The sequence below is a fragment of the Neiella holothuriorum genome (genome assembly GCF_019457915.1).
Taxonomy (GTDB): domain Bacteria; phylum Pseudomonadota; class Gammaproteobacteria; order Enterobacterales; family Neiellaceae; genus Neiella; species Neiella holothuriorum.
This window is the reverse complement of the sequence record NZ_JAHZSS010000025.1, coordinates 1-57671: the sequence shown is the minus strand read 5'-3', so window position 1 is coordinate 57671 and position 57671 is coordinate 1. Positions and strand designations below refer to the sequence as shown.

The following is a 57671-nucleotide window of genomic DNA, read 5'->3' as shown; positions in this document are numbered from 1 at the left end:
AAGCGGTTTCTTGAAATTTATTGCTATTTTGAGTGGCGCTTTCTGAACTGAAACACGATTTATTTGTCTCTATTTTGACCGTTTTGTAATGGTTATTGAAAGCCGGTTTCAAAAGTTTGAGTTGTGTCATATGACTCTACCTAGTCATGAACTAAACTTGCGGCGGCTAGGTTAGGGGCCACCCCTAAAAAAAAATATCAAGAGCATAAGCTCATATAATCTCAAAAAAGGAAAAGGCGAATGAAAACTTCAATGTTGGCTACGGCCGTAGCAGTTGCAACCTTAGGTATGTCAGCTTCTGTTGCTGCAATTGAAGAAGGCAAGTTGCTCATATGGATTAATGGCGATAAAGGCTACAACGGCCTTGCGGAAGTCGGTAAGAAATTTGAGCAAGAACTAGGTATTCCTGTCGAAGTTCAACACCCTGATGATGCAACGGGAAAATTCCAGCAAGCAGCATCTACAGGTGATGGTCCAGATATCTTTTTCTGGGCACACGACCGCTATGGCGACTGGGTTGGCGCAGGCTTACTCTCTCCTGTTGAACCATCTCCAAAAACGAAAGCTTCTATCGAAGACTTTGCGTGGGATGCAGTGACCATCAACGGTAAAGTTTATGGCTACCCACTTTCTGTTGAAGCGATTGGCCTGATTTACAACAAAGACCTAGTACCAAATCCTCCAAAAACCTTTGAAGAGCTTCCAGCTCTTGACAAAAAACTGCAAGCACAAGGCAAGAACGCCATCTTGTGGGACTACAACAACACCTATTTTACATGGCCAGTACTGGCAGCAAATGGTGCCTATGCATTCAAATATGACAATGGCTCTTATGATGTTGCAGACACCGGCGTGAACAGCAAAGGCGCTAAACAAGGTGCAACGCTGATCAAGAAAATGATTGACGATGGCATGATGCCAACAGGCGCTAACTACTCGGTGATGGAGTCCAAATTTAATTCTGGCGAAGTTGCCATGATGATTAATGGTCCTTGGTCTTGGGGCAACGTCGAGAAAAGCGGTATCAACTACGGCGTAACCTTCATCCCAAGCGTTGGCGGTAATCCTGCTAAGCCATTTGTTGGTGTTGTTGCTGGCGCAATTAACGCTGCTTCACCGAACAAAGATCTGGCAAAAGAATTCTTGGAAAACTACCTCTTGAATAAAGAAGGTCTGTCAACCGTTAACGCCGACGTTCCGCTAGGTGCTGTTCCTCACAAAGAGTACATGAGCGAGTTGGCAAGTAATCCAAATATTGCTGCTACGTTTGCTAATGCCCAAGCGGGTGAGCCAATGCCGAATGTAAACGCCATGGGTAAATTCTGGGGCGCGATGGAATCGGCGTTGAAAAACATCACTTCAGGCACACAAAGTGTTGATGATGCGCTTGATACCGCGGCTAAACGAATCGTGAAGTAATTTGATTTAACCGGCAGTAATGGAGGAAGCCTAGCTTCCTCCATGTGTTTATTAACGCGAAGGTTTAATTAAGGTTGTCAAAATGGATGCACCATCCCCTGCATCAAGCTCAAAGGTGGGACTCTGGCTAAAAATCATAGCTCTTGCTGCCACCATTCTTATTGGTGGTTATGCAATCATTGCTATGTACGCCAGTGGCGAATATATATTCGCAATTGTAACGCTCCTGCTCATTTCAATTGGCGTTTACGTATTTACCAACCCACGCACGTATGCGCACCGATATATTTTTCCTGGTGTCGCAGGTATGGCGATTTTTATCGTCTTTCCAATGGTTTATACCATATTTATTTCGTTCACTAACTACTCGGGTACGAACCTGCTGACGTTAGAGAGAACGCAAAACTATCTATTATCGTTAACCTATCGAACAGATGGCGGATCGTACGATTTTTCATTGCACAAAGGTGACGATGACCGCTATGTGATTGCCTTGCAATCGGAAGATAACCCTGAGCAGATATTTGTTTCTCACAACTTAGAGTTGATGAACAAACAGGCAATGACGGCTAGTCGCACACAAGTGAAAAACTTGCCATTTGTTGATGGCGGCGTAGACATGCGTGTGGCCTCGGCAATGCCGGATACGCCCGCTGAACCAATTCGTACCGTGGTTCAATTACGTGATCACCTATCGGCGATTAAGCTAAATCTTCCCGATGGTCATGTTCGCCTGTCAATGAACGGGTTACGGAAGTTTTCCGCCTTAAAGCCGATTTATTCATTGTTGGAAGACGGCGCGGAAATCAACCACCGGATCATTTCAGACGGCGATACCTTACGGAACAACCGTACTGGTGAGTTCCTTCGCCCCAACTTTAATACCGGTTTCTACCAACCCGTTGATGACAACCTAGAGTTCATTGGTGAGCGAGTACCGCCAGGGTTTACTGTGGGCGTTGGTTGGAAAAACTACCTGCGGGTGATGACCGACAAAGGGATTCAAGGTCCGTTCCTACAGATTTTTGTCTGGACGGTTATCTTTGCTGGCTCTTCGGTTGCCTTAACCTTGGCGCTAGGGATGGTTCTTGCTTCTCTTGTTCAATGGGAACAGCTCAAAGGAAAAGCGGTATACCGAGTCTTGCTGATCCTACCCTATGCGGTACCGGCGTTTATCTCGATTCTCGTCTTTAAGGGCTTATTCAATCAAAACTTTGGTGAAATCAACCTTGCACTAGAAAGCTTGTTTGGGGTTAAACCAGATTGGTTTACCGACCCGACGCTGGCGAAAACCATGGTGTTGATTGTTAATACCTGGCTCGGCTACCCATACATGATGATTTTGTGCATGGGATTACTTAAGTCGATTCCAGAGGACTTGTATGAAGCTTCGGCAATGGACGGATCTGGTCCGGTAGGTAACTTTTTCAAGATTACCGTGCCGCTGCTGATGAAGCCTTTGACACCACTGCTCATTGCATCATTTGCCTTTAACTTCAATAACTTTGTGTTGATCTTGTTACTTACAAAAGGTGACCCAAATATTGTTGAAGCAACAACGCCTGCTGGCCACACCGACTTGTTGGTGAGCTATACCTATCGGATCGCATTTGAAGGATCTGGACAGGATTATGGTCTGGCAAGTGCCATTGCCGCGCTTATTTTCATCATGGTTGGTGCGCTCGCTATTTTGAACCTAAGACTAACCAAAGCTGAAAACTAAGGAGACGATACGATGGCAATTGTTCAACCTAAATCAATTAAGTATCGCATCTTAGGCACGCATGTCTTTATGTGGTTCTTTTTAACGCTGATTATCTTTCCACTACTGATGATCATCGCAATCTCGTTTCGTGAAGGTAATTTTGCGATCGGCAGCATTATTCCAGAAAACCCATCATTGGATCACTGGCGCTTAGCGCTGGGTATACCTGTGGTGATGGAAGACGGCTCAATTAAACCACCGCCATTTCCTGTACTGACTTGGTTGTGGAACTCCATCAAAGTGGCCGGTATTACGGCAGCCTTGATTGTGGTGTTGTCTACAACATGTGCTTATGCGTTTGCTCGGATGCGTTTTTCCGGCAAGCAGACAATTTTGAACGGCATGCTGATTTTCCAGATGTTCCCATCTGTATTGGCGTTGGTGGCGATTTACGCCATGTTCGACAAAATTGGTCAGCATATTCCCGCGTTAGGGCTTAACACCCATGCCGGTCTAATTTTCATTTACTTATCAGGTATTGCACTGCACGTGTGGACCATCAAAGGCTACTTCGAAACCATTGATTCGTCGCTTGAAGAGGCTGCTGCGATTGATGGTGCTACGCCATGGCAGGCTTTCCGATTGGTTCTGTTACCACTGTCGGTGCCAATTTTAGCGGTGGTGTTCATCTTGTCGTTTATTGCGGCCATTACTGAGGTGCCTGTTGCATCACTGTTGATGACGGATGTGAACAAGTACACCTTGGCCGTTGGTGCGCAACAATACCTATATGAACAAAATTACTTATGGGGCGACTTCGCCGCTGCTGCGGTTATGTCTGGTTTGCCAATTACGTTTGTATTTTTGCTGGCTCAACGCTGGCTGGTCGGCGGTTTGACTGCTGGCGGCGTGAAAGGCTAATCCCTGCACAAATTTGATGAATAATCGTAAAGAATTCGGAGTCTGAAATGGCTGAAGTAGTCCTAAATAGTGTTAGAAAAAATTATGACCCAGCGGTCCACCAAGACACGCTGCGCGACATTAATCTAAATATCAAAGACGGTGAATTTGTGGTCTTTGTTGGCCCATCCGGTTGTGGTAAATCCACGCTGTTGCGCATGATTGCAGGCCTTGAAGATATTACGTCGGGCGAGTTAGAAATTGGTGGCAAACACATGAATGACGTGCCACCCGTCGGCCGTAACGTGGGGATGGTGTTTCAGTCCTATGCACTTTATCCACACATGGATCTGTACGAAAACATGGCGTTTGGTCTTAAGCTGAAGAAAGTCGAAAAAGCGGAGATCAAAAAGCGCGTGGATGCAGCCTCAGATATATTGGGGTTAACGCCATTGCTTGATCGGAAGCCAAAAGCGCTTTCCGGTGGTCAGCGTCAGCGGGTTGCTATTGGGCGCTGTATTGTTCAGCAACCGGCGGTGTTTTTGTTTGATGAACCCTTGTCTAACTTGGATGCAGCACTTCGCGTGAAAATGCGGATTGAGATTGCCAAGCTACATAAAGAACTGGAGTCCACCATCATTTACGTCACCCACGATCAGGTGGAAGCCATGACGTTGGCTGACAAAATTGTGGTTTTGAGTCCTTTGGATCCAAATGCGGCCACTAATTTAGAGCAATTTGGTTCGCCATTAGAGCTTTATCATAATCCTGCCAACAAGTTTGTTGGTGGCTTTATTGGCTCACCCAAAATGAACTTTTTAAAAGGTGAGCTGCTGGAAATTAGTGACGCCGGCTGTAAGGTGAAATTAACGACGGGTGATATTATTTCCGCTTCGATTGATGCGTCTAGAGCGCAAGTCGGCGATGAAGTTGAGCTAGGTATTCGCCCTGAGCACTTGGTCACCACCGATCATCCCCATGCTGACAGTTGTATTGCTGGTGATGTCATGGTGGCTGAGCACTTAGGCGCAGAGTCATTTATTTATATGACAATTGATGAGCAAGACTTTACGGTTAAAGCGGAAGCCGAAGTTGACGTACATGCAGGTCAGAAATACCAAATTGGTATTCCGGCTGATGCATGTTATTTGTTCGACGCAAACGAACAAGCATTTCCTCGTAAAGCCAAGTACACCACGTCCAAACTGACATAAGCGATGATTTGGCTCGCCAAATAACGTTAAAACCTTAAAAGCCGGCATTGCCGGCTTTTTTATTCGCGTTACTTCTTGTTTTACTTGATGAACAAAACTCGAGCTTGAACTTCGTGATGCTTTCATCGGCTGCAAGAGCAATAGTTTTATTGAGTAACAACTCAAACTTGTATAATTTATGCGATAGTTCTCCAACCTTAAGAACTCGTCTTCCCGACTAAGAAATACATGCTTCGCAACTTATTCCGCCATCTGATTGCAACAGGTTTCGCTAGCTTCATGTTGGCCGTGCCATTATTGGGCTACGCTCAGCCAATGCCTGATGTGGAAGTTGCGCTCCAAGAGCTCGAAGCGCTTCAATGGCATAGTGCGTCGGTTCAGCAACAACAACTGAAACAGTTGGCGCAGCGTCATGACGAGATGAACTTAGCGCAACAAGCTCGGCTAAGCTTGTTTAAAGCTCAGTTAGCCTTGATCAATGGTGATTATAACGAAGCTGAGCAACTCGCATCGGCCATTGCCCAGCAACGTGAATTACCTGCACAACAGTTGTCTGCTTATGCGTTGTTACTGAATCTTGCTGCTATTCGCGGCGATTATGAAGCGGCATTTTTATACCTCTACCAAAGCGAGTTGTTGCTGTCAGACGAAACCCCTTTGCGCCAACGTTACGATGTGCTGTCTGCCGCAGGGAACCTGTTCAGCAATGCTCAAATTTACGATCAAGCAGCATTTCGGATTGAACAAGCAAAGCTCATTGCTGAGCAGCTTGGTAGTGCGAAATTTGCCTGCTCGTCAATGTATGTCAGCGCAAAGCTTGCTTATCTGACGAAGCAGCTGAGCCGAGCGGCAAACTTGTTTGAACAACAAATTGAACTCTGCCAAGCCAATCAAGAAACCTTGTTTGTAGGCGTGGGTTTAATTGGGTTGGGGCGAATGTTCGGCTACCAACAAAAAGAACAAGAAGCCCTAGACGCATTGTTGCGGGGCTTGGATATTTTGCAAAGCAATGGCTTTAAAGCTGGCATTGTTACGGCTCAAGTCAGTTTGGCGCAGCTCTATTTACGACAACAGCAATTAACCAAAGCCTTAGAACACAGCCAACAAGCCATCTTGCTAGCGAGTCAGTTGCAACAGTGGCAGAGTCTAGCGGACGCTTACCAAGTGGCGAGCTTGGTTGCCGAGCGACAAGGGAATTTGGATAAAGCACTCGAATTTGAACGTCGTTTATTCTATGCCTCAGAGCAGGCTCTCGGGCAAACGAAGGCGATACGTCTGGCATACTTAAAAGCCCGTTTCAGCTCTACCGCTGAACAGCAAAAAATAAACCTGTTCAACACCCAAAATGAGCTCGCAGATATGCGAAAAGAAGCCATCATCAACCACAGGTGGCTAATTATTCTTGGTTTGTTTGCCACATGCAGTGCTTGTGCGCTTTTATTTGTGCTGCTGATCCGTTCTCGAAAAGAACACAAGCATTATCGCTTGTTGTCGCAAACGGACTCGCTGACCAATATTTTCAATCGCCGCTACTCTCTAGAATTAGCAGAGGCTCGCTATCGCTCGTGCTTGTTAGAGCAGAGCCACTTCACTGTCGTGATGATTGATGTTGATTATTTCAAGTCGGTCAATGACACCTTTGGGCACGCAGTCGGCGACGAAGTGTTGCGGCACGTGGCCACCCAACTGAGTCAAGCATTGCGTAAACGTGACATTATTGGTCGCACCGGCGGCGAAGAGTTCGCAATTTTTCTACCCGGTAGTAGTCAGCAACAGAGCCTGTCTATTATTGAGCGTTGCCGTCAAAACTTGATGACCATTAGTAATCAAATGCCGCAGCAGATTGAAGTCACCGCCAGCTATGGCGTGGCATCAGTTTCAGGCGTTAACCTTCCATTAGAAACCATTATTCGGCGGGCTGACGAAGCCTTGTATGAAGCCAAGTCGGCAGGTCGAAATCGGGTTGTGATCTATCGGGATGAAGCAACAGATAAAGGCGATGTGTCACAATATGAAGTCATGCTGTGAGTGACGATTAAAATGCGCAAATGCTGACTGGCGCTGTATACTGAGCCTCAATTACGCAACCGCTCATTGAGTTTTAAGAAGTTATTAGTTGGTCAGCATGCAACTGTTTGTAAAAGATCTCACTGTTATTGATTCCTCCTATTTGTGCCCAAACCGTGGAATGGTTGGCCAAAGCTGGATTGTTGACGTTGTGCTTCATGGCCAATTGGACCAACAAAGCATGGTGCTGGACTTTGGTCAGGTTAAAAAGCGCTTAAAAGCCATTATTGACGAAGAAGTTGATCATAAATTATTGGTGCCAGCTGGGCATCAAGCAGTCACCTTGACCGAAGGTGACCATGACATGCGCTGGCTCGACTTTGATGGCGCGGGCGGCAGTATCCACTTGTATTGCCCATCACAAGGCCTTGCATTATTGCCGACCGAAGCCATTACGGCGCGTTCGGTGACTGATTATTTGGCGGCCATCATCCCTCGTTACTTGCCAGACAACGTTGTGAGAGTTGATCTCACCTTGCGCGAAGAAGAGCTAGATTCAGCCTGTTATCACTATACCCATGGTTTGAAAAAGCATGATGGCAATTGCCAGCGTATTGCCCATGGGCATCGTTCAATGATTGAAGTGTGGCACGCCGGTGTTCGCAGCGAATTATTGGAGCAGCGTTGGGCAGAGCGTTGGCAAGATATTTATTTAGCCAGTGTGGAAGACCGCAGACAATTAGCCGATATGCATCGCTCAAATGCAGCATCTCAACTTGGAGATCAAAGTCACTACGGATTCAGTTATGTCTCTGGCCAAGGCTTATTCGAACTCATCATGCCTCGCAATGCCGTTGAGCTAATCGATACCGACACGACCGTAGAATGCTTGGCAGACTATTTACTACGCGAAACTCATAAATGGCCAGAAGTGACAGGGGCAATTACCATTTACGCTTATGAAGGTGTGGGCAAAGGAGCCATTGCAAGTGATGAATAATATGATACGCACGTTATTGGCTGTATCGCTGTGCTGGTCGAGCGTCGCGACGGCTCAAATAGAGCTGTTGGCAAAACCAATTCAAGGCGCATTAATTCGCGGTCAAGTAGCGCCCGGCGCAAGTGTTACTTATCAAGATCAATCGCTTGAAGTTGGCCCCGCCGGTGAATTTGTTTTTGGCTTAGGGCGCGATGAAACGGGCTCTCGCGAGTTAGTTTCGGTTGACCGAAACGGCGTTGAAACGCGAACGACCATCGACATTATTGAGCGTGAGTTTAACATTCAGCGTATCGAAGGCATTGCCAAACGTATCATGAATCCCAATCCTGCGGATGTTGAACGCGCCCAGCAAGATAATCGTATGGTTGCCTCCGCACGAGCGCCGGTCACCGAACGACTCGATTTTATGCAAGACTTTATCTGGCCTGTCGAAGGGCCGATTTCTGGTGTGTATGGCAGCCAGCGGTTTTACAATGGTGAACCGCGCAGGCCGCATTTTGGCGTTGATATTGCCCGCCCAACCGGGACCGAAGTGATGGCGCCGGCTGATGGCGTCGTGGTGCTGTGGGTACCCGACATGTTTTATTCTGGCGGCACCATGATCATTGATCATGGCTTTGGCGTTAATTCAACATTTCTGCATTTGTCTGGCGCTTTAGTCGAGCAGGGCGCGACTGTTAAGCAAGGTCAAGCTGTGGCTCTTATCGGTGCAACGGGCCGTGTTACTGGTGCCCATTTAGATTGGCGAATGAATTGGAAATCGGCTCGAGTCGATCCTCAGTTACTGGTGCCGCCGATGCCACAAAAGAGTGACTCCAACTAGCCAGCATGCGTGAGCAAAATTGTGTTTCCTCCAGCAGCGTTGGCGTGAAAATTCAAGGCTAGGCTATGATTGACTGAATGCGAAGAGATGCGATGTTACCGCTCAACATGCTTTCTGGTGTGCTTAGTCGAAGCTTGCTGCCTAAGGTGAAACCGTCAATTAATTGGTGACCATGTTTCTTCGGTTTGTCGATGGTTTGTTCATATTTACACCGAATGGGTAATGCGAATGTGACAAGCTACAAATTTCAATTGGTGATTCATGATCGTCGCTCGGCAGCTGTATAGACTGCTAGCCATTGCGAACAGCTAATGAAGTACTGGAGCCCAATGAGTTTAGTGTTTAGCCGCAACTTGCTACTGTTGTTAAAAAGCATTGTCATCAGCTCGCTGTTATATCTTAACTGCGCGTCAGCCAGTGATGATGCGCCAATTCGGGTCACCTTTATCAATCCGGCTTCACCCAGCGTTCCTTTTTGGGGGCGTTTAACGGAGCAAATGCAGCATGCTGCAGATGACCTCGGGATCGAGCTCAAGATCTTATACGGTGATAGTAATCGGGGCCATTACATTTCCAGCCTGTTGGCCGAAATTGAATCAAACCAGCCTCCTGATGTCCTCATTTATATCTATATCCGGCAGCGCGGCGAGGTTGTGCTTAAAGCCGCTGAACACGCCGGTGTTAAATCCTTCATTATCAATAGTAGTGTGCCGGCTGATGAACGTAGCAAGGTAAAACGACCTCGTGAACGTTTTAGCCAATGGATAGGCAATATGGCTGCGGATGATGAAAAAGTCGGCTTTGATCTGGCGAATTACCTGATTGATATGAATAAGCAGCGTGACCATTCCCACTCCAACTTGATCGCGCTAAGTGGGCTACGAAGTGTTGCCACCACGCTTGAACGAGATAAAGGTTTACATCGAGCGGTCGAACAGCAGAGCAGCACAACGCTTAAACAATTGGTACATACAGATTGGCGAGCCCACAAAACCAGTGCCATTGCGACTGGTTTACTCACACGCTTCCCCAAGACGGATTTAGTGTGGGCCGCAAGTGATAGCCTTGCATTAGAAGCTAGAAAAGCGGCTATTGCGCAGACTCCCGATAAAAATCCAACGATGCTGTTTGGCGGCGTCGACTGGAGTGAAGCTGGCCTAGCTGCCATTTCCGATGGTCAATTAGATGTATCCTATGGCGGTCACTTCATGGAAGGGGCTTGGGCGATGGTGTTAGTGCACGACTATTTTGGTGGTGCGGATTTTGCGAAAGAAACGGTTCAGTTCAAAACGGAGCTAGCACCTGCCAATCAGCAAAATGTTGTGGCAATCAAAGCGGCAATCAAAGCGCTGGATGATGGCGATATCGATTATCGCCAGTTTTCGTTGCTCCATACCAACCCGTCGCTGCCTTATGATTTTAGCTGGGAAAAAGTTGTTGCCGAGACTAAAGCCAGTCAAGCGAATATCGAGCGAGCCAACTAAGCGGTCGGCTCGCTCAAGGGCTAACGCTAAGCGCCAGGTCGGCTGAGCCAAGGTTCTGCAAGGTTGGGATCGGCCAGTGCCAATTCGACTAAACAAGGTGCAGACTGAGTTAATGTTAAACGAGTTTCAAACAGTTGCTCATGGCGGAAGGCATGCACCGAGACTTGCTCTCCGGTAGCAAATTCATTCAACACGGCTTGGCAATTTCCCGCATTAACTCGAGTTCCGCCAATGGCAACGATGATGTCGCCGGCGGCTAAGCCAGCTTGTTCGGCGGCTTCACCCTCAAACAGCACAGCTAATTTAGCGCCACCATCGCCAGCACTAATCCGTGCGCCTAAGTGATTGCCTAAGCGTTGGCTCGGCGCTTTACCACCTTTATCGTCAGGGCCATAGCTGGGGCGTAATTGATAACCGACACCGGCCCACTGCAACAGCTCAATTGTTGGTAATTCGTCGGTGCTATCGAGAGCAACATGAAAGAATACCGCCAACAACGCATTGGCTTCTGGGCAATGAGGTAGCAACAGCTCGGTGGCATAGCGCTGCACCGTGTCTTCTTCTGTGCCGATCTCAGGTTTGCCGTGACGTTGCCAAAGCATACGCATAACATCATCGAGAGAGACTTGATGGTTAGAGTGCTTGCGCAGCAGCAAATCAAGACACAAGGCTATTTCTGCCCCTTTGGTGTAGTAAGAGACAATACCATTGGGTGCATTTTCATCTTGTTTGTAAAACTTACTCCAAGCATTAAATGAGGAGTCAGTTACCGTTTGCTTCAGGCGCCCTTGGCCACGACTCACACGGCTTAGCGTCACCGCTAGCATGTTGAGGTAATCGGTTTGAGTGATCACGCCAGAGCGGCATAACATGAGTTCGTCGTAGTAGCTGGTGATCCCTTCATAAGCCCAAAGTTGTCGCGTGTAACTTTCTTGGCTGAGTTGATAAGGGGTAAACTCGGCAGGCTTAATGCGCTTTACATTCCAGCTATGAAAATACTCATGGCTGCATAATCCCAGAAAGTCGCGATAGTCAGCCGTCTGTGGATCGGACGCGTTGGTAATTAACGCCTTGCGTGATGTCATTAATGCGGTGGAGTTACGATGCTCTAGGCCGCCGTAACCGTTGCCAACCACCATGGTCATAAACAAGTACTGATCGAATGGTGGCTCGTCTTGAAACATTTCGATTTGCGCGGCACAAACCTTTTCCACATCGGCGGAAATTCGCGCTAAGGCACCTTGTTGGGCGCCTGTGTATATCATGCGGTGATTGACGCCGTGGGTTTGAAATGAATCTTCACTAAAGGTGCCCATTTCAAATGGGTGATCCAGTAGCTCATCATAATTTTTCGCTAGGTAATCACCAAAGCCTGCCGTATCAACCTGGCTTGGCATCAGGCCGGTGGCAACGCGCCAGTTGTTGGCTTTGGCGTAGTCACTCGCAATGATAGCTAGCCCGTGAGCTAGCTCTTCGCTACCAACAACCTGCAGGCATAAGCTGCTTGGATTGAAAAAGCCGTGTTGTAAATCGAGATGAGCCGCACGAACCGACAAGTCCCACGCGTACACTCGATAATTAAATGTCACCGTTCCGCTGACCATTTCGGTTTGCCAGCTTTGTTTGTCGAGCTGGATCAGCTCAAGGGGCATGTCACCACTGTGAGCTTCGAGCGTCACAATGTTGCGAGCAAAGTCTCGAATCATGTACGAGCCGGGTAGCCAGGCGGGCAGGGTTACAGTTACTGGTCCATTGGCTTGCGTAGTGAGTGACACATCAAAATAGTGGCTGCTGGCTTGATCGAATTTAATTTGATAGTGCACGGCTGGGGTTGTCATGAATTGAGTTCGCTCTTTGGTGGAATCGTGGCATTAGCTCGCTTATGCTAATCCAAACTCTGTTTGCCGAGAAGACAAGGATATGGTTCAACCCACAATATTTTCTAAAATCATCGCGAAGGAAATCCCCGCAGAAATTTTATATCAGGATGAATTGGTGACAGCCTTTCCTGATATTTCACCTCGTGCGCCAACTCATGTGTTGATTGTGCCCAACCATCAAATTCCAACGACCAATGATGTGACTGCCGATGATGAAGCAGCGCTAGGTAGAATGTTTACGGTGGCGGCCAAGCTGGCCAAACAGTTTGGTATTGATGAAGACGGCTATCGCCTGATTGTCAATTGCAACAAGCATGGCGGTCAGGAGGTCTACCACATTCACATGCATTTAGTTGGCGGCGTTCATCTTGGGCCTATGCTTTCGCGCTAAAGTTACCCCATCAAAAACGGCCAGATAACTCAAACGACCGTTTGAAAAATGTGCGAAGGTCAACATCTTTGACCTTCGCTGCTGTTCCCGACCAGCTCTCCTCGTTATTCTCTCGCTTCCATTTAAATAAAACTTATTCTCAACTAAATGGATAACTAACCCTGTGGGAGGGATTTATGGCAACGGCGCAGCTACAGCAATTACTTGATGAATACGGCGAGAGCCATCAAAACGGCACCAACAAGTTTATTCATTGGATTTGTGTGCCGGTTATATTTTTTACTGTTGTTGCCCTGATTTGGAGTATTCCGTTCCCATTTGCCGAAGCGGCTTGGATTAATTGGGCAACAGTCTTGCTACTACCTGTTCATCTTTACTACTGGCGTTTGTCGCCACAGTTAATGGTGGCAATGTTGCTATTCAGCCTGGCTTGCTGTGCCTTGTGTGCCGTTTGGAGCACAACAATGCCGCTATGGCAGTTCGCGTTGATGGTCTTTGTTGCGGCCTGGGTAGGGCAGTTTATTGGTCATAAAATTGAAGGGAAAAAGCCGTCTTTCTTTAAAGATGTATTCTTTTTGCTCATCGGCCCAGCTTGGTTGATGCATTTTATTTTTCACAAGCTGGGCGTTAGATACTAATGACGCTGCTAGTGGTTGTGCTCGTTAGCAAGGGCGAGCACATCTACCTGTTGTCGGCGCAATAATTCGATTAACCGGATCAAAGGCATTCCCATCAAGGTATTCGGATCATCACCAACTAGTTTTTCAAATAACGCAATGCCCGCCGCTTCACTCTTAAAGCTACCAGCACATTTATAAGGTGTCTCTAACGTTAGGTAGTGCTCTATTTCATCATCGGTCAATGTTCGGAAGTGCACTTCAAAAGGCTCGACCAACGACTCAAATTGACCGCTTTGCGCATCTAACAAGCTCAAGCCCGTATAAAAGGTCACCACATTGCCGCTAGAAGCCTGTAGCTGTGCAACTGCATTTTCGTGACTGTGAGGCTTGCCTAGCACCTTGCCATTAACGACAGCCAGCTGATCTGAGCCGATCACTAAACCATGTTCGTAGTGCTTAGCAACGGCCTGTGCTTTTTCTACAGCTAATCGCTCTACTAATTGTTGCGGTGACTCGTTGTTGTTGGCAGACTCATCTACATCCGGCGCGCAGCACACAAATGGAATGGCTAATTTTTCTAAAATTGCCTTACGAAACGGCGATGTGCTGCCTAGAATTATTGGGCGTTTCATGACGCTGTCATCATTTGATAGGTTGGTTTTAACAGTTTACGAATTGCCGATTCGCTTGTCAGTCACAACAACACTGATTTGTGCTGAAAATTTTTATTGCCCAAAGCAAGAAATTCCTTTGACTAAGAGGGATTCCATCATTATCATTCGCGCCCTATGCAAAAAGTGAACATTCCTGTGCGCCTTGATCCGGTGCGCTCTGCTCAAAAGCGACTGCGCTATGACGGAGTGATACCGCAGCAAGTGCTGCCCCGTCTCGTAGAGATGGCAGTGCCAGAAGGGCGTGTGGAAGTAACCCTTGCATGTGACCGAGATGAACAAAACTTAGCTGTAATGAGAACGCAAGTTCGCACTCAGCTGCAATTAGTTTGTCAACGCTGTAACGACACCTTCTTACAAGATGTCGATATCGACGTTAGCTACAGTCCGGTCAGAGATGATGATGCTGCCGAACAGCTTCCTTCAATATACGAACCTGTTATGTTGACTGAAGATGAAGATGTGCATATTCATCAGCTTATCGAAGACGAAGTTTTGTTAGCGGTGCCCTTTGCACCAATGCATGAACCAGGTTCATGCAAGCAAACGAGTCACATGAGCTGGGGCGAACTAGACGAGTCTGTAGAGGATAAACCCAATCCCTTTGCAGTATTGAATAAACTGAAAAACAGTGAGGAGTAAGGGTTATGGCTGTTCAAAAGAATAAAGTTACCCGTTCACGCCGCGGCATGCGTCGTTCACATGATTCATTGAGTGGTCCAACGCTGTCTGTGGATGAGACTTCTGGTGAAACTCACCGTCGTCACCACGTGACTGCTGACGGCTACTACAAAGGTCGTAAAGTTAAGTAAGGTCTTACTTAATTTGAACTCTCTAACCATTGCGTTAGATGTAATGGGGGGCGATTACGGCCCCTCCGTTACTTTAGCTTCTGCTTCCAAGGCTCTTTTCGAGCACCCCAATCTAAATCTTCTTCTTGTCGGTCAACAGACCGTTATTGAACCCTGGCTCACGTCCCAAACCGCCTCAATTCAACAGCGTTGCCAATTGCTACATGCAGATCAGGTCGTTGAAATGGATGAGCGGCCAGTGAGTGCATTGCGCACCAAACGTCAATCCTCGATGCGCTTAGCGTTAGAAGCGGTTGCCGCCGGTGATGCGTCTGCTTGTGTCAGTGCTGGTAATACTGGCGCCTTAATGACCATGTCCAAGCTGATCTTGAAAACACTACCTGGAATCGAGCGGCCAGCACTGATCACAGCGCTACCGACAATGGACGGTGGTCGTTTGCATATGCTCGACTTGGGCGCCAATGTTGATTGTGATTCAGAAACCTTATTCCAATTTGCCTTAATGGGATCGGCGATGACGCAGGTGGTGGAAAACATTCCACAACCGCGAGTTGCGCTGCTCAATATTGGCGAGGAAGAAATCAAGGGCAATGATCAAATTAAGCAAACCGCTCAACTGCTGCAGTCCTGTGATGATCTAAACTACAGCGGCTATATTGAAGGCAATGCAATTTTCATGGGGCACGCCGATGTGGTCGTCTGCGATGGCTTTGTTGGCAATATATGCCTGAAAACATGTGAAGGCCTGACAAGCTTGATTTTGACTTCACTCTTCCCCAAGAAACAATTGCCGAAGTGGAAGAAGTGGTTGATTGGACTCGTTTTTCCCGGTGCTGTTAAATTAAAAAAAGCGATGAACCCCGACCAGTATAATGGCGCAAGTTTGCTAGGATTGCGCGGCATTGTGGTCAAGAGCCACGGCAATGCTGATGTCGGCGCAATGGCTGCGGCCATTAGCGAGGCGGTGCTGGAAGTTGAGCGTCAGGTTCCTAAACGCATCGCCGACATGCTGGAATCAGCACTTTTAGGCAATTAACTGGATTTTCATGCACTCTAGAATTATTGGTACCGGCTCTTACGCGCCGAAGCAAGTTCGTACAAACGCTGATCTGGAAAAGATGGTTGATACCAGCGATCAGTGGATTTTGGAACGCACAGGCATTGCAGAACGCCACATTATTGGTGATGACGAAACCATCACAGATCTGGCTCGCAATGCATCATTAAATGCCATCGACGCAGCACAAATTGCTGCCAGCGATATCGATATGATTATCGTTGCAACGGCAAGCAATACCATGGCTTTCCCAAGTTTGGCTTGCCAATTACAAGCTGAGCTCGGTATTCCCGCTATTCCTGCTTTTGATCTTGCTGCCGCTTGTTCGGGCTTTACTTATGCCCTGAGCGTGGCCGATCAGTATATTCGTACCGGCTTCTCTCACCGTATTTTAGTCGTGGGCGCCGATACGCTTAGCCGTATGTGCGCGCCAGAAGATCGCTCCACCATTATTTTATTTGGTGATGCGGCGGCCGCTGTCATTCTTGAAAGCTCTTTAGAGCCGGGCATCTTGTCGACGCACATGCACGCCGATGGGCGTTACACCGAACTGCTAAAAGCAGCGGTGCCAGCCTATGGCAAAGCACCTTCTGAAGATGACTACATGTTCATGAAGGGCAATGAAGTCTTTAAAGTTGCGGTGACGAAGCTCAGTGAGATTGTCACCGAAACCTTGGCCTACAACCAGATTGATAAACATGACATTGACTGGTTAGTGCCCCACCAGGCGAATTTGCGCATTATTTCCGCAACCGCCCGCAAGCTCGATATGAGCATGGACAAAGTTGTGGTGAACCTCGAGCGCTATGGTAATACCTCTGCCGCTTCTGTACCGCTAGCTTTGGACGAAGCGATCCGAGATGGTCGCATTCAACGTGGCCAAACCTTGCTGCTTGAAGCATTCGGTGGTGGCTTCACCTGGGGCTCCGCGCTCATTCAATATTAAACATCAGGTAGATTTGTTATGGCGTCAAAACGCGTTTTCTTGTTCCCTGGACAGGGCTCTCAATCCGTTGGCATGCTCGGTGATTGGGTTGATCATCCGGTTGCTCAACAAACCTTTGCTGAAGCGTCAGCTGCACTTGGTTACGATTTAGCGGAACTGATTCAAAATGGGCCGGTCGAAGAGTTGAACAAAACCTTCGTTGCGCAGCCTGCATTGCTGGCAACCAGTGTTGCTTTGTATCGTATTTATTTGGCTGCCGGTGGCGCCAAGCCCGATTTTATGGCCGGCCATAGCCTTGGTGAATACTCTGCGCTGGTTTGCGCCGGTGCGCTAGCGTTTGCTGATGGCGTTAAGTTGGTTGAACAACGCGGTCGTTATATGCAAGACGCGGTACCTGCAGGTACTGGCGGCATGGCTGCTATTATCGGTCTAACGGCTGAGCAAGTAGTTGAATGCTGCGAACAAGCGGCAAATGGTGACGTGGTTTCTGCGGTGAATTTCAATTCACCGATTCAAACCGTCATCGCCGGTGAAGCTGACGCGGTAACCCGTGCAGGAGCTGCTTGTAAAGAAGCTGGCGCTAAACGCGTAGTGCCATTGCCAGTGAGCGTGCCGTCGCATTGTGCGCTGATGCAACCTGCTGCCGATAAGTTAGCAGAAACGCTGAAGGAACTTGAGCTTAGTCAGCCTGAAGTGGCGGTAGTGAACAATGTTGATGTTGCGACTGAAGCTGACGCGGACGCGATTCAAGCTGCGTTAGTTCGTCAACTGTTCAGCCCGGTTCGCTGGACTGAGACCGTCACATGGTTAGCCGATCAGGGCGTTAGCGAAGCGTTTGAAGTGGGCCCAGGAGCCGTACTTACAGGCTTAATCAAACGTGCTGAAAAACGCATGACGATTAAAGCTATTAATACCGCTGAAGCTGCCGAATCTATCGTAGCTGAGTAATCAGCTAGATAACTTAAAAGGAAAATAACATGCTTGATCTGACAGGACAGGTCGTATTAGTCACTGGTGCGAGCCGAGGTATCGGCCGGGCGATTGCCGAGCAAATGGTTGCTTTAGGTGCCTATGTATTCGGCACCGCTACCAGCGAAAAAGGCGCTGCCGCCATTAGCGACTACTTGGGTGACAACGGCCAAGGCTTAGCGTTAAATGTGACCGATAGCGAATCAATTGATGCCGCTTTTGCTGCAATTAAAGAAGCAAAAGGTGACGTGGATGTGTTGGTTAATAATGCCGGCATCACCAAAGACAACATTTTTATGCGAATGAAAGATGACGAATGGCAGGATGTGATCGATACCAACCTGACTTCCTTGTTCAAACTTTCAAAAGCTGTGATCCGTGGCATGATGAAAAAACGTGCTGGACGTATCATTAACATTGGCTCCGTGGTTGGCACCATGGGCAATGCTGGCCAAGCAAATTATGCTGCGGCCAAAGCGGGCTTAATTGGTTTCACTAAGGCGCTAGCTCGTGAAGTAGCGTCACGTGGTATTACCGTCAATGCGGTAGCGCCAGGTTTTATTGAAACCGATATGACACAAGCGCTTGATGATGGCCAAAAACAAGCCATTATGAGCCAAGTCCCACTAAATCGGTTGGGCTCACCAACAGAGATTGCTGCAACAGTTGCATTTTTAGCCTCGCCGGTGGCAGGTTATATCAGCGGCGAAACAATTCATGTCAATGGCGGCATGTACATGGTTTAAAAAGTGCGACTAGGTCAATTAAATTCCAAAAAACATCTATATTTTATGTGTTTTGTGGTTTGACCAGCATTTCAGTCCATTTCGGATCTTGCATCTTGGACTCGATTGAATAAACTACTCGCAAATTTGCGCATTGCGCTACTAGAAAGGAAATGACCTATCATGAGTACGATTGAAGAACGCGTTAAGAAGATCATCGTTGAACAATTGGGCGTTAAAGAAGAAGAAGTTAAATCTGCATCTTCTTTCGTTGATGACCTCGGCGCTGACTCCCTGGACACTGTTGAGCTAGTGATGGCTCTGGAAGAAGAGTTTGATACTGAGATTCCAGACGAAGAAGCAGAAAAAATCACTACTGTTCAGTCTGCTGTTGACTACGTTGTAGCGCACCAAGACTAATTTCAGCAGAACTTTTGCTCTATTAAGGCGGCTTTTACAGCCGCCTTAATTTTACGTGTACAGTCAGGAGGAAAATGTGTCCAAACGTCGCGTAGTTGTGACCGGTCTCGGCCTATTATCGCCCGTCGGTAATTCCATTGAATCAGCTTGGGCAAACTTGCTCGCTGGTCAAAGCGGTATTTCTGCCATTGAGCACTTCGATGCGTCTGCTTACTCGACACGTTTTGCAGGCCTCGTTAAAGACTTTGATGTAACTGAATACATCAGCAAAAAAGATGCTCGTAAAATGGATGACTTCATCCAGTACGGCATCGCCGCTAGCATTGATGCACTAAAAGACTCTGGCTTAGAAATCACTGAAGACAACGCACATCGAGTCGGTGCTGCGATTGGTTCAGGTATTGGTGGCCTTGGTTTGATTGAGAAAAACCATAGTGCGCTGGAAAACGGCGGCCCTCGCAAGATTTCACCATTTTTCGTGCCATCAACCATCATCAACATGGTGGCAGGCCACATCTCAATCATGTACGGCTTGAAAGGCCCTAATATTGCGATTACCACAGCATGTACCACAGGTGTTCATAATATTGGCCACGCAGCCCGTATGATTGCCTACGGTGATGCCGATGCCATGATTGCTGGTGGTTGTGAAAAAGCATCAACGCCGTTAGGTATTGGTGGCTTTGGCGCAGCGAAAGCATTATCGACACGCAATGACGAACCACAAAAGGCCAGCCGCCCTTGGGATGCTGACCGAGATGGTTTCGTGTTGGGTGATGGTGCCGGCATGATGATGCTGGAAGAATATGAGCATGCGAAAGCTCGTGGCGCTAAGATTTACGCGGAGTTATCTGGTTTCGGTATGAGCGGTGATGCCTATCACATGACATCACCTCCAGCAGACGGCTCAGGCGCTGCTGCGGCCATGACTAATGCCATTGCTGACGCTGATATTGCACCTGAAGCGATTGGCTACATCAATGCTCACGGCACTTCAACACCAGCTGGTGATATTGCCGAAAGCAATGCGGTGAAGTCAGTCTTTGGTGAACACGCTTATGCGTTGAAAGTTAGCTCGACTAAATCGATGACCGGCCACTTATTAGGTGCCGCAGGTTCTGTCGAAGCAATCTTCACGGTAATGGCGCTGCAAACCCAAAAAATCCCACCAACCATTAACCTCGACAACCCGTCAGAAGGTTGTGATTTGGATTACTGTGCCAACGGCGCAGTCGAGCATGAAATGGATTACGCGTTATGTAACTCATTTGGGTTCGGTGGTACGAACGGCAGCTTGCTGTTCAAAAAGCTGTAACGCCTCACTTTATAACGCTACAAAAGCCTGATAGTTTCTGCTGTCAGGCTTTTTTTATGGCGAGCTGAGGCAACATTGCTCTGTGTTGTTCTTGGCATCGTGCGCAGCAATACAATCATTGGATGATGACATGATGTGGATTAACGGCATTACCAGTCAGCAAATTGGCGCAGCACAGCGAGCAGTGAGCTTTGGCGATGGCGTATTCACGACATTTCGGGTGATCAACGGCTGTGTTCAGCATATTGAGGCGCATATTGAGCGCTTACAGCGCGCTTGCCTGGCGTTAGCGATTGACGCCATTGACTGGCCGTTACTTGAGCAAGAGCTCGTGGCCGCTGCACGTTCAGCACAGCAACCCCTCATGGTCGGAAAAGCCATCGTGAGTCGCGGCCAAGGCGGCCGAGGCTATTCTTGTGAAGGCGTCGACTCGCCAGCTCGAGTTGTTGCGCTGTATCCATTTCCAAGTCACGTCGCTAAATGGCGTCAGCAAGGTATTCAGTTACTTCAAGCAGAGCTCCAACTTGGTATTCAACCTAAGCTTGCGGGTTACAAAACCTTGAATCGACTGGAGCAGGTGTTAGGCAAACAAGAGTTGTCTGCTAAAGGCGCCGTTGAAGGCGTATTTTGCGATTCGGATGGCTATGTTGTGGAGTGCAATGCCGCAAATCTTTTTTGGCGCAGAGGCGACTTACTGTACACGCCGGATCTGTCATTGGCTGGCGTTGCAGGAATCATGCGTCAGAAAATATTGGATTTTTGTCACCAACATCAGTATCGAGTGCATCAGGTACGCGTCCAGCCGGCGCAATTAGAAGAAGCTGATGAGCTGTTTATTTGTAATGGAATTATTGGTCCTGTGCCGGTAACTGGCTATCAGCAGCATCATTATTCATCTCATTTTCTGTGCCGATTACTGCAAAAGGAACTCGACCCTCTTGAAAGCTAAGTTTGTTAAGTTGGCAATGGCCTTAGCCGTTGCAGCCCTTATTGCCGGAGTGGCTGGCTACTGGTGGCTCAACCAGCAAATCGATGACTTTGCCAATCAACGGCTAACGAACGAGCAGGCCGAACTCATCACCATTCGCCCAGGGCAATCGGTGTATGCGCTAGTGAAGCAATGGCAAAAGCACCAGTGGATTGGCGAACAAAGCTGGCTACGCTGGCTGCTCAGGCAACAACCCGAACTTGGCGCCATTCGTGCGGGAACTTACCAACTCACGCCTGGACAAACCTTAGCGAACGCATTGCAGCATTTAGTGGCAGGGCAAGAGCACCAATTCGCCATTACCTTTGTTGAAGGCAGCCGCTGGTGGGACTGGCAAGCACAAATTAAACAAGCAGAACACTTAACCGGTGCAGTTGTTGTTGATGATGAGGCGGCGCTGCGTCAACGTCTTGCTATCGAGCAAGCGAGCATCGAAGGCTGGCTTTATCCAGACACTTATTTTTACACCGCAGGCACCTCTGCCGAGGAATTGTTGCAACGTGCGCATCGACGGATGGTCGAAGTACTCAATAACGCTTGGCAGCAGCGCAATGATGAAGCGGTGAAACATTTGGAATCGGCTTACCAAGCCTTAACATTGGCGTCGATTATTGAGAAAGAAACAGGCCAGCACGGCGAACGCGCATTGATTTCATCGGTATTTCACAATCGACTCGACGCCAATATGCGGCTGCAAACCGATCCCACGGTTATTTACGGGATGGGCGAGCGCTATGATGGGAATATTCGCAAAACGGATTTACGAGAAGCGACGCCGTATAATACTTACGTTATTAAAGGGTTGCCGCCAACACCAATTGCCATGGCGGGTAAAGCGGCCATTGAAGCGGCGCTGGCACCAGAGACCAGCGAGCTTTATTATTTTGTCAGTCGCGGCGATGGTAGCCATGTGTTTTCAAAAAATTTAGCTGAGCACAACGCCAATGTACGGCGCTATATTCTGAACAAAACGTCCAATAAGGAGTAGACATTGGCGGGTCGATTTATTGTTATTGAGGGCCTTGAAGGCGCCGGAAAATCTACAGCCAGTCAGTGTGTTAAGGCGTTTATTGAAGGTCTTGGCGTTGAACTACTCCACGTTCGTGAACCCGGCGGTACCGAGCTGGGCGAAGCGCTAAGAGATTTAGTCAAACGGCCAGATTTAGCTGATTCGCCATCGCCAACGACTGAATTATTACTGATGTATGCCAGCCGTGCTCAGTTGGTTGAAACGCGCATTAAACCAGCACTTGCCAACAATGGCTGGGTGTTAGGTGACCGTCACGATTTATCATCTCAAGCGTATCAAGGCGGCGGGCGGCAAATCGATCGTCATGTCCTCGAAAGTATGCGTGATTTGGTGTTAGGGGACTTTCGACCCGATCTAACCTTGTATATGGATATCGAGCCTGAGATAGGCTTGGCAAGGGCACGCGGGCGAGGTGAACTTGATCGCATCGAATTAGAGTCACTCGACTTTTTCCACCGTACTCGCGACCGCTACTTGCAGTTGGCCGCTGCCGACGAACGTATCGTGACTATTGATGCGAGTCAGTCTATTGAGCAAGTTCAGGCTGATATTGAAGCCGCGTTACAACATGCCGTCGCGCAATGGCAGGAATGAGCATGGTAAAGGCAACAGACGAACAACCCGCCATCAGTTTTGATATTAGCCAGTTACCTTGGCTGAGTGGCAGTCAGCAACGGCTGCTCGATCAAATTGCGCAACAGCGTTTACCTCACGCGATGTTGTTTACTGGTACTGAAGGCACCGGTAAATCACAATTAACGCATTGGTTAGCCCATCGCTTGCTCTGTGCGTCTCCAACGTCACTGGGCGCCTGTGGTCAATGCCGAAGCTGTTTATTAGTTCGCGCGGGGAGCCATCCTGATTTTCTCAACTTGCAAACCGAAGGGGCGAGTATTGGCGTCGATATCGTTCGCAAGGCCATTGCCACGCTTTCCGAAACAGCTCACCAGCAAGGTGCTCGCGTCGTACTGATTGAACATGCTGAGATCATGACTGAAGCCGCAGCAAATGCCCTCCTTAAAACGCTAGAAGAGCCTGGCCAAAATGCCTTTTTACTCTTGAGTGCCGCCAATGCCGGCCAGTTGGTGGCAACGATTACTAGCCGTTGTCAGGAGCATTTGGTTGCCGTACCGAATGAACAAGTCGCCCTCGATTGGCTTGCCGAGCAGGGCTCCGCTGCGACCTTGGCGCATTTACGTCTAAACGGCGGGGCGCCGCTGTTAGCCCGTAGTTTTGTGGAATCAGGCTTGCACCATCAACTCGATGCATTTCTGGTACGTTTATTTGCAGTTCTTCAAGGTGACAGTATTTCAAACGAGCTGTTGGCTGATGCAGTTGATGACTTCCCCCATAGTTACCATTGGTTGTCATCTTTGTTGCTGGACTTGCAGAAAGTCACCTTGGGGTTAACGCCTGAGCACTTAATGTTCTCGCAGCATTGGACTGAATTGAATGCGCTGGCTCAACAGCTACATCACCAATGTCCAGACTGGAGCCCTTGGCTGGCAAACTGGCGCCAAACGCTAGGTGCTCAGGGGTTAAATCAAAATTTGCAATGGCAAGCCATGCTGCTTTCACTGCAACAACTGCTGCAACAACCCAACCGGCCATTAATAGCACCAAACCGGTCATTGTGATTACCGTCGATGCTAAACCGGCCAAAACACCACATTTCTCGTTAAATCACTAAAGCACTCATGAGGTAGATACGGTTATGTCGTTGCTCGTTTCGCTGTGGTTGTTTTGGTTACTGTTATGGCTGGTTTTTACCATCATTTTAATTAAGCAAAGCCGTGATTTACTAAAACAACTTGCATTCAAAGACGAATCATTCGAATTTAGAGGTTGGCGCCGCTTGTTAACCTCTGTTTGGCGGCAAGAACATTTAGCTTACGCCGATCCAACCTTGCAACAAGTTTGCGAGGATTACCGCAAGTTACTCAATATTTGGATCTTTATGGCTGGGCTGGTGGTATTGGTCCGACTTATTATTTTGGTGACACATGGTTAATTGGTTTTACCCTGTTGCGAGCAAATGGTGTCGAATACTCAGCGTGCTTGCACTGTGTGGGTTGGTTTCGGCATGCAGCTTCAAGACAACTTACAAATTTCTCGACTGGTTAGTGCCTTGGTATGTCGACGATTATGTCAGCTTAAATGATATTCAAGAGCGCTTGCTCGACGACGAATTAGCGAGATTACTCAATTGGCATCAATCAACAGAGCTTGAGCGCTATGCCGCCGATATGGCGCTTTTTCGCGAGCAATTTGCCGCTGAGCAATGGACGGCCGAGCAATGGCTGGCTCAACTCGATCAGATGCGCAATCATCAAAAACGCCTGCTCGCCGAAGCGTTACCGAGTTTAGCTAAGTTGGCGCGTAGCCTGAGTGACGAACAAGTCGATGAACTGTTCGACAATATTGAGCAGCAGGTTGCTAAGTCGCGCAAGAAGTCGGCAGAGCGAACAGAGCAGGAATGGTTAGAGTATTGGTACGATAACACCGAAGAGGGGCTGGAGAAGTGGCTCGACTCGCTGACTAAACCACAACAAAATATTCTGACGCAATGGGCCACAACGCGACCTTATGATGAGGCGTTGATAGAACGTCAAGGCGAATTCTGGATGGCACGATTACGTGAAATATTGGCGCAGCGGTTCGAGGCAGGCTTAGAACAAGATTTACGAGACTTGTTGTTGGCTGAGCCAGAGCAAACCGCCGAAGGCTTTCAAGATTACTTAGCGCAAGTACGATATTCTTACGCCAGTTTATATGCCCAACTACAGCAAACTCTAACGCCCAAACAATTACGTTACGCCGACAAATCATTGGCGAAATGGCAAGACGATTTTACTGATTTAGCCGCACGATACGAACCAAAGGAAACCGAGCATGGGACCACTGATGCTCGACTTGCAGAGCAAGACTCTGCAAGCCGATGAACATGACTTATTGCAACACCCAGCCGTTGGCGGGGTTATTTTATTTACCCGTAACTTTGAAACTCGCACTCAACTGAATCATTTCGTCGCCGAAATTCGCGAGGTGGCAGGTAAGCCACTGCTGTTGGCGGTTGACCATGAAGGTGGCCGAGTACAACGTTTTCGTTCTGGTTTTTCAGCCATTCCGGCAATGGGTAAAATCGCCGAGTTAGTCAACGAACATTCATGGAGTGAGCTACAACTTGCCCGTGAACTAGGCTGGCTGATGGCTGCCGAGGTACTGGCTTGCGACATTGATATTAGCTTTGCGCCAGTGCTTGATCTCAACGGCATTAGTGAGGTGATTGGCGATCGAGCGTTTGCCGATAACCCAGCACAAGTGACCGAGTTGGCCGCCGCCTTCATTGATGGCATGCATGACGCGGGAATGAAATGTACCGGTAAGCATTACCCTGGCCACGGCAGTGTTGCTGCTGACTCGCACATTGCTATTCCGGTCGATGACCGAAGCGAAGCGGACGTTGCGCAAGATGAAGTGGTGTTTAAAGATCTGATCGGCAGTAAGCGGCTAGACGCGATGATGCCTGCCCATGTTATCTATCCACAACTCGATGATAAACCAGCGGGATTTTCTCCATACTGGCTTAATCGTTTACGTCAGCAGTTGGGTTTTGATGGCGTGATCTTTTCGGATGATCTTGCCATGAAAGGCGCTGAGCCAATGGGCTCTTATCCGCAACGAGCCAAAGCCGCGCTATTAGCAGGTTGTGACATGGTGTTGCTCTGTAACGACAGAGCTGGCGTGCTTGAATTGCTGGCAGATGATAGCTGGCAAAATGTTTTGCCTCACTCGCAAAGGCTCAAATCTCTGTTAAACTCCACAAAAACTGAGTGGGATTACCTTCATCAAAGTGAACGCTACAAACAGTTGTTAGCGAACTTCCCAACACTGGCGATCCCTGCGCTTTAGACTGCGCTAACTTGATCTAGAAATTATGGAGAATGCAGCATGATCATTTATTTGCATGGCTTTGATGCGACAAGCCCCGGTAACCACGAAAAAATTCTGCAGTTGCAGTTTATTGATCCGGATGTTCGCTTTGTTACATACAGCACCTTGCACCCGCGTCATGACATGTCGCACATTCTCAAAGAAGTAAAGCGGGAGCTCGATAACTGTGATGATCCAAACCCAATTATGGTTGGGGTTGGCCTTGGTGGTTACTGGTGCGAACGTGTTGCCTTTTTGAGTGGTATTCGCTCGGTCATTTTAAACCCAAACTTGCACCCTGAGCTGAACATGGAAGGTAAGATTGATCGACCAGAAGAGTACTCAAATATTGCGACTAAGTGTGTGACCGAATTTCGCGCAAAGAACAAAGGCAAAAGCCTTTGTATCTTGTCAGTTAACGATCAAACCCAAGACAATAAAGCACTAGCCGAAGAGCTAGAGCCCTATTACACGGTGGTGTGGGACGAGCAGCAAGAACACAAGTTCAAAAACATTGCTAGCCATTTGCCGCTGATGAAAGAATTTAAACAACAAATCCAATAATCACGCAGATCCGACTCGGATCATTCAACCGCCCTGCGTCACCGGCGGGGCAAGTAGAGGTAGTATGAGCAAACCACGCATCGTCGTTGTCGGCGGAGGCGCAGGCGGCCTTGAGCTCGCCACTAAGTTAGGGCGTAAATTAGGCCGCAAGGGCCTAGCAGAAGTCACTCTAATTGATAAGAATAGAACCCATCTTTGGAAACCTTTATTGCACGAAGTTGCTACCGGCGCGCTGGATGATGGCGTTGATGCAGTAAGCTATCGAGCCCACGCTGCCAACCATAGTTTTGATTTCCAACTCGGCACCATGGCCGATATTGACCGGGTTGCCAAACAGTTGGTGCTTGCGCCGTTACTTGGCGAAGATGGCGAAGAAGTGCTGCCAGAGCGCGAATTAGCGTATGACTATTTGGTGCTCGCCGTGGGCAGCGTTTCAAATGACTTTGGTACCAAAGGCGTGCGTGATCACTGCATCTTTTTAGATAGCCCAACGCAAGCGCATCGCTTTCACCGCAAAATGCTCGATTCATTTTTCCGCCTACATGTGCAAGGCGAGGGTAGTGAGCCATTGCGTATTGCCATTGTGGGGGCTGGCGCCACTGGGGTGGAGCTTTCCGCAGAATTGCATAACGCAGCGAAGCAAATGGCTGGATATGGCGTCCGTCATGTCAGTCAGAAAAACCTTAAAGTCACCTTGGTGGAAGCCGGTGAACGCATTTTACCTGCATTGCCGCCGCGTATTTCTGCCGCGGCTCACCATGAACTTACTCAGCTTGGCGTTGATGTTCGGGTGAAAACCATGATCACTGAAGCGAGTGATCAAGGCTTACACACCAAAGATGACGAGCTCATTGCCGCCGATCTTCAAGTTTGGGCGGCGGGTATTAAAGGCGCTGACTTCCTTAAAAACATTGCGGGTCTTGAGACCAATCGCAATAACCAGCTGGTGGTTAAACCGACGTTGCAGGCCACTAATGACGACGTCATTTATGTGATTGGTGATGCGGCGAGTTGCCCCATGACTGCTGGTGGTTTCGTGCCACCGCGAGCTCAAGCTGCTCACCAAATGGCGAGCCATGCTTTTCATAATATTCGAGCTCAAATGGCTGGCGAAGCATTGCTCGATTACTCGTATAAAGACCATGGCTCTCTCGTTTCATTGAGTAAGTTCAGCACCGTTGGAAGCTTGATGGGCAACTTAACCAAAGGCTCAATGATGGTGGAGGGGCGTATTGCCCGATTGGTTTACGTCTCGTTGTACCGCATGCACCAGATTGCGTTGCATGGTTATTTGAAAACAGCCTTTCTTGCGTTGTCAGATAAGATCAGCCGCGTATTTAGGCCCAAACTCAAATTACATTAATCTGTAATGCTCTCCTGTTAATTTCAAAAAAGCAGTGATAACACTGCTTTTTTTGTTTTTTCATCATGATTCCAATGGCACCTCAGTGGCCTTTTTAGCATTAGTTATGGTTACTGTGACAAGTGCCGCTGTTCGGCGGAAAAACTATCTCGAAACAACCCCGTTAACACTCTAAAATTATGCGGTTATTGTTTCCTAGAGTGGTGCGCGTAAGCGCTGCTTCAAGTTTGTCTTTTTCGGAGGATATCGATGGCGATATCAGTAACGCCACAGGAAAAAGCTGTACTCAAAAATATTTCGATCCCACCTCGCCCAGAGGTGTTGCTGAAAATTGGTGAGGAAGCCAAAAAAGATGATTGTGATGTGTCAGTGATTGCTGAGGCAATTGCCAGCGATGTTGGCATTTCTGCCGCGGTATTGCAGGTCGTTAATTCGGCAGCATTCCGGCGTGCGAAAGAAATTGAATCCATTCATCAGGCCGTAATGATGCTCGGTTTACGGCGTATCTACCCTATTGTTAAAGCGGTTGCATTGCGCAGCTCGGTTAAAGCAACGGCCGAGTTGGATGCCATTTGGGAATTGGCGTCAGAAATGGCTATGGCCTGTGCGGCGGTATGCCAAAGAATCGGCAAACCAGCATTAACCGACAATGCTTATATGCTTGGTTTGTTCCATATGGCTGGTGTGCCCATCATGATGCAAGTGTTTGATGATTATGCCGATGTCATGGCGTTAGCCAAGACCCAAGGTTGGGATGCGGTAGTTGAACAAGAACGTGCACAGTACCAAACCAGTTATGCAACCATTGGTGCATTGCTGGGGCAAACCTGGAAGTTACCGGCACAACTTGTTGAAGTGATTTATTACCAACTCGACACTGAGGGCTTGTTCGGCTCCGATGAGTTATCGGATTCCGCGTTAAACTTGCTGGCTGTGTTGAAGATCGCCCGAAAAGTCGTTGCTGATGCTGGCGGTGCTTTTGCTATTGAACAAGAGTGGACAAGTGCGCAAGATGATGTGATTGCCCAACTGGGTCTTGATGAGTTTTCATTTGATGAGCTGTTGGATAATGTGCAGCTTGACTTGGCAGGCCCCGAGCAAGACTAACCGCCTCGATGTTTTGGTGTGATTAACTCACCACATAAACATAAGCCGGGATACAAAAAATCACCGTTCAACCAAAAAGGGCTAGCACCATTAAGACGCTAGCCCTTTTTTGTTCGTGTGTAGCTGCGTTAAATCAGGTTTAAAGCGCGTAACGCCAGCAGCCCAATGGTTGTTGTAACAACAGCCAATACTGTGGTTACCGCAATAATATCGGCCGCCAAATCGGCATCACCATTCATTTGTTGCGCCATCACAAAGCTGGCTGTGGCCGAAGGCGTCGCCATCATCAAATATAAAATACCTAGGTTCATGCCACTAAAACCAAGCAGGGCACCACAAACGACCGAAAACGCCGGCAACAGTACCAGCTTAACGGCAGACGCTTGAATGATCAGACTGCGATTACCTTTCAACCGATCAAGGCTCAGTGAGCCCCCCACGCACAGCAATGCCAGCGGTAATGTCATGTTCGCTAAATAGCGGCCGCTGGTGGTGAGCCAGTCAGGCAAACGCCAACCGAGCAGCGCCAACACCAAGCCTGCAGCAATCGCCAGCAGCAACGGGTTGGTCATGGTTGACCGAATGGTTTGCAGCAGTAGACTTTGCTCAGAGCGCTCTTGCGCAGCGCTTAGCACCACAATCGCCGTGAGATTATAAACAATCGAGATAATGGCCAGATAGATACCCGCAGGCGCCAGCGCTTCATTGCCGAAGGCGTTGACGATTGTCGCCAAACCGATAATACCCATGTTGCCGCGAAAACAGCCTTGCACAAATACGCCACGCTGCGCAGGGCCCATGTTGCGGCCATACCACCATAGCAGCAAGCATGAACCAACCGTAATGGCGGTTGCGGCGGATAGCAGTTTGGGCTGAATTAAGGCGCCAACATCGGCTGTCGCGATATTTAAAAACAATAAACAGGGTAGGGTGACATTGAAGACTAATTTGGATCCGCTACGAATGAACTCTTGTGAGATCATCGCACGCTGACGAAAAATGTAACCTAACACCATCATCAGCAGAATGGGGGTGGTAACCGATAATGAAAAGCCGAAGGCTTGAAACATGAAACAAGCTTCCTTTGAATGAGCTAAGCTGCTTCCCGACTTTGGGAACGCACTAACATTAAAGACAATTTGGTCATTAATGTACCCTAATTGCGCTTTTAATGCTGCTTAAAAAGTACGTCTTTTGGTGTGAAAATAGTGCGTTTTAGTGGGCGTAACTATCGATTTAAAGTTGCGCTGAACTTGCAGATTGCGCCGTAGTCCAACAGTCACTTACTTTATTCTTTTGATGCAGGAAAACGAATCATGACAAGCGAACGCGAAAAGATGCTCGGCGGAGACATTTACGACCCGTTTGATAGCGAATTAGTCGCACTTCGCAAAGAGGCACGATTACTGTTTGAAACGCTCAATCAAACGAGCATGACGGAAATCCCTAAACGCTCGAAATTAATTAAGAAATTGTTTGGCTCAACCGGCAAGCGAATTTATATCGAGTCGTCCTTTCGCTGCGATTATGGCCGTCATATTCACGTCGGCGAAAACTTCTATGCTAACTTCGATTGCGTCATTCTCGATGTCGCAGAGGTGCGGATTGGCGACAATTGTCTGATGGCACCGCAGGTCGGTATTTACACGGCCAATCATCCACTTGATCGGGCCGAGCGGGTCAGTGGTGTCGAATTTGCGGCGCCCGTCACCATAGGTAACGACTGTTGGATTGGCGGCCATGCGACCATTAATCCGGGGGTTACATTGGGGGATAATGTAGTGGTCGCTTCGGGGGCCGTTGTCACCAAAAGCTTTGGCGACAACGTGGTCATTGCAGGCAACCCAGCGCGTGTCATTCGCCAAATCTCGTAACGCCGGTTTGCCTTAATCTGGGCGATGCAATTGTTTGTGACGATTACCAATAGCAATTGCCAGTGCGATCACCAGCATTGAAACAATGGCAATAAAGTAGATAAATCCTTTGGGCGCAATATGCAGCAGGTTCAATCCAACAAAGACGGTGAGCGCTTGCAGCATATCGCCACAACGTACCCCTAACGTTTCAATCAGCGCTCGCGCCTCATATCGCTCTTCTCGCGAGGTGGGTATATACAACACTTGCTTGACCGTATTCATCAGCGAGTAGTCGAGGCTGTTTTCAATCACCTTAATGATTTTAAACAACAGCAATACGCCCACAAATAGCACCAAGCTGTAGCCTAAGAAAATAAAGACGGGCACGATCAACAGTGAAATCTTGACGCCCAATCCATTGATAAAGCGCGACACCACGAAGAATTGCAGCATGGTACTGCCAATATTCACGGCTAAGAAATAATTGCTATAAAACTGCTTGATGTAAGCACTTTGCGACAGTGCCACGCTGCCAGATTCCAAGTCATTTTGGTAATTTCGTTCGACCAACAAGCTCACCAAATACTCCCCCAATGCGTTGGTCCAACTAAACAACAACACGAATATGGCAATGAGTTGCAAGTAGCGATTTTGTCGAATAAGTCGAAAAGCATTCAACATGCTGCGCGGAGCAGCGGCTTTGGTTACCGAGCGCTGGCTCCGATTGCGCGCTAACAATACCGGCACCTGGGAGATCAGTAAGGTACAGGCTCCCGCTGCCAACAGTAACCGACTATCAAGCTCTGGTGGCAATGCTTTTGCGGTCAACGCGCCAATCAAAGCGCCCATGGATGCACCAAAGGCAATTAAGCCAAACAGACGTTTACCGTCTTCTTCCGTTAATTGATCGCTGGCGTAAGCCCAAAATTGACTAACGCTAAGTACGCCGAAAGCACCGAGCCAAACGTAAAATAAAATACCGATGGCTGCGCCGGAATAACTGGCAGCGAGAAATAACAAAAAAGAACCAACGAAAAAGCCAATGACCGCCATCATAAATGAGCGACTGGCATAACGTCTTGAAAAGAATCCGTAAAGAGGTACTAACCCAAGCAATAATAACGCCTGAAAAGCGGTGGCATAGCTACGCCATTCGGAGCCTTGTTGAACTAAAATCAGCTCCTCTCGCACGGGCTTGAGAATGTAGGCTGTGAACATCAACATAAACAAGATGAAGCATAACGCCAGCACCTTAAGTCCTTCGCCTGGCTTAACGTCTGCGCCTAGGCGCAGGATCCGTTCTACAATCGTATATTGCGCATCTGATGAGGTGGGGCTCGTCGGGCGCTGCAATTATTTGGCCTTGTCCAAGATGAAATCGCGACGCTTGATGATGGCTTTGATTTGCTTGCTTTTGAGGTCATCACCCAATTCTTTGTTGAGCTGTTCAAGGGTTAACGACTGGAGCCGTTGTTTGTGCATTTTCGATAGCAGGAACGTTGAGCGACGGTACATTTTGGGCACGCGCACGAGGCTATTAAACGACTGAGAATGGTCGATGAAGATACCGAAAAATTCCTCATCCCACAGGATGTTGCCGTTATTCCGATCGATGTTGTAGATCAGCGTATCAAAATTAAGCATCAGGCGAGTCCAGCCCACTTCTTCGCACATGCCTTGGTAAGCAATATCGTTATCGTTGCGATGGTTATCGTCAATGACGTTCTCAACCCATAGTTGTACGGCGCCGGTTCTACCGCCAATGGTGCGTTTTACAACCGGTGGTATCAAATGCTGACCGAGTAGGCGATCGAGTTTGTAAGCGGCCAATTCGTATTTGTAACTGTCATCGCTGTCATTAATGGTTTTGAAGGACGCTCTGGTTTGCAAATCGCCTTGCTTGAGAACTAGGACACGGGAGCGCGTGATACCTGAGCCAATGGGTTTGTTGCTGACAATTTCTGCTGTTTTTAGAAATGCTTCAACATCGCTATCGCTCATACTGTTGGGGTTGTGCCGAAAACGCTCTGTTTCAGCAACGATAGTGTCACTGAATTGGTGTTTAAGGTGATGTCCGCTGGGGTGTTCGTTGCCAAAGCGCAGCGCTGACGGTGTGCCGCCGTAATAATTGGTGAGCATTCCCGTATCGGCCAGAATGACAGCGCCACCCACGCGACTGACTAACCGGCGATATTTAACGGAATGACCCACCACAATGTGGTCGATGTCATATCGTTGTTGTGCTTGCTCCACGGTGTAGGATTCAAGCAACTCTGGGCAATAGGCATTGCCGCGGTACCAAAATGGTCCGGTGCTGGAAAACAATAAGCTCTCTTGCACATCGATAAATTGTTGGGCTGACTTAAACCAAGGCTGACGTTTGGCGTTGCGACTTTCGATAAAAGTACGCACGACCGATTCGCCAGAATAGTCATTAAGGGTAAAAGGAAGTACACCTAATTCCAGCAATTCGGCGAATGCCTGTTGATGTTGTTTCAGTGCTTTTTGGGTGTCTTGGTTAAGTTCTTCAATGGAGTGTTTGAGCGAATCCTTCGATAAGCCGCCGTGCACGTACACTTGATTGTTTACTTTGACCACGGCGCGGCCGTGTTGACGGAGCCACTTACCCATCTCACCTTGAGGCGAGAACGCCTTCATTAAGCCGGTAAAACCTGTTGGGAAGCTGGCGTTGAATTGCGCTTCAAGATCGCTTTGGTTGCTGAATAATTTACTGTATTGCTTAAATAATTGTTGTCGCTGTTTGGTGGATGCTAGATCAGAGTAACTAGCAAACTCGGCCTCGCTGACGTAACGGTAATCGCCGGTCATCAGCATGATTTCATGGTTACCTAGGATTTGGCTATAACCACCGCCTGCCGCTTCAGCTTGTTGCTGTAAGCGCATCATCAACTCAATCACGCGGCGAGAGTCTTTGCCGCGGTCAACTAAGTCGCCGAGGCTTACCAAGTGGCGCTTACCGCCAATCCAATCGAGCTTGTCGTTGATTACGCCAAGCTCTTGTAGCAACGCTGTTACTTCTTCAAATGCGCCATGAATATCGCCAATAACAATGACTTCTGCATCGGTTTTAATGGTGTCTGCCTGCGCGGGAATGGACACGGCGAACATCAATATCAAACTGACAGATAGCCCGCGTAACATAGTTAAAAACATGGCTAAATTCCTTTTTGTACAATTGGTTATAAATCTAGAATGGAAGTATTAAGAGTGCAAGCAGCTGCACTGGTAAGTTTGTTGCTAACAAGCGAACAAAGGTGAATTGTTTGATCTTGGCCATGTCCACATTTTGTATGCTGTATGGTAGTGTGTGGCCGTTTTAGGTAGTTTAGCTAAGCCATTATGTGTGGCTGGCCGATTTAAAGGATAATCGAATGACCTTAGTAGCTAGGTTCATCAGCGCAGCGTTGTTGTTCTGCGCCTGCTTTTCTTACGGACAAGACACTAAACCTCAGCAGCCAACTCAACCGCAAGTTGAGGCGCAAGCGGCGCAACAAGCCGAACCAGTCATTGAAGCCAATTCACCACTTACGGCAACGGAAGCGGCTCCTGCAGAACCTGCATCTCAAGCTGCTGAACTTTCTGTTGACGCAAAAACACCTACTGTTGACGAAAAATCTCCTGCTGTTGACGAAAAAACAGCGGCTGTTGAAACCACAGAACAAACTCCGGCCCCGGCTAATTCGGTTGAAGTCGTCGAAGTGGTTGGCGTCGAAATCGAGAGTATTGAAGAGTCGACGCGCGACGAAAGCTTTCACATGGCCGATGTCACCATCAACTATCGAGTGATGGGCTCGGGAGACCCTGTGCTGTTAGTCCACGGCTTTTTAGATTCAGCTGAATTGTGGGATCCGTATGTCAGGTTGTTGGCCGAGCACTATATGGTGATTGTGCCCGATCTTCGTGGCCATGGCCGTTCGACTAACCCGTCAGGCAAATTTTCATATCGCGATGCCGCAGCTGATATGTCGGCCTTGATGGCTCACTTGAACGTCACAAAATTTAATGCTGTTGGTTATAGCGAAGGCGCTTTGATTTTAACGCGTATGGCCATTGAGCAGCCTAAGCGAATTGGCAAGTTAACCTTAATTGGCGCCGGCCCTTATATGGCGGAATCGGGTCGCGAAAACCTGCGCAAAGTTCAATACTTCACTAACTTATCGAAGTCCTTGCAGGCGGAGTTAATCCGTCTGCATCAAACAGAAGACAAAGCCGTCTCGCTCATTAATCAGTTTTATGCACTCGCTGCTGACTACTCAGAGCCTAATTTTACGCCGCCATTGTTGGGTAAAATTCAAGCGAACGTACTGATGATCAACAGCGTGCCAGATAAGTACTTTTTACTGAAGCCTGCGTTGGAGCAATATCAGCACCTAACAAAAGCAAGCCTTTGGATCATCCCAGACCGTGGTCATAATTTAGTGTTCTACGATGCGCCTGAAACCCTGCAAGCGGAATTCTTGCGGGTATTGATGAATCACCTCGACCAATAAACAATGATGAGGTCGCTTTGCCGCAGCTGTAGCAAAGCGACTTTCCCCCCAGCAAGAACTTAGCGCTAAAGCGAAATAATCAGTCCGTTACCCTTCTGTTGTTACCCTCCACGCGCGAGCCTACGCACCACAATTGATAGCTAAATCACAATTCATTTAAATTGCATTGTAAGCGCTTACATTGAGCTGTATTTTTATAACCCATTAAACCGCGTTCGACGGTTCATTTCTCATGGGAGTAGTTATGAAAATCAAACAGGCCACTTTGTTTGTTCCTGCCATTGTTGCTGCAAGCTCGTTATTGCTTGCCTGTGGCAACAATAAAGCTGACAGCGAATCGCAAGCGACCGGCAATTCTGAGGTGCTGGCGGGACAATTGTTCGAAACACAATCGACAGCATCGTCCATCGATAGTGTGGTGTGGGCCGTGAATGTTGGCGGGCCTGAATATAACGGCAATGACGGCATCGTTTATCAAGCTGATGTGGCAGGTATCGGTGGCGCTAAGGCCGAGATTGCTGAGGTGTTAGGCTCGCAAGATCCACAATTGTTCAAAAGCTATCGTCATGGCGAATTAACCATTCAACAACCTATGGCGAATGGTCTGTACGACGTTACATTTAAGTTTGCGGAGCCCCATGACATTGAGCCATTAGGCCGGGTGTTTGATGTGCTAGTAGAAGGCCAAGTGGTCATTGCTAATCTTGCTGTACGCAACGAGCGAGATGGCAATGACAAGTCTGCTTTGGTTCGTACGGTAACCAATGTTGAAGTGACCGATGGCGTCCTTAATCTTGATTTTGAAGCGTCGGTGGGCGAGGCCATCTTAAATGGTTTAGTGGTACGCAAAAAGCAGCCGGTTGAGCAAGGTTGGCAACTCTTGTGGGCCGATGAATTCGATTACCAAGGCGCACCAGACCCAACCAAATGGGGCTATGATATTTGGCCTGCAGGTAAGGTGAATGCGGAGCTACAGGCGTACACCAATCGCTTGCAAAATGCTCGGGTTGAGCAAGGTCATCTGATCATTGAAGCGCACAAAGAAACTTATGATAACGCCGAGTACACGTCTGCGCGCATTCATGCTCACGGCAAAGGTGATTTTAAGTACGGCCGCGCTGAAATTCGCGCTAAATTACCGGCTGGGCAAGGCTCTTGGCCGGCTATTTGGATGTTGCCATCGGATCCCTTTACCTATGCCACAACCTGTCAGTCTGATGCTGATTGGCAGGGCAGTGACCAGTGCGATGCGTGGCCAAACTCCGGTGAAATCGACATCATGGAGCATGTTGGTTATGACATGAATCGGGTCCACGGAACGGTTCATAACAAAGCCTATTACTGGGTGAACTGGGAGCAGCGTAAAGGCGCGGTTGAAGGCAAAGATGTGAGCGAGGCTTTTCATGTTTATGCCATGGAGTGGACGCCGGAGCGTATCGATATTTACTTCGACGATACCCTGTACTTCAGCTACATGAATGAGCATTCTGGCTGGCAAGCATGGCCGTTTGACCATCCGTTCTACTTGATTCTCAATATCGCTGTTGGCGGTGCCTGGGGCAGTGCCGGTGGCCCTGTTGATGACCGTATTTTCCCGCTGCAAATGAGTGTTGATTATGTGCGGGTCTACCAGCGAGCCGAACAACAATAAGCTGATTTAGCGAGTCGATGGGCTGTTGCTCATCGACTCGCTCAGGCGCTTCTGCAATTGATACTGCATAGGCGCCTGGCGGCGTTTGCATTCACGTCTTGCCGGGCAAGAACGCGCCGTTTTCTTTGCTCAATCGAGTGCTGCCTAACGCTTGGACCAAGAAGCTAGTGACTTGGGCATTTCCTGAGCGCCAAGATGAGCTGGGTTTTGTGGCTTATTATCACCGCTGCTCTTATCCAGCTTTAAGAAAGCTATTTGAAAGCAAAGGCTTTGAGATTGACCTGATGCGCTTTCGTTATTATCAATCGGGCTACTATGTGGCGCTATTTCCGGTTTACCTACTGTCTGCATTGTATGATTGGGCCATGTGGAAATTAGGCGTGAAAAAACTTGCCTCCCAATTTCTGGTGGTGGCTTCGAAGCCTGACCACTCTGATCACAACTAAGTCTATTGCCCCAATACGTTTTTGAGTATTTGCGAATCATTGGCTATCTATTCCGTTGGCTAATGAACACGCGACAGGGCCAAGTTGTTCTTCAATGGCTCGATAATTCAGCGGTTATGGTGTTGCTCTAACTGCCGATGTTAAGCTCTGTGGCCTTTCCCCAAGATTCGTCTTCCTTCGCTTTACACGTCGACAAATGGCGCTGCCTGCCTTGCTATTTTGTCCGGTTGTTCGACCTCAATCTTGTTTTGTCGCAAACACTACAAAGCTTAATTTAACTAAATCAAAAGGTTATGTTGGGTATGGTGATTGCAGCAGGTTCCACGTGATCGCAACACTTGCATCCTTGAAGGTCAGCTCTTGCACAAGTTGATGGTTCAACCGGATTGCAGTCGTGGAGGAACCAGAATGAAACGAAATGAAATTGCAGAGCTGCTGGATGAACCGGCATGTGAACACAACAAGGGCGATAAAAGCGGCTGTAGCCGACCAACGCCGGGTAATACTGCCGGAGGTTGCAGCTTCGACGGTGCCCAAATCAGTTTATTACCGATTGCCGATGTTGCGCATATCGTACATGGGCCAATTGCTTGTGCCGGTAACAGTTGGAATAACCGTGGCACGCGCGCCAATGGCCGAAATCTATTTCGTCTTGGTTTTACCACGGATCTCAATGAGCAGGACGTGATCATGGGCCGGGCAGAGAAACGATTGCTCCACGCCATCAAAGAAGTGATCGAACGTCACGATCCGCCAGCCGTATTTGTTTACATGACCTGTGTGCCTGCACTCGAAGGGAACGACATTGATGCCATTTGCCAGCTTGCCCAAGAGCGCTGGAATCGCCCTGTTGTTGCCGTCGATGCTGCCGGCTTTTATGGCAATAAAAACCTTGGCAACCGTATTGCCGGCGATGTCATGGTACGCAAAGTGATTGGTAGCGCGGAGCCGCCAGAAAAGCCGCAGATGCGTCATGATCCGAGCCGCAAAGTTCACGACATTGTGTTGATTGGTGAATACAACATTGCCGGCGAATTCTGGCATGTCTCACCATTATTGGAGCAACTTGGATACCGCGTGCTGAGCTGTATGGCTGGCGATACTCGTTTTCACGAAATTCAAACCATGCACCGCGCCGATGCTGCCATGGTGGTGTGTTCAAGAGCGCAAATTAATGTTGCTCGAAACCTTGAGCAACAGTGGGGTGTTCCTTGGTTCGAAGGCAGTTTTTACGGCCTTGAAGACACCTCGAATTCACTGCGTCAATTTGCCCGCCTGATTGGCGATCCTAAATTAATCGAAGAAACCGAGCAGTTGATCGCTTTTAAAGAACTAGAAACCAAAGCGCTGTTAGCTCCCTATCGCGATCGGCTGCAAGGGAAACGAGCTTTGGTCTATACCGGTGGCGTAAAAAGTTGGTCGGTCGTCGCAGCATTACAGCAACTTGATATTGAAGTGGTGGCAACTGGCACCAAGAAATCGACTGAGCACGATAAAGCCCGAATTCGCGAGATCATGGGGGAAGATGCGCTAATGCTTGATGAAGGCGGCGCGCGCAATTTACTCGATGTGGCTGCTGATCATCAGGCCGACTTAATGATTGCCGGTGGTCGCAACATGTACACCGCCCTTAAAGCCAAAATGCCATTTCTCGATATTAACCAAGAACGCGAGCATGCCTATGCCGGTTACGCTGGATTGGTGAACTTGGCCAAAGAATTATGCCGCACCTTAGAAAGCCCAATTTGGCAGCACGCGCGTTCGTCTGCTCCTTGGCTGGAATCGTCTGAGTTAATTCATTTGAGCTCGGTTCGCCAGCACGCCACGTGTTTGGATAAGGAGCAGTAATCATGGCAAAACGAATGACCAACAAACGCGCCTTAGTTGAGCGACCACTGAAAACGAGCCAACCGACTGGCGCCACCTTAGCCATGCTCGGCGTTGCTAATAGCATTCCTTTAATGCATGGCTCTCAGGGCTGTGCGGCATTTGCCAAAGTGTACTTGATTCAACATTTTCGTGAGCCAGTGCCACTGCAAAACACCGCCATTGATCAAGTCGCCGCCGTCATGGGCGGCGATGAAAACCTGACCAGTGCCATTGCCTTGTTATGTGAAAAACACGCTCCTGATGTCATAGGCGTGTTGACGACAGGCCTAACCGAAATGCAAGGCACCGATATTGATCGTGTGGTTGCGGAGTTTCGTCAGGGGCACCCGCAATATGCGGCGACTCGAGTGGTGGTGATGAATACGCCGGACTTTTCTGGCTCTTTGCAAACAGGCTACGCGGTCACCATTGATGCGCTGGTTAAACAACTAGTTCAACCCGACATTGCGTCTGTTGGTGGTAAGCCACAATTGAACGTGTTGGCGTCCAGTGGATTGACCGCTGCCGACATTGATTTGTTACGCCGTTACATCGAATCGTTTGGCTTTGATGCCAAAATATTGCCTGACTTGTCGCAATCGCTCGATGGCCATGTCGATGGCGGCGACTTCTCGCCAACCAGCAGTGGCGGTATACCAGTACAGGCCATTGAGAGCATGAGTGCGAGTGTCGCAACCTTGGTAATAGGTGAGTCACTGCTAAGCACCGGTCAGTGGTTACAGCAACAGCATCAGGTGCCGTGTCACTTTGTCGGCATGACCATGGGGATTGCAGAAACCGATCAACTGATTCAGCTTTTGACTCAGCTGAGTGGTCTACCCGTTCCCGATTGGATTAGCCACAGCCGCAAGCGATTGCAAGACGCCATGCTGGATTGTCACTTTTTACTGAGCCAAAGCTCAATTGCCATGGCACTCGAAACGGATCTCGCTGCGGGTTACCAAGCGGTGGTGGCCGAGCAGGGCATGAATATCCGCCGTGTTGTGACCGCCAGCGCATGTGTGAGTGGCACCAGCTGGCCAGCGCAAGATTGGATTGTGGGCGACTTATCGGATGTGGAAGCGGTATTAGACGACGTTGAGCTGGTGGTGGGCAATACCCATTGCGCCAACCTATGCGAACCGCAAGTGCCGGTGATGCGCGCGGGCTACCCATGTCACGACCGCTTTGGCGTTGCTGATGTGGTTCAAATTGGCTATCAAGGAGCCCGTTCTATTCTGTTTGGTTTAGCGAACTTAATGCAGGCGCATCATCAAGATGAAGTCGCGCCTCATTACTCCAAATATCGATTTGAGCCATCGGAGGTTACGCCAACAACCAAGGTGGCAGGAGGTCAGCAATGAACAGTGCCCCTCAACGTAAATTGCAATTGATTGATCGCGCCGCGCATTCGTTTTGGTTTCATGTGGCCTTTGCCACCAATGATCAAGAACACATTAATCAGCACTTTGGATCATGCAAAGCGTTAGCCGTGTATGGCCTTGATGACGCTCAAGCGGGCTTAGTCGAAGTGATTCAGTTCAATCCGACCATTGCTGGTCACGATCAAGGCAAGCTGATGGCGCGTTATCAGGCGCTTGAGAATTGTGCCGCAGTTTACTGCAACGCCATAGGCCCTTCGGCGGTTGGCCATTTGCTGGCAACCGGAGTGCAGCCGGTGAAGGTGAGCGCTGGCATGTCTATTCATCAGGCGCTGATTGAATTACACCAACAACTTTTAGACGGGCCACGAGGCTGGCTCGCCAAAGCGATGAAGCATCAAGACTCCAACACCAGCCATAAGCAGCAGCTTAATGCATTGCTTGATGATGAATGGTAAGCCGGAGCAATGCGCACCAAATTTAGGAACCTAATAATTAAAACCGGAGAATAATCATGCCAGCGGATGAATTTATGGGTAAGACTCGCGGCGGCGACAGTTGGGAGCCGCAATTTGTAACGGACATCAACCAGGCAACCTGCATTGGTTGTGGCCGTTGCTATAAAGTATGCCCACGCGACGTGTTTGACTTAGTCGAACGAGAAATCGATGAAGATGATGATGATTTTGACGAGTATGAAGACGATGTGATGATGGTGATGGAGCTCAAAGATGCTGGCGACTGCATTGGCTGTAGCTCTTGTGCTCGCGTTTGCCCGAAAGCTTGCCACACCCACGAGCCAGCGAGCGCATTTGCGTAAGAGGTTTGATGATGCAGCAACCGCAACCTGTTACTGAGCCGTTATCAACCACCAACACAGTGGCAACCATGCGGGTTAGTGCTGTTCAGCAAGGTTTTGTGACTGTCTCAGGGCAGCGTCAAGGCGGGTGTACTTCGTGTCAGCAACGTAGTCAGTGCCCCTCTGGTGCGTTTGCTTCAAATGCTGAAGTATCACTCACTGTGCCTTCAGATGAATCCTTTCTGATTGGTGACGCGGTGGCGGTTAGCTGCTCACAACAGCAAATGCTTAAAGCCTTTTCATTACTGTTTGGCTTGCCATTGTTGGGCATGTTGAGCATGCCGTTTGTACTGGAAGTGATGACGCATGCCATTGCCCAAGACAACAATCTGGTGATTTGCGTTGAAGCTATTTCGGGCTTGCTCATAGGCTTAGGACTAGGCCGCCGCGCCAGTAAAAAGCAAGGCTGGCAACTAACGGTTCAACGCAGAGAACAAAGTTAGCACTGTTGGTGATGTGTTTTACGTTGAGCAACAACTTCGCCAGCGCTAGCCAAAGTGCTGGCAGGGTTCGCCTGTCACAATTCGTTTTTGAAAAATCCCCACTTTGCTAACTGGTTGATTTATTTTTCGCTTTGCGTTGTTTTTTGTATTCAACGCGGCGAGTGTCTGCTTCGGTCACAGTATCGTACACATACTGCTTAAAAGCGTCATCCAGCGCAGCCGGATCGCCAAAGGCCTGTTTGAATTGTTTCAAGCGAATGTTTTTGCCGTAGTTAGCGCGCTCGTTGTGATGCTGGCGCGACTTGGCCAAGATCACCAAATAGTCCTTAAATTGTTCTGGGTAGTACTCATAGAAAAAACGTACTGCCATTGAGCCAACGGCATAAATAGCGGGTTGATTTCCTGCATTACGAAATTCTTCATCATCACCATCTAAAGTGACGAGCTCAGATAAGCTCATTAACTCGTAGTCATTAATGAGTTTATCGACTTGTGTCATGCGGCCAAATGAATAGTTGTTGGTGTGAGGGCCAAACTTACCCGACTTGAAATCGTGTGCTTCAAAGGCCACTGCGAGACCTTCTTTTAGCCAACGCGGCTGCACATATTGGCTGGAGTTTAGGCCAAAGGCGTACAGCACCTGATGAGCCGATTCATGTACCACTAAGCTGGCGCTCGGGTAGCGTGGCTTGCCATTGTCCTTGAGCCCGCGATCATAAAAGAACGAGGCTCTGGCCCGAAAGGAAAATAGCCCTCCCGACTTGTTTGCCACGTACTTGTCTTTGGTCATTTTTTTAACGTAACTGATGTAATCAGCACGCGATTTCAAATAAACCGCAGTCATTTTTGTATCGAGCGGTTTATTGCGTAAATTCAGTGCGACCAGGTAACTCAATGACGAGTTGTAGGTTTTCTCCATCAGTTTGGCGACTTTTGCCACCTGCTTGGATAAATCTGGATGATAGACAATGCTCCAATGAACACTCTCATAAATGGCAAAGTCTTGTTCAAAGTGACCTTCAAGTTTGCTTTGAAGATTTTTAGTGTGTTGAGTTGTGGCTAATTCGTCCTGCCCAAACTGCTCGATAAATTCCCAGCTGTTATGGCGCAAATACAGTTTATAACGGCGTACTTCCAATGCTTTGATCTGCTCTTTGTCGATACCCGCTTTACGACTAACTTCCACCAAATCATCAAGAATAGGTTGGAGCTGTGCCGCATTTGAGCCATATACGATTTCGGTCAGACGCAGCAACTCAGTGAAAACGCTGGCAGCTTCATTATTTTTATCAAGCACCATCAAGTTCACGGCATAGTTATCGGTCATTGCTAACCGGCCCGAGTCTGTTTCTGGATAGAGCTGTTGACCCAATTCATAGGCTTGTTTCGCAAAGGGTAGAGCCGCGGCGTAATGCTGTTGTTGAATTTGAGCAACGTAGTTTTTGTACGCCTGGTTGAAGTCTGCTTGTTGGGAAGCTTTTGCGCCAAGTGGTAGCAAAACCAGCAGGGCGACAAGCACGCCATTTAATAAGCGACTTAAAGAGCGAGTGAGCACGTGAGGGGTGGAATATTGGTTTAAACGATTTGCCATTGTGAAGCCTTGTCCGTAACGCATTGATCATCCGTGATGGAGGCGAAATATAGCGCTCGTTTTTTATCGATACGAGCTTTCAGGCCAATTTGTGTGACGCTGCTGCACTGTCTTTTTTGGGGGCTATGCTTTGAATTTTGACTAGACTGCTGCGAGCTTTGGCTGCGCAATGAACGCCTGCGCTCTCCTAAAATTGGTAGCGAGCTTTGAATTCAATTCAACGCGTCATTTGATCTATGCGGGCAATAAAAAAGCGCCTCAACTTAATATGTAAGTCGCAGGCGCTTTTACCGCTACCTTAGCTCGCTGATACCACTAATAGGCGAGCTAATCTGTTGACTGAACGTGGCGAGTTAGTCTTCCCGCCAGTAGCGCTCGGACAACACATTTAGCTCGTTGGCCATGCGCGATACTTTCTCACACTCGTCATTCGAGCTTATCGCTTGTTGGCGGATTTCATCGGCCAAGGTCGTTAGGGCAATAATATTACGACTAATTTCTTCTGAAACCTGGCTTTGCTCTTCAACTGCGGCGGCAATTTGTAGGTTCATGTTATTAATCGAAGAGACCGACTGGGTGGCTTGTTCAATGTTTTCTTCGGCATCATGGGCCGATGACACACTTTTGTCAGCACTGCTTGCAGCGCTATCCATTGCTTTAACGGCATTGTGCGCTTGCCCTTGTAGCTTCTCTACCATCGCCATGATTTCTTCGGTTGAATCATGAGTACGGGTTGCCAATGTACGCACTTCATCGGCAACAACGGCAAAGCCGCGCCCTTGCTCACCGGCTCGTGCAGCCTCAATTGCAGCATTGAGCGCCAACAGGTTAGTTTGCTCGGCAATGGATCGAATAACATCAACAACGCTGCCAATTTCATCACTTTCATCGGCTAACTTATGAATTACTTCAGATGCAGTGCCCACTTGAGATGACAATAAGTTAATGGCTTCTAACGTTTCTTCAACACTGTCTTTGCCCGATGCCATTTCTTCGTTGGCAACTTTGGCGTGCTCTGATGTTTCTACTGCGTTTGAAGCAACTTCTTGAATGCTGACCGACATTTCTTCCACGGCGGTAGCAACCATGTCGGACTGGTTATATTGCTTTTCAATTTCTGTGAGTGACACATTCATATTGTCACTCAGGTTTGTTGAGGCCGACACTAAATGCTGCGAATAGTCGTTAATTCGTCCCGCCATGGCGCGTTGTTGCGAACGCAACATTTTTAAGACGACTTGCAGCTGGCCCACTTCATCTTGGCGACCGGTGTAAATATGGCGGGCAACCGGATCATCCATCTCTTTGCGCAGGTCATTGGCTAATTCGCGAATTGGTTGGAATTGCCAAATACAAGCCGTACAAACATATAGCGTTGCCAAGATTGCAGCTAAAGGCCAAGCCCATGACGTTGCCACATTCAAACCAATAGCAAACAAGCCGATTAATCCAACGAGGCCGTGAAGCATCATTTTTTGTTGGATTTGTAAGCCTTTCAGCGATGATGCAGCCTTATTGGGTTGTGCGATTAGCTTTTTATATAACGCATCAGCACGGCTCACTTCGTCACTTTGAGGTTTGACCCGAACTGATTGGTATTCTTTGGTGCTGCCATTGGCTTTTATAGGCGTGGCATAAGCGTGAACCCAGTAATGGTCGCCGTTTTTACAGCGGTTCTTTACGAGTCCCATCCAAGAAGAACCTTGCTTTAATCGCGCCCACATTTCTTTAAACGCTGCCGGTGGCATGTCCGGGTGGCGAATCATGTTGTGCGGGTTGCCCAGCAGTTCGTCTTCTTCAAAGCCCGATATACGCACAAAGTCGGCGTTGATATAAGTGATGTGGCTTTTAGGATCGGTTGTGGAAAGGATGTTGGTGTCTTGACTATACGTCACTTCTTTTTGAGTGACAGGCAAGTTGCTGCGCATGGAGTCTCATTCCTACTTCGTTACACCAGTGCTATCCATGCGTGTGGCGGAACAGGTTTAAAAAAGGCCGTACTGCAGACTATCTATGTAAAATCGGCTCGAATTTGGGCTAGATGTTAACAACTGTAGTGATGTAGATCACAATCTAGATCAATATGAATACAGTTTTATAATAGTGTTAGCGACTAGTTGTCACACAAACTTTAGTTGCTATTGGCTAGGAATGGGAATTATTTGACGGTTTTTGGCGCTGCAGGAATCAACCTTGTTGGTTAATTCCTGCAGAAAGTAGAACGATTAAGAGGCAAGTGTTTGCTGAATATAATCGTCAATTATTTGTTCGAGTACACTCAACGGCACCGCACCATTTTTTAGTACCGCATCGTGGAAGTCACGCAAATCGAACTTGTCGCCCAATTGAGATTTAGCTTTTTCACGCAGCTCTAAAATCTTAATCATGCCGACTTTATATGACGTTGCCTGACCAGGCATCACAATGTAACGCTCAATTTCTGACACCACATCTGATTCCGCCATGCCCGTGTTGGCCAGCATGTAGGCAATGGCTTCTTCGCGCGTCCAACGCTTGGCATGAATACCGGTATCAACCACCAAACGTACGGCACGGAACAGCTCAGCCGTTAAGCGGCCGACGTTATCATAAGGATTGGTTTGAAAGCCTAGCTCGTAAGCGAGCTGCTCGGAGTATAGTGCCCAGCCTTCAATGTACGCTGTAAACGGCGCCATTTTGCGAATAAACGGCAGACCTTCTAGCTCCATTGCAATGGCAATTTGGAAGTGGTGACCTGGAATACCTTCGTGATAGGCGAGGGTGCGCATGCCGTATTTAGGCGTTGCTTTGATGTCGTATAGATTGGCAAAGAAACGACCTGGGCGAGAGCCGTCCATTGACGGTTGCTGGTAGTAAGCGCCTGGTGCTGTTTTTTCTTTAAATTCCGGGATGCGCACGACTTCTAAGCCCGCTTTCGGACGAATTCGGAACGCATCATCCAAACCTTCATTAATTTCATCAAGGATGATTTGGTAATCCGCGAGAATTTGCGCACGGCCTTCATCGGAATCTTCGTAGTAAAACTCAGAGCGCTCCGACAATACTTCCATGGCGGCGGTAAAGCCGTTTGACGTATCAATGCCTTGTTCTGACAAAATAGCCAGCATATCCGCTTGAATACGATCCACTTCTGACAAACCGAGCTGGTGCAACTGTTCGGCGGTGTAATCTGTTGTTGTGAAAAATGCCAGTGCGTGATTGTACGCGTCTAAACCATTTGGCAAACGCCACAAGCCATCATCGCTATTAGACTGCGGTTTCACTTTCTCAAAATAGTTAATGAGCAGCTCATAGGCAGGGTAGACATCAGCCTTAATACGCGCTTCTGCTTGTGCCAAGAAGTCAGCTTTAGTGGCTTCTGGTAGCGCTTCAATGGCGTCTAGCTTGGTTTCAAATGATTGGTAGAGAATGTTTTCATTCGCAGGCGTGTTAACAAAGTCGGTCATTTCTGTCAGCACGCGATCGATCACAAATGTTGGCGGCAAAATGCCACGTTCAGTGCGGCGCTCTAAGCCTTGAACCACTTGCTCGAACTTAGTGCCAACAGCGCTTAGGCGCGACAGGTAATAATCGGCGTCTTGTTCGTCGTTCACTTGGTGTTGTGCCTGCATAAAGCTAGGGTAACCATTTTGCACACCAAACAGCTGGTTGACGGGGTAGTCGTGGTAGCGAAATTTTTCGCCTTCGATGACTGAGTCAAGCAGGTAAAGCGCGATGTCGTAGCTTAACTGTTGATCTTTATCGAGGTTGTCGTAGCTCACCAACACCTTATGCACATCGTGCATTTTGGCCATCAGCGCATCGGTTTTTTCTGGGCTGGCATCGTCTAGCTTGGCGTTGTGGCCCTTTATACCCATGCTTTCTAAAAAGCCTAATGAACTGAGTCCTTCCGGGCTGTCGAGAACAACTTTTAAGACTTCACGGTCGAGAAATACGCGAAACGACCATGGCTTCTCGGCATACCATTCGTGCGCAGCAATGCCGCCGCCAAACACGATAACGGCCAATATCAGGCCGCCTATCCATTTTAAAACTTTCATTTAGTTTCTGTCCTGTCGGTATGTTGACCCTTTAGAGCAATAAAGCCAGCACGACGATCGAGTTTGAACGCACGACTAAGGCACTCAGGGTCTTTTTTGTTTTAGGTCTTGGTTTGGTTTTGCAGTGAGCAATTACCTGAAGCAATTAGAGTAATTACACGTCACCAACGCCACACTAACAATGCCAACAAAAATGTAAATAGTATCGACAGGTCTATTTGTAACGGTTTATGAAATTTGCCCGATCAACAAACATGGCAAAGTCTGTCTGGCCCGACCTGACAGCATTTGTCAGCGTTCGACAACCGGCCATATCTGTTTTGTTACAAAGCTGACAAAAACGACCTTCAATGTGATCTATATCTCATGTTTTTTCGTCGAACAGTTTTTATAAACCCATTTAAAACAATTGGTTAATTGTTTTGTTGCGACGGGTCTCATAATTGCAACAGTCGTTGTGACGGTGGTCAGTACAAATTGTGTTAGTCAGGTCAACGGTTGAAATGAACGTGTACCGTTATCGGATCTCCTGTGTTCTAGGTTCCCACGTTGTTTCGATGCGCGTCGCAGTCATTTCCCAGACCGGATTTGTGAGTGCAGCTGACCACCGTTCTTCCATTTACCAGCAAATTACGTGGGCCAGCTTATGTGGGATTATTCAGAAAAAGTTAAAGATCATTTCTTTTCACCGCGCAATGCTAAAGCGGTGGAGCAAGCAAATGCGACCGGTGATGTAGGCTCGATCAGTTGTGGCGACGCCTTACGGTTAACACTCAAAGTCAATCCAGACAACGACACCATTGAACAAGCTGGTTTCCAGACCTTCGGCTGCGGCAGCGCCATTGCATCTTCTTCGGCGCTGACTGAAATGGTGATTGGCAAAACCTTAGATCAAGCATTAGCGCTGACCAATCAGGATATTGCAGACTATCTAGATGGCCTGCCACCCGAAAAAATGCATTGCTCAGTCATGGGCATGGAAGCGCTTCATGCCGCCATTGCCGATTACCGTGGCGAAGTGTTTGAAGATGACCACGAAGAAGGTGATTTGATCTGCAAATGCTTCGCAATTGACGATGTGATGATCAAAAAGGTGGTGAGCCAGAATAAGCTGTCGACCTTGGAAGATGTGATTCATTACACCAAAGCGGGCGGTGCTTGTGCCGCTTGCCATGAAAAAATTGAATGGGTGCTTGAAGAATGTGTGGCGGACTACGATAGCAACGCCGTTGCTGAGCCAGCTGAATCGCCTGCCTCTATTGTTGAACGAATTCATCGAATTGAAGCCGTACTTGAAGAAGTACGACCGCAACTACAAGCCGATGGCGGCGATGTGAAGCTGTCCGACGTGGAAGATGACATGGTGTTTTTGTCACTCACCGGCGCGTGCTCTGGTTGTGGTTTGTCGGGCGCAACACTGGCCATGATTGAGCAAAAACTGAGCGAGGCGTTAGGCGAGCCCATTACCGTCTATCCGGTTGGCGCAGCGCCAGCATCCACCCCATTGCAAGTTGTTGGAGGTGCATCATGAACCCGGCTAAATGTTGTAGCGGCGCAAAAACTTGTGAACCGGCTTACCTAGATAACAATGCGACCACTCAGGTCGACAGCAAAGTCGTTGAAACCATGTTGCCGTTTTTAACGGAGCACTATGGCAACCCGTCATCAATTCATAAGTTTGGCGATCCAGTGGGTAAAGCCATTGAACATGCTCGCACTCAAGTACAGCGATTAATGGGCGCAGAGCACCCCAGTGAAGTGATTTTCACTTCTTGTGCCACTGAAGCAACCAGCACGGCCATTTTGTCAGCCGTTGAAGCCTTTCCTGAGCGCAAAGAAATCATCACCTCGGTGGTTGAGCATCCGGCCACACTCCAGTTGTGTGAACAGCTGCAACGCAAGGGCTACACCATTCACTGGATTGCTGTTGATAACAAAGGCCGAATAGACATGGACGCCTACGCGGCCGCGTTAAGCGATCGCGTCGCCATTGTTAGTCTGATGTGGGCAAACAATGAAACCGGCACCATTTTCCCGATTCGCGGCATGGCTGAAATGGCCCGCAAGCACGGTATTTTGTTCCACACTGATGCCGTACAAGTGGCCGGTAAAGTACCGATTCAAGTGGCCGGTAGCGGCATTGATTTGCTGTCGTTGTCGGGTCACAAATTCCATGCGCCGAAAGGTATTGGCGCGCTGTATTTACGTCGCGGCGCTAAGTTCCGGCCGTTACTGCGCGGTGGTCATCAAGAACGAGGGCGACGTGCAGGGACAGAAAATGCCAGCGGCATCGTTGCTTTAGGGATGGCCGCGGAGTTAGCGATTGATGCCATGCAACGCGACTCTGCGCGCATCGCCATGATGCGTGACCGATTAGAGCACGGCTTGTTGGCGCGAGTTCCTAATTCATTTGTCACTGGCGATCCATCGCAGCGAGTGCCCAATACCAGCAACATTGCCTTTGAATATGTTGAAGGTGAATCTATTTTGCTGATGCTTAATCAGCTTAACGTGGCGGCATCCTCAGGCTCGGCTTGTACTTCTGGTTCATTAGAGCCATCGCATGTTATGCGAGCCATGGATATTCCTTACACGGCTGCCCACGGTGCCATTCGATTTTCGTTATCTCGTTATACCACCGATGACATGATTGATCGGGTACTCGCGGAGCTACCGGGTATCGTTGAGCGCTTGCGCATGATCTCGCCTTACTGGGATCCGGAGCAAAATGCGCCGCGCGAAGAAGTATTTGAGCCAGCGTTCGGGTAATTGCCAATGAGCCGTTCTAGTCGTATGGCCAGCAGTATCGTGATTAATGACACCACCTTACGGGATGGCGAGCAGACCGCTGGCGTTGCTTTTAGCGCAACCGAAAAGTTAGCGATAGCAACGGCGTTAGAGCAGGCCGGTATTGCCGAGTTGGAAGTGGGTGTGCCAGCCATGGGCGCGGAAGAGCGCGATGTTATTCAAAGCCTTTGTTCGACGTTGCAACACGCTCAAACGATGGGCTGGTGCCGAATGCTGCCGCAGGACATTGCGAACTGCCAAGGCTTAGGGCTGGATTGGGTTGATTTGTCGATTCCTGCATCCGATCAGCAACGCCAATCCAAGTTGGGCGTGTCCGAAGCAACATTGCTATCGCGTATCGAATCGCAGGTTGACGCAGCATTGTCGCTCGGTCTTCAGGTGTGTATCGGCATGGAAGACGCGTCAAGAGCTTCTATATCGAGCTTGTTACGCATTGCTGAAGCGTCGCAGCGAGCTGGAGCTAGCCGCATTCGCTATGCCGATACGCTCGGCATCCTTGATCCGTTCGCTTGTTATGAGCAGATCACGGCATTGGTTCAAGGCGGCGATATCCAAGTTGAAATGCACGCCCATAACGATCTGGGGCTTGCCACCGCAAACTCATTGGCCGCGATTCGCGCTGGCGCCTATTCGGTCAATACCACGGTTACCGGATTGGGCGAGCGGGCAGGCAACGCTCCGCTTGAGGAAGTTGTGGCAGCTTTGGCGCTTACACCAGTAGCCGACGGCCGTTGCGCGCCAGCAACTGATTTAACCCAATTGCCGGCCATTTGTGCCTTGGTAGAGCAAGCATCTGGTCGTCATTTGTCGGCTCAAAAAAGCATCGTTGGCCAGCGGGTATTTACCCATGAATCGGGTATTCATGTTGCCGGTTTATTGAAAGATCCTAACAACTACCAAGCATTTAATCCGGAGTTGGTTGGGCGCGAGCATCAAATGGTACTCGGCAAGCATTCTGGGGTTCACGCCATTCAGTCGATATATAAGCAGCTAGGTATTGAGCTAAATCGCCAGCAATGCCAACAGCTGCGCCATTGTTTACGAGGTTGGGCAGAGCAACACAAACGCTGCCCAACTGAAGGTGAAATGCGTCAATTTCACCAGCAATTATTGACCTCAGGTACTAGTGCCGCAGCCTGAGATATTTGTTAATTAAGGAGTTTGCATGCAAGTTCAAGCAACCGATATGGATTTGGCCATTGCCGAGCTCAATAGTGCTGAGTCCTTTCTCGATTTTTTTGACGTGAAATATCACCCCCTTTATTTAAAGCCGCGGCGCATCAAGTTCATGCGCTTGTTCCGACAGCAATTGGAAAAATGCGCAGGGCCGCTAGATTGGAACGACTACTACCATGCCGTGGCCAACGCTTATAAATTGCTCGAACGCGATGTTGTGATGGCGCTCAACGGCGGCGCTTGCAGTAGCTGCTCTGGCTGCCCCACCGATGACCAACCAATGGCCGACAACCAGCCTTCACCAGCTAGGAGCTGCGCACATGATTGATGCCAAATACGAATATGGAACCAAGGTTCGACTCATTAGCAATGTCCGTAATGACGGTAGTTTTCCGGGCAAAATGAAAGGTGATTTGCTCCTGCGACGCGGTTCAGAAGGCTATGTTCAACAGGCTGGAATGCACTTGCAAGAGAACGTGATTTACCAAGTTCACTTCATTGATCAGAATGTCATTGTTGGCTGCAAAGAAACCGAGTTAATGGATGCAGCATTGCCATGGATCGACAATGAATTTGAATACGGCGATCGCGCTCAGCTCACCATTAACTTAGCAAGCCAAGGCGTGATATTGGCAAAGCTGGGGCAAGTCGTTTCTGTGATTTCGGTTGATCGTGATGATCCTGAGTCGATCCAGTATCGCATTCAACATGGTGAGCTTGATGTCATGGTACCCGCGCGCGCGTTGTGCGCAGTAAAAGACGACGCACTGCCAGAGGTGGAGATGTTAAATGACCATGTCGCATAAACGAGCGGAAGTGACCGCGTTGCCATCGGCCGAATCCCACGATCCGGCATTTCATTACTTAATGATGAAATCGAGCCTTGATCAATTTGGCATTATTTATTCGGAGCTTAAGCCCGAACAGTGGCCACAAGTGACGCGCACCGCAACCCATGCACGGCAACTGCAGCGTATCGTACTGGCGTCACCAGAAGCGAGCCAGGTGCACTTAACCGGCCAAGAAATTGAGCAGGCAGTAGCATCATTACAACAGCGCTTTGATAAAGAAGAGAGCTTCATCGCTACGTTAGCTGCTAATCAATTAGAGCCGGTTGGCTTACGCAAGGCATTGCGCGATGAATTGCATTGCGAGGCAATTCTCAATTACATCGGTTTGCAAGTAGAGGCCATTACTGATTCGCAGGTGGCCGATTATTATCAAGCCAATAGCGCTAAGTTTGCGCAGCCAGAGCGCCGTTATGCGCGCCATATTCTCATTACGGTAAACGATGACTTTGTTGAAAACACCTTAGATCAAGTTGAGATACGTATTGCCGATATAGAGCGCCAACTGCGCAAAAAGAGCAATATTGGCAGCCATTTTGGCTGGTTTGCCAAACGTCATTCTGAATGCCCAAGTGCGATGAATGACGGCGAATTAGGGTGGGTAGAGCAAGCCACCTTGTTTGCGGAATTAGATGATGCATTATTTGGCATGACTGCTGGCGAAATGAGCCCACCCATAGCGACCGAAGTTGGCCTTCATTTGCTTTATTGTCAGGAAATAAACCCAGCCCATGTGGTGACATTTGAGCAAGCCAAAGACAAAATTCGCCAAGGGTTACAGCAACAAGCTAGCAAACAGGCACAAAAGCAATGGTTAAAGGCGCTGTCCGCTGATTGATAGAGGGGCAACTCAAACTCAGTACACGACATACTAAATTTTCTGGCTTTTTGTGCCCCGTTCGGGGGGAAACCCGCCATAAATCATGTATAGTGCGGCCGTTTTAGTTTGATGAGTACACCGCAGCAATGGATAGAAATACATCCATCATCGAGCTTGCACGGAAGGTGCTTGGTGATCACAAATTAGCAGAGTCTTGGGTTAATACGAAACTAGCGTCTTTCGAAAACAAAACGCCGTTGGAAGTGTTTAACAGTTCTCTCGCTGGACGAGAGAAAGTAGCAACTTACTTAAATAATATGCGCGACGTGATTTGCGCTTCCAAATAAGCTTAATCCATTTAAGTCTTAAAAAACCGTTAGTTAACAAGCGGTTTTTTTGTGCCTGCACTTTGGGGGATGCTACCGGTTTGTATCCATCGGGCTAATGGCCCCGAATTTATTCTTGCCTAAAACATGCGTGTAAATTTGTGTAGTTTTTACATCGTCATGCCCCAATAACTCCTGCACAACCCGAATATCATGACCGGTTTCTAACATACGCGTTGCAAAGCTGTGGCGGAATGTATGGGAAGTGACTCGTTTCGGAATATTTGCTCGTTCTACGGCTTTTTTAAGTGCTTTGCGAAAGGACGTTTGATGAATATGATGACGGCAAGTGTAACCATCATATGGGTGCTCACATCTTGTTGTTGACGGAAAAAGATACTGCCAGTAAAGCTGCTTTGCCGCTTGGCCATATTTCTTGATCAACGAAGCTGGTAGGGAAGTCATGCCAAAGCCATCGACTAAATCCTGCTCATGAATGTCTTTGACCCGCTCGATTTGTATGGCGATATCTTCCTTGAGGTTTTCCGGTAGTAAGGTCATTCGGTCTTTCTGGCCCTTCGAACGAAATACAAACACCGTGTTACGCTCCAAATCAAAATCCTTAATACGCAAGCGCAGAGCTTCTGAAACGCGTAATCCGCCACCGTACATTAACCCAGCAACTAGTTGATGAATGCCTGACAACTGATGGATCACAGACAATGACTCATGGTGAGTTAGCACTTGCGGGATACGTTTTGGGGTTTTGGCAAATTGAAATTGCATGTTATGTAACTCTTTGCTCACCTCATGCCTAAACATAAAAATGAGCGCGCACAGTGCTTGATTCTGAGTAAGAGGAGACACCTTCTTAGTGACGGCAAGGTGGGTTAGAAACTGCTCAACCTCGAACTCTGCCATATCTTTAGGGTGGCGTTTGCCATGAAAGATGATGAATTGTCTAATCCAATATAGGTAAGCTTTTTCGGTCCGAAGGCTATAGCGTTTAGTTCGAATAGTGTTGCGGATTGATTCAATAAAAGGTGACTTAGACATACAAGCGCTCCGTTGCTGTATATCTATACAGGTATAAGTCACATTTAGCTCAAATGCCAAATTTTGCTTCCTATTATGTAAACCTACCTATTCTCGCTAAAAATGACCTCAATCACTAACTAATTGATTACATGTTGAAAAAGTTATGCCATTCAGCTTTTAATAGGAAACAAACTTGGTCGCGATAAATCAGGTCTCGCTTTGTTTTGGCCAGGTTGCTCGTGACAAAAACAAAAGCATAAACTTAACCATTTAAAATCAATGCCTTAGATTTTAAGTGGAAGAGTTTAATTTAGCGGATGCTGATTTACATATGCGGCATTCTCGATAATAAGCGTTAGTTGCCAAAGCAAGGATAGCGATTGAACTCAAATAAAGTGGAATCAAAAGGAAATAAATTTGGTTTAATAGTTTCCTCTGCGTTATTGCTAATTCCAAGCCTTAGCTCATTATTCGGTCTTTATTGGCTTTATTTTGGAGGTCGCTTTGGTTATGAGGGGTGGTATTTTATAGCATTTAGTGTTTATTTTAGTGCTTTGCTTATCCCTTCAGCGATCTATTTCTATATTTGGCCAAGGCCTAAATTAAACCAAAGGCTCCGCTTATTTTGCTCAATACCATTTGTAATAATGGCTCTGTTTGCTATTTCACTGGTTTGGGTGCAAATTGGCAACTAACAAGTTACTTAATAGGACGCAAAACACTTGGCTTGCGCTCCTCCGTCGCTAATTTTAGCCAAGCATTTATGCGCCCATTAGTAAGGCGTTAGGCTTCCGAGCGAAACGATCGTAAATAACTTAAGGAATAATTAATGAGTAATCTGGAAGAAATAAAAATTGATTTGCGTGGTATTGCAAGCATTCTAAAGGATAAGAACTCTTTTGTGCCTAAATACCAACGATCTTATGCCTGGAAGGAAGAGAATGTCGAACACTATCTTCAAGATATAGGCACAGCAATTAATAATGGTGCTAGTGAATATTTTCTTGGGTCAGTTGTGATTTCGGAAAAAGAAGAAGGCCGACCAGAAATTGTAGATGGACAACAACGACTGGCTACTACAATGATACTTCTATCAGCGATACGAGATTATTTCTTTCTCTTGGGTACGGATGAAGGGAAAGAACGAGCCCAAATGATATTTAGTGAATACCTAGCTAAGAAAGACCTAGACACACTAGAGTTGCTCCCTAAGCTTAGTCTTAATGACTCCGATCATGACTATTTTCTAAAGCGAATTGTCAGCAACCCTGACTCACCTGATAAAAATATTAAAGCAGAAAAGAAGTCACACGAAAGAATTAATAAAGCTGCCATTCAGGCGAAAAATTATGTTCGAAATCTAACAGGGATCACTAAAGACCCGACAAAAGACCTCGTGCAATGGATCAATTACCTCAAAGAAAAAGCAAAGGTCATCGCTGTCAGAGTCCCAGATGAATCGAATGCTTTTACTATTTTTGAAACACTCAATGATCGAGGACTTGCACTAGCAGTATCCGATCTTCTAAAAAACTACCTTTTTTACAAATCTGAAGATCGCGTAACTGAAGTGCAATATAAGTGGGTGCAGGTAATATCTACGATAGAATCAGCCGAAGATGAAAAAACAGTCATAAATTTCATAAGAAATTACTGGTCTTCGAAGCACGGACTAGTACGAGAAAAAGACTTATTTGAAAAAATAAAGAAAAGTGTAACCAGCAAAGCGGAAGCAATATCTTTAGCATCTGGTTTATTCGATACTAGCAAGCTTTACTCAGCAATTATTACATGCGACGACAATTTCTGGTCAAATTATCCTTCAAGCGCAAAAACATCAATGCAGACTTTGAATTTCTTCAAGATGGTGCAGGTTCGGCCGCTAATATTGTCTGTACTAGAAAATTTTGATGAAAAAGAGGTAGAGAAGGCGCTTAAGTTGCTTGTCAATGTTTCCGTCAGATTTCTAATCGTAGGAGGGCTAGGTGGAGGCGCTCTAGAGCAGAAGTATTGTGAAGGGGCACTTAAGATTAATAACAATGAAATTTCTACAGCAAAACAACTTTCAGATTTCATGAAATCTTCAGCGCCAAGTGATAGTGAGTTCAAATCTTCATTTGAGACCGCGACAGTTTCTAAAAATTACTTGGCTAGATATTACTTACGAGCTCTTGAAATGGTTGCGAAGGGGGATTTGGAGCCTGAGTTTGTTCCTAATACGTCCAATGATATCGTCACATTGGAACACATTTTACCTGAGAATCCATCCCAGGCGTGGGGGTATATTAATGCTGATGATGCGAAGTCTAATTACAAAAGATTAGGCAACATGGCATTGCTGAAAAAATCGTTGAATTCGGATATAGGTAATGAAGGTTTCGTCGCCAAAAAGCCTTTCTACAGTGAATCCGAGTACCAGCTTACATCGACTTTAAGCGAATACGATAGTTGGGGTATTGAAGAGATTAGCCAAAGGCAGAAAGAGCTATCCGATTTAGCCCTAAATGCATGGCCAGTATAAGCCTAACAAGCGCATGTTGTCGGACTGGTTTTCCGCTGCGCTCCAAACCAGCCGCAAATGCGGGCGCTGGGGGATCCCCTCATAATTTAGGCATTCCTGTTTGATGAACCAGCCTGATGTAATGCCCAATTGCCCAGCGTATA

55 protein-coding genes are annotated in these 57671 nt (G+C 48.0%); 46 read left to right on the top strand and 9 right to left on the bottom strand.

What is annotated here, in order from left to right:
- The first annotated feature begins 240 nt into the window (after positions 1-240).
- From malE to K0504_RS16405, 8 genes are all read left to right on the top strand, one after another.
- A complete protein-coding gene (gene malE, locus K0504_RS16440; protein ID WP_220105249.1) occupies positions 241-1419 on the top strand; it encodes a maltose/maltodextrin ABC transporter substrate-binding protein MalE in 1179 nt (392 codons plus the stop codon).
- Positions 1420-1501: 82 nt separating this feature from the next.
- A complete protein-coding gene (gene malF / locus K0504_RS16435) occupies positions 1502-3142 on the top strand; it encodes a maltose ABC transporter permease MalF (RefSeq protein WP_220105248.1) in 1641 nt (546 codons plus the stop codon).
- A 12-nt stretch (positions 3143-3154) separates the two neighbouring features.
- The gene (gene malG / locus K0504_RS16430) at positions 3155-4045 is read left to right on the top strand and encodes a maltose ABC transporter permease MalG (RefSeq protein ID WP_220105247.1); all 891 of its coding nucleotides are present in this window, start codon (positions 3155-3157) and stop codon (positions 4043-4045) included.
- A 47-nt stretch (positions 4046-4092) separates the two neighbouring features.
- On the top strand, positions 4093-5238 hold the full coding sequence (locus tag K0504_RS16425) for an ABC transporter ATP-binding protein (protein WP_220105246.1): 1146 nt from the start codon (positions 4093-4095) through the stop codon (positions 5236-5238).
- A 228-nt stretch (positions 5239-5466) separates the two neighbouring features.
- The gene (locus K0504_RS16420; RefSeq protein ID WP_220105245.1) at positions 5467-7266 is read left to right on the top strand and encodes a tetratricopeptide repeat-containing diguanylate cyclase; all 1800 of its coding nucleotides are present in this window, start codon (positions 5467-5469) and stop codon (positions 7264-7266) included.
- A 97-nt stretch (positions 7267-7363) separates the two neighbouring features.
- Positions 7364-8245 (top strand): 6-carboxytetrahydropterin synthase, encoded by an 882-nt coding sequence (locus K0504_RS16415; RefSeq protein ID WP_220105244.1) that lies wholly within the window; start codon positions 7364-7366, stop codon positions 8243-8245.
- Positions 8238-9068 carry a M23 family metallopeptidase gene (locus K0504_RS16410; protein ID WP_220105243.1) on the top strand — a complete coding sequence of 277 codons (831 nt, stop codon included), beginning with the start codon at positions 8238-8240 and terminating at the stop codon, positions 9066-9068. Before K0504_RS16415 ends, K0504_RS16410 begins: the two co-directional genes overlap by 8 nt.
- Positions 9069-9397: 329 nt before the next feature.
- Positions 9398-10552 carry an ABC transporter substrate-binding protein gene (locus K0504_RS16405; RefSeq protein ID WP_220105242.1) on the top strand — a complete coding sequence of 385 codons (1155 nt, stop codon included), beginning with the start codon at positions 9398-9400 and terminating at the stop codon, positions 10550-10552.
- A 26-nt stretch (positions 10553-10578) separates the two neighbouring features.
- On the opposite strand, the gene K0504_RS16400 is transcribed toward K0504_RS16405, so the two are convergent.
- Positions 10579-12390 (bottom strand): M61 family metallopeptidase, encoded by a 1812-nt coding sequence (locus tag K0504_RS16400; RefSeq protein WP_220105241.1) that lies wholly within the window; start codon positions 12388-12390, stop codon positions 10579-10581.
- Positions 12391-12472: 82 nt separating this feature from the next.
- Here K0504_RS16400 and K0504_RS16395 point away from each other — a divergent pair, with 82 nt between their 5' ends.
- Complete coding sequence (locus tag K0504_RS16395) at positions 12473-12823, top strand: HIT domain-containing protein (RefSeq protein WP_220105240.1); 351 nt, start codon at positions 12473-12475, stop codon at positions 12821-12823.
- Between the two features lie 176 nt (positions 12824-12999).
- Positions 13000-13461 carry an Mpo1 family 2-hydroxy fatty acid dioxygenase gene (locus tag K0504_RS16390; protein ID WP_220105239.1) on the top strand — a complete coding sequence of 154 codons (462 nt, stop codon included), beginning with the start codon at positions 13000-13002 and terminating at the stop codon, positions 13459-13461.
- 8 nt (positions 13462-13469) lie between these two features.
- Here the strand turns inward: K0504_RS16390 and K0504_RS16385 are convergent, their stop codons facing one another.
- Complete coding sequence (locus K0504_RS16385) at positions 13470-14075, bottom strand: Maf family protein (RefSeq protein ID WP_220105238.1); 606 nt, start codon at positions 14073-14075, stop codon at positions 13470-13472.
- A 156-nt stretch (positions 14076-14231) separates the two neighbouring features.
- Here K0504_RS16385 and K0504_RS16380 point away from each other — a divergent pair, with 156 nt between their 5' ends.
- From K0504_RS16380 to K0504_RS16295, 18 genes are all read left to right on the top strand, one after another.
- The gene (locus K0504_RS16380; protein WP_220105237.1) at positions 14232-14756 is read left to right on the top strand and encodes a YceD family protein; all 525 of its coding nucleotides are present in this window, start codon (positions 14232-14234) and stop codon (positions 14754-14756) included.
- Positions 14757-14761: 5 nt separating this feature from the next.
- Complete coding sequence (gene rpmF, locus K0504_RS16375; protein ID WP_220105236.1) at positions 14762-14926, top strand: 50S ribosomal protein L32; 165 nt, start codon at positions 14762-14764, stop codon at positions 14924-14926.
- A 13-nt stretch (positions 14927-14939) separates the two neighbouring features.
- Positions 14940-15962, top strand: a complete 1023-nt coding sequence (gene plsX / locus K0504_RS16370) for a phosphate acyltransferase PlsX (protein ID WP_220105235.1) — start codon at positions 14940-14942, stop codon at positions 15960-15962.
- A gap of 10 nt (positions 15963-15972) precedes the next feature.
- Positions 15973-16929 carry a beta-ketoacyl-ACP synthase III gene (locus K0504_RS16365; protein WP_220105234.1) on the top strand — a complete coding sequence of 319 codons (957 nt, stop codon included), beginning with the start codon at positions 15973-15975 and terminating at the stop codon, positions 16927-16929.
- Between the two features lie 18 nt (positions 16930-16947).
- A complete protein-coding gene (fabD, locus tag K0504_RS16360; RefSeq protein WP_220105233.1) occupies positions 16948-17877 on the top strand; it encodes an ACP S-malonyltransferase in 930 nt (309 codons plus the stop codon).
- Positions 17878-17906: 29 nt separating this feature from the next.
- On the top strand, positions 17907-18644 hold the full coding sequence (fabG, locus tag K0504_RS16355; protein ID WP_220105232.1) for a 3-oxoacyl-ACP reductase FabG: 738 nt from the start codon (positions 17907-17909) through the stop codon (positions 18642-18644).
- Between the two features lie 162 nt (positions 18645-18806).
- On the top strand, positions 18807-19043 hold the full coding sequence (gene acpP, locus K0504_RS16350; protein WP_220105231.1) for an acyl carrier protein: 237 nt from the start codon (positions 18807-18809) through the stop codon (positions 19041-19043).
- A 76-nt stretch (positions 19044-19119) separates the two neighbouring features.
- Entirely contained in the window at positions 19120-20358 is a 1239-nt protein-coding gene (fabF, locus tag K0504_RS16345) for a beta-ketoacyl-ACP synthase II (RefSeq protein ID WP_220105230.1), read from the top strand.
- A 130-nt stretch (positions 20359-20488) separates the two neighbouring features.
- A complete protein-coding gene (pabC, locus tag K0504_RS16340; RefSeq protein WP_220105229.1) occupies positions 20489-21307 on the top strand; it encodes an aminodeoxychorismate lyase in 819 nt (272 codons plus the stop codon).
- Complete coding sequence (mltG, locus tag K0504_RS16335) at positions 21297-22334, top strand: endolytic transglycosylase MltG (RefSeq protein ID WP_220105228.1); 1038 nt, start codon at positions 21297-21299, stop codon at positions 22332-22334. The genes pabC and mltG overlap by 11 nt, the downstream gene beginning before the upstream one ends.
- Before the next feature lie 3 nt (positions 22335-22337).
- On the top strand, positions 22338-22970 hold the full coding sequence (gene tmk / locus K0504_RS16330; protein ID WP_220105227.1) for a dTMP kinase: 633 nt from the start codon (positions 22338-22340) through the stop codon (positions 22968-22970).
- A gap of 2 nt (positions 22971-22972) precedes the next feature.
- On the top strand, positions 22973-24013 hold the full coding sequence (holB, locus tag K0504_RS16325; protein WP_220105226.1) for a DNA polymerase III subunit delta': 1041 nt from the start codon (positions 22973-22975) through the stop codon (positions 24011-24013).
- A 77-nt stretch (positions 24014-24090) separates the two neighbouring features.
- Positions 24091-24387: a hypothetical protein gene (locus tag K0504_RS16320; RefSeq protein ID WP_220105225.1), complete on the top strand. Its 297-nt coding sequence runs from the start codon at positions 24091-24093 to the stop codon at positions 24385-24387.
- Positions 24380-25318, top strand: coding sequence for a DUF6279 family lipoprotein (locus tag K0504_RS16315; RefSeq protein ID WP_220105224.1), 939 nt, complete (start codon positions 24380-24382; stop codon positions 25316-25318). The genes K0504_RS16320 and K0504_RS16315 overlap by 8 nt, the downstream gene beginning before the upstream one ends.
- Positions 25269-26288, top strand: a complete 1020-nt coding sequence (nagZ, locus tag K0504_RS16310) for a beta-N-acetylhexosaminidase (protein WP_220105223.1) — start codon at positions 25269-25271, stop codon at positions 26286-26288. The genes K0504_RS16315 and nagZ overlap by 50 nt, the downstream gene beginning before the upstream one ends.
- A gap of 39 nt (positions 26289-26327) precedes the next feature.
- Positions 26328-26873, top strand: a complete 546-nt coding sequence (gene ycfP, locus K0504_RS16305; protein ID WP_220105222.1) for an alpha/beta hydrolase YcfP — start codon at positions 26328-26330, stop codon at positions 26871-26873.
- A 64-nt stretch (positions 26874-26937) separates the two neighbouring features.
- Complete coding sequence (locus tag K0504_RS16300; protein ID WP_220105221.1) at positions 26938-28236, top strand: NAD(P)/FAD-dependent oxidoreductase; 1299 nt, start codon at positions 26938-26940, stop codon at positions 28234-28236.
- 249 nt (positions 28237-28485) lie between these two features.
- On the top strand, positions 28486-29343 hold the full coding sequence (locus K0504_RS16295; protein WP_220105220.1) for an HDOD domain-containing protein: 858 nt from the start codon (positions 28486-28488) through the stop codon (positions 29341-29343).
- A gap of 128 nt (positions 29344-29471) precedes the next feature.
- On the opposite strand, the gene K0504_RS16290 is transcribed toward K0504_RS16295, so the two are convergent.
- Positions 29472-30413 carry an AEC family transporter gene (locus tag K0504_RS16290; RefSeq protein ID WP_220105219.1) on the bottom strand — a complete coding sequence of 314 codons (942 nt, stop codon included), beginning with the start codon at positions 30411-30413 and terminating at the stop codon, positions 29472-29474.
- A gap of 246 nt (positions 30414-30659) precedes the next feature.
- Here K0504_RS16290 and K0504_RS16285 point away from each other — a divergent pair, with 246 nt between their 5' ends.
- Positions 30660-31217, top strand: a complete 558-nt coding sequence (locus K0504_RS16285) for a sugar O-acetyltransferase (RefSeq protein WP_220105218.1) — start codon at positions 30660-30662, stop codon at positions 31215-31217.
- A gap of 12 nt (positions 31218-31229) precedes the next feature.
- Here K0504_RS16285 and K0504_RS16280 read toward each other — a convergent pair whose 3' ends face one another.
- Together K0504_RS16280 and K0504_RS16275 are read right to left on the bottom strand one after the other, a co-directional pair.
- The gene (locus K0504_RS16280; RefSeq protein ID WP_220105217.1) at positions 31230-32552 is read right to left on the bottom strand and encodes an NTP/NDP exchange transporter; all 1323 of its coding nucleotides are present in this window, start codon (positions 32550-32552) and stop codon (positions 31230-31232) included.
- Positions 32553-34373: a metallophosphoesterase gene (locus tag K0504_RS16275; protein ID WP_220105216.1), complete on the bottom strand. Its 1821-nt coding sequence runs from the start codon at positions 34371-34373 to the stop codon at positions 32553-32555.
- A 218-nt stretch (positions 34374-34591) separates the two neighbouring features.
- On the opposite strand from K0504_RS16275, the gene K0504_RS16270 reads away from it, so the two are divergent.
- From K0504_RS16270 to K0504_RS16235, 8 genes are all read left to right on the top strand, one after another.
- The gene (locus K0504_RS16270) at positions 34592-35710 is read left to right on the top strand and encodes an alpha/beta fold hydrolase (RefSeq protein WP_220105215.1); all 1119 of its coding nucleotides are present in this window, start codon (positions 34592-34594) and stop codon (positions 35708-35710) included.
- A 244-nt stretch (positions 35711-35954) separates the two neighbouring features.
- The gene (locus K0504_RS16265) at positions 35955-37361 is read left to right on the top strand and encodes a family 16 glycosylhydrolase (RefSeq protein ID WP_220105214.1); all 1407 of its coding nucleotides are present in this window, start codon (positions 35955-35957) and stop codon (positions 37359-37361) included.
- Between the two features lie 167 nt (positions 37362-37528).
- Positions 37529-37807: a hypothetical protein gene (locus K0504_RS16260; RefSeq protein ID WP_220105213.1), complete on the top strand. Its 279-nt coding sequence runs from the start codon at positions 37529-37531 to the stop codon at positions 37805-37807.
- A 408-nt stretch (positions 37808-38215) separates the two neighbouring features.
- Entirely contained in the window at positions 38216-39655 is a 1440-nt protein-coding gene (gene nifE, locus K0504_RS16255) for a nitrogenase iron-molybdenum cofactor biosynthesis protein NifE (RefSeq protein WP_220105212.1), read from the top strand.
- A gap of 2 nt (positions 39656-39657) precedes the next feature.
- Positions 39658-41040, top strand: coding sequence for a nitrogenase iron-molybdenum cofactor biosynthesis protein NifN (gene nifN, locus K0504_RS16250; protein WP_225918196.1), 1383 nt, complete (start codon positions 39658-39660; stop codon positions 41038-41040).
- The gene (locus K0504_RS16245; RefSeq protein ID WP_220105211.1) at positions 41037-41516 is read left to right on the top strand and encodes a NifB/NifX family molybdenum-iron cluster-binding protein; all 480 of its coding nucleotides are present in this window, start codon (positions 41037-41039) and stop codon (positions 41514-41516) included. The genes nifN and K0504_RS16245 overlap by 4 nt, the downstream gene beginning before the upstream one ends.
- 56 nt (positions 41517-41572) lie before the next feature.
- On the top strand, positions 41573-41878 hold the full coding sequence (gene fdxB, locus K0504_RS16240) for a ferredoxin III, nif-specific (RefSeq protein WP_220105210.1): 306 nt from the start codon (positions 41573-41575) through the stop codon (positions 41876-41878).
- An 8-nt stretch (positions 41879-41886) separates the two neighbouring features.
- Positions 41887-42360 (top strand): SoxR reducing system RseC family protein, encoded by a 474-nt coding sequence (locus K0504_RS16235; protein WP_220105209.1) that lies wholly within the window; start codon positions 41887-41889, stop codon positions 42358-42360.
- A gap of 106 nt (positions 42361-42466) precedes the next feature.
- On the opposite strand, the gene K0504_RS16230 is transcribed toward K0504_RS16235, so the two are convergent.
- The 3 genes from K0504_RS16230 to K0504_RS16220 form a co-directional block, all read right to left on the bottom strand.
- Complete coding sequence (locus tag K0504_RS16230) at positions 42467-43951, bottom strand: DUF1570 domain-containing protein (RefSeq protein ID WP_220105208.1); 1485 nt, start codon at positions 43949-43951, stop codon at positions 42467-42469.
- 353 nt (positions 43952-44304) lie between these two features.
- On the bottom strand, positions 44305-45879 hold the full coding sequence (locus tag K0504_RS16225; protein ID WP_220105207.1) for a methyl-accepting chemotaxis protein: 1575 nt from the start codon (positions 45877-45879) through the stop codon (positions 44305-44307).
- A gap of 297 nt (positions 45880-46176) precedes the next feature.
- A complete protein-coding gene (locus K0504_RS16220) occupies positions 46177-47991 on the bottom strand; it encodes a DUF885 domain-containing protein (RefSeq protein WP_220105206.1) in 1815 nt (604 codons plus the stop codon).
- A gap of 646 nt (positions 47992-48637) precedes the next feature.
- On the opposite strand from K0504_RS16220, the gene nifU reads away from it, so the two are divergent.
- The 7 genes from nifU to K0504_RS18645 all read left to right on the top strand — a co-directional run bounded on the left by nifU (position 48638) and on the right by K0504_RS18645 (position 53990).
- A complete protein-coding gene (gene nifU, locus K0504_RS16215; RefSeq protein WP_220105205.1) occupies positions 48638-49522 on the top strand; it encodes a Fe-S cluster assembly protein NifU in 885 nt (294 codons plus the stop codon).
- The gene (gene nifS / locus K0504_RS16210; RefSeq protein ID WP_220105204.1) at positions 49519-50760 is read left to right on the top strand and encodes a cysteine desulfurase NifS; all 1242 of its coding nucleotides are present in this window, start codon (positions 49519-49521) and stop codon (positions 50758-50760) included. The genes nifU and nifS overlap by 4 nt, the downstream gene beginning before the upstream one ends.
- Positions 50761-50766: 6 nt before the next feature.
- On the top strand, positions 50767-51939 hold the full coding sequence (gene nifV / locus K0504_RS16205; RefSeq protein WP_225918195.1) for a homocitrate synthase: 1173 nt from the start codon (positions 50767-50769) through the stop codon (positions 51937-51939).
- A 25-nt stretch (positions 51940-51964) separates the two neighbouring features.
- A complete protein-coding gene (locus K0504_RS16200; protein ID WP_220105203.1) occupies positions 51965-52303 on the top strand; it encodes a nitrogenase-stabilizing/protective protein NifW in 339 nt (112 codons plus the stop codon).
- A complete protein-coding gene (locus K0504_RS16195; protein ID WP_220105202.1) occupies positions 52296-52781 on the top strand; it encodes a nitrogen fixation protein NifZ in 486 nt (161 codons plus the stop codon). The genes K0504_RS16200 and K0504_RS16195 overlap by 8 nt, the downstream gene beginning before the upstream one ends.
- Positions 52765-53661 (top strand): nitrogen fixation protein NifM, encoded by an 897-nt coding sequence (gene nifM, locus K0504_RS16190; RefSeq protein ID WP_220105201.1) that lies wholly within the window; start codon positions 52765-52767, stop codon positions 53659-53661. Before K0504_RS16195 ends, nifM begins: the two co-directional genes overlap by 17 nt.
- 128 nt (positions 53662-53789) lie before the next feature.
- The gene (locus K0504_RS18645; RefSeq protein WP_220105200.1) at positions 53790-53990 is read left to right on the top strand and encodes an antitoxin Xre/MbcA/ParS toxin-binding domain-containing protein; all 201 of its coding nucleotides are present in this window, start codon (positions 53790-53792) and stop codon (positions 53988-53990) included.
- A 72-nt stretch (positions 53991-54062) separates the two neighbouring features.
- Here K0504_RS18645 and K0504_RS16180 read toward each other — a convergent pair whose 3' ends face one another.
- Positions 54063-55025 carry an integron integrase gene (locus K0504_RS16180; protein WP_220105199.1) on the bottom strand — a complete coding sequence of 321 codons (963 nt, stop codon included), beginning with the start codon at positions 55023-55025 and terminating at the stop codon, positions 54063-54065.
- 362 nt (positions 55026-55387) lie between these two features.
- On the opposite strand from K0504_RS16180, the gene K0504_RS16175 reads away from it, so the two are divergent.
- Entirely contained in the window at positions 55388-55702 is a 315-nt protein-coding gene (locus K0504_RS16175; RefSeq protein ID WP_146204112.1) for a hypothetical protein, read from the top strand.
- Between the two features lie 134 nt (positions 55703-55836).
- The gene (locus K0504_RS16170) at positions 55837-57528 is read left to right on the top strand and encodes a DUF262 domain-containing protein (RefSeq protein WP_220105198.1); all 1692 of its coding nucleotides are present in this window, start codon (positions 55837-55839) and stop codon (positions 57526-57528) included.
- Positions 57529-57671 lie beyond the last annotated feature (143 nt).

Bases quoted from the DNA above. Each gene is read 5' to 3' on its own strand.
- malE (WP_220105249.1), top strand. From the start codon at position 241: ATGAAAACTTCAATGTTGGCTACGGCCGTAGCAGTTGCAACCTTAGGT.
- malF (WP_220105248.1), top strand. From the start codon at position 1,502: ATGGATGCACCATCCCCTGCATCAAGCTCAAAGGTGGGACTCTGGCTA.
- malG (WP_220105247.1), top strand. From the start codon at position 3,155: ATGGCAATTGTTCAACCTAAATCAATTAAGTATCGCATCTTAGGCACG.
- K0504_RS16425 (WP_220105246.1), top strand. From the start codon at position 4,093: ATGGCTGAAGTAGTCCTAAATAGTGTTAGAAAAAATTATGACCCAGCG.
- K0504_RS16420 (WP_220105245.1), top strand. From the start codon at position 5,467: ATGCTTCGCAACTTATTCCGCCATCTGATTGCAACAGGTTTCGCTAGC.
- K0504_RS16415 (WP_220105244.1), top strand. From the start codon at position 7,364: ATGCAACTGTTTGTAAAAGATCTCACTGTTATTGATTCCTCCTATTTG.
- K0504_RS16410 (WP_220105243.1), top strand. From the start codon at position 8,238: ATGAATAATATGATACGCACGTTATTGGCTGTATCGCTGTGCTGGTCG.
- K0504_RS16405 (WP_220105242.1), top strand. From the start codon at position 9,398: ATGAGTTTAGTGTTTAGCCGCAACTTGCTACTGTTGTTAAAAAGCATT.
- K0504_RS16400 (WP_220105241.1), bottom strand. From the start codon at position 12,390: ATGACAACCCCAGCCGTGCACTATCAAATTAAATTCGATCAAGCCAGC.
- K0504_RS16395 (WP_220105240.1), top strand. From the start codon at position 12,473: ATGGTTCAACCCACAATATTTTCTAAAATCATCGCGAAGGAAATCCCC.
- K0504_RS16390 (WP_220105239.1), top strand. From the start codon at position 13,000: ATGGCAACGGCGCAGCTACAGCAATTACTTGATGAATACGGCGAGAGC.
- K0504_RS16385 (WP_220105238.1), bottom strand. From the start codon at position 14,075: ATGAAACGCCCAATAATTCTAGGCAGCACATCGCCGTTTCGTAAGGCA.
- K0504_RS16380 (WP_220105237.1), top strand. From the start codon at position 14,232: ATGCAAAAAGTGAACATTCCTGTGCGCCTTGATCCGGTGCGCTCTGCT.
- rpmF (WP_220105236.1), top strand. From the start codon at position 14,762: ATGGCTGTTCAAAAGAATAAAGTTACCCGTTCACGCCGCGGCATGCGT.
- K0504_RS16365 (WP_220105234.1), top strand. From the start codon at position 15,973: ATGCACTCTAGAATTATTGGTACCGGCTCTTACGCGCCGAAGCAAGTT.
- fabD (WP_220105233.1), top strand. From the start codon at position 16,948: ATGGCGTCAAAACGCGTTTTCTTGTTCCCTGGACAGGGCTCTCAATCC.
- fabG (WP_220105232.1), top strand. From the start codon at position 17,907: ATGCTTGATCTGACAGGACAGGTCGTATTAGTCACTGGTGCGAGCCGA.
- acpP (WP_220105231.1), top strand. From the start codon at position 18,807: ATGAGTACGATTGAAGAACGCGTTAAGAAGATCATCGTTGAACAATTG.
- pabC (WP_220105229.1), top strand. From the start codon at position 20,489: ATGATGTGGATTAACGGCATTACCAGTCAGCAAATTGGCGCAGCACAG.
- holB (WP_220105226.1), top strand. From the start codon at position 22,973: ATGGTAAAGGCAACAGACGAACAACCCGCCATCAGTTTTGATATTAGC.
- K0504_RS16320 (WP_220105225.1), top strand. From the start codon at position 24,091: ATGTCGTTGCTCGTTTCGCTGTGGTTGTTTTGGTTACTGTTATGGCTG.
- K0504_RS16315 (WP_220105224.1), top strand. From the start codon at position 24,380: ATGGTTAATTGGTTTTACCCTGTTGCGAGCAAATGGTGTCGAATACTC.
- nagZ (WP_220105223.1), top strand. From the start codon at position 25,269: ATGGGACCACTGATGCTCGACTTGCAGAGCAAGACTCTGCAAGCCGAT.
- ycfP (WP_220105222.1), top strand. From the start codon at position 26,328: ATGATCATTTATTTGCATGGCTTTGATGCGACAAGCCCCGGTAACCAC.
- K0504_RS16300 (WP_220105221.1), top strand. From the start codon at position 26,938: ATGAGCAAACCACGCATCGTCGTTGTCGGCGGAGGCGCAGGCGGCCTT.
- K0504_RS16295 (WP_220105220.1), top strand. From the start codon at position 28,486: ATGGCGATATCAGTAACGCCACAGGAAAAAGCTGTACTCAAAAATATT.
- K0504_RS16290 (WP_220105219.1), bottom strand. From the start codon at position 30,413: ATGTTTCAAGCCTTCGGCTTTTCATTATCGGTTACCACCCCCATTCTG.
- K0504_RS16285 (WP_220105218.1), top strand. From the start codon at position 30,660: ATGACAAGCGAACGCGAAAAGATGCTCGGCGGAGACATTTACGACCCG.
- K0504_RS16275 (WP_220105216.1), bottom strand. From the start codon at position 34,373: ATGTTTTTAACTATGTTACGCGGGCTATCTGTCAGTTTGATATTGATG.
- K0504_RS16270 (WP_220105215.1), top strand. From the start codon at position 34,592: ATGACCTTAGTAGCTAGGTTCATCAGCGCAGCGTTGTTGTTCTGCGCC.
- K0504_RS16265 (WP_220105214.1), top strand. From the start codon at position 35,955: ATGAAAATCAAACAGGCCACTTTGTTTGTTCCTGCCATTGTTGCTGCA.
- nifE (WP_220105212.1), top strand. From the start codon at position 38,216: ATGAAACGAAATGAAATTGCAGAGCTGCTGGATGAACCGGCATGTGAA.
- nifN (WP_225918196.1), top strand. From the start codon at position 39,658: ATGGCAAAACGAATGACCAACAAACGCGCCTTAGTTGAGCGACCACTG.
- K0504_RS16245 (WP_220105211.1), top strand. From the start codon at position 41,037: ATGAACAGTGCCCCTCAACGTAAATTGCAATTGATTGATCGCGCCGCG.
- fdxB (WP_220105210.1), top strand. From the start codon at position 41,573: ATGCCAGCGGATGAATTTATGGGTAAGACTCGCGGCGGCGACAGTTGG.
- K0504_RS16235 (WP_220105209.1), top strand. From the start codon at position 41,887: ATGATGCAGCAACCGCAACCTGTTACTGAGCCGTTATCAACCACCAAC.
- K0504_RS16230 (WP_220105208.1), bottom strand. From the start codon at position 43,951: ATGGCAAATCGTTTAAACCAATATTCCACCCCTCACGTGCTCACTCGC.
- K0504_RS16225 (WP_220105207.1), bottom strand. From the start codon at position 45,879: ATGCGCAGCAACTTGCCTGTCACTCAAAAAGAAGTGACGTATAGTCAA.
- K0504_RS16220 (WP_220105206.1), bottom strand. From the start codon at position 47,991: ATGAAAGTTTTAAAATGGATAGGCGGCCTGATATTGGCCGTTATCGTG.
- nifU (WP_220105205.1), top strand. From the start codon at position 48,638: ATGTGGGATTATTCAGAAAAAGTTAAAGATCATTTCTTTTCACCGCGC.
- nifS (WP_220105204.1), top strand. From the start codon at position 49,519: ATGAACCCGGCTAAATGTTGTAGCGGCGCAAAAACTTGTGAACCGGCT.
- nifV (WP_225918195.1), top strand. From the start codon at position 50,767: ATGAGCCGTTCTAGTCGTATGGCCAGCAGTATCGTGATTAATGACACC.
- K0504_RS16200 (WP_220105203.1), top strand. From the start codon at position 51,965: ATGCAAGTTCAAGCAACCGATATGGATTTGGCCATTGCCGAGCTCAAT.
- K0504_RS16195 (WP_220105202.1), top strand. From the start codon at position 52,296: ATGATTGATGCCAAATACGAATATGGAACCAAGGTTCGACTCATTAGC.
- nifM (WP_220105201.1), top strand. From the start codon at position 52,765: ATGACCATGTCGCATAAACGAGCGGAAGTGACCGCGTTGCCATCGGCC.
- K0504_RS18645 (WP_220105200.1), top strand. From the start codon at position 53,790: ATGGATAGAAATACATCCATCATCGAGCTTGCACGGAAGGTGCTTGGT.
- K0504_RS16180 (WP_220105199.1), bottom strand. From the start codon at position 55,025: ATGTCTAAGTCACCTTTTATTGAATCAATCCGCAACACTATTCGAACT.
- K0504_RS16170 (WP_220105198.1), top strand. From the start codon at position 55,837: ATGAGTAATCTGGAAGAAATAAAAATTGATTTGCGTGGTATTGCAAGC.